The organism is Photorhabdus sp. RM96S (assembly GCF_042879335.1).
GTDB classification, from domain to species: Bacteria; Pseudomonadota; Gammaproteobacteria; order Enterobacterales; family Enterobacteriaceae; genus Photorhabdus; species Photorhabdus kayaii.
In genome coordinates, this window is the sequence record NZ_JBHFKT010000041.1 from 1 (window position 1) to 41,670 (window position 41,670).

Below are 41,670 nucleotides of genomic sequence, written 5' to 3' on the forward strand. Positions count from 1 at the left end.
TCATCATTCGTTTTTTTAATCCTGATAATGGGGAATCTGTCATATTAAATGCTAGAAAATCGCGATAAGGCTGGAGATATTAAATGGCGCAGGGTATATACCCTATGGATTATGACGGGTATAAATAATAGCAACACCAGTTATTATACTGGCGTTGACTATTATATTTAGTAATTATTGATAATCACTGACAGGGGCACAAGAGCAATGCAGATTACGATCACCGTAAACATCATCAAGGCGTTTAACCGCAGGCCAATATTTATTGGCTTTGGTTTCCAAGGTTGGGAAAACCGCAGTTTCACGGCTGTAATTATGACTCCAGTCAGAAACCAGTTCAGCTTGTACGTGAGGCGCATTGACCAATGGGTTATCTTCCAATGACCATTCACCTTGCGCCACTTTGCCAATTTCAGCACGAATTGCCAACATAGCATCCACAAAGCGATCAATTTCCACTTTGCTTTCTGATTCTGTAGGTTCCACCATTAGCGTACCGGCAACCGGGAATGACATGGTTGGTGCATGGAAACCATAGTCAATCAAGCGCTTGGCAATATCCATCTCGCTGATACCAAACTCTTCTTTCAACGGTCTAATATCCAGAATACATTCATGTGCCACATAACCATTATGACCGGTATACAACACGTCATAATCATTCTTTAAGCGAGCAGCAATATAGTTAGCATTCAAAATCGCCGTCTGGCTTGCCTGTTTCAATCCTTGTGAGCCCATCATGCGGATATACATCCAGCTAATCGGCAAAATAGAAGCACTACCAAATGGCGCCGCTGAGACAGCTCTCTGTTCGGTAATGCCATCCATTTGAACTACCGAGTGCCCTGGCAAGAACGGCGCTAAATGGGCTTTTACGCCAATCGGCCCCATTCCTGGACCACCGCCGCCATGTGGGATACAGAATGTTTTATGAAGGTTGAGGTGTGAAACATCAGCACCGATAAAACCTGGCGCGGTGATGCCAACCTGCGCGTTCATATTCGCACCATCAAGGTAAACCTGACCACCATACTGATGAATGATTTCACACACCTGACGGATCGTTTCTTCATATACACCGTGGGTTGACGGGTAAGTCACCATGATGCAAGAAAGCTCACCACCGGATTTGTCCGCTTTTTCACGCAGGTCTGCCAGATCAATGTTGCCCTCTTTATCGCAACTCACCACCACAACTGTCATACCTGCCATATGAGCAGAAGCCGGGTTGGTGCCATGAGCAGAACTGGGGATTAAACAGATATGACGATGCCCTTCTCCACGACTTTCGTGGTAACGGCGAATAGCAAGCAGACCCGCATATTCACCCTGCGCACCGGAGTTTGGTTGCATACAAACGGCATCATAACCTGTCAGTTGCACCAGCCAGTGAGATAATTGGCTGATCATTTGCTGATAACCCTGTGCTTGCTCTGGCGGACAGAATGGGTGTAGTTCATTAAATTCAGGCCAAGAGATCGGTAACATTTCTGCCGCAGCATTAAGTTTCATGGTGCAAGAACCCAATGGGATCATTGCCTGATTCAGTGCTAAATCTCGGCGTTCAAGACGATGCATATAGCGCATCATATCCGTTTCACTATGATAACGGTTGAAATTTGGATGCAGAAGGATTTCATCACTGCGCAACATTGATGCAGGAATGGAGAGACTTTCCGTCATCAGCTCTTTATCCAGTGCTTCAACATCTAGCTTGTCATCCGTGCCTGTCAGCACAGAGAACAATTTGACCAGATCATCACGACCGGTAGCCTCACTTAATGTGATACCCACCGCGCCGTAAATATCGGTACGCAAATTGATTTCAGCTTTCTCTGTCCGGGCTAATACTGCTGCTTTATCAGCAACTTCAACAGTCAGAGTATCAAACCAAGTTTTGTAACGTAGAGTAAATCCAGCTTTCTGTAACCCGACCGCCAGAATGTCAGTCAGACGATGAATACGGCTCGCAATGCGTTTCAGCCCCTTCGAACCATAATATACCGCATACATCGCCGCGATATTTGCCAACAACACCTGAGCAGTACAGATGTTGGAATTCGCTTTCTCACGACGGATATGCTGCTCACGGGTTTGCATTGCCATGCGCAGTGCCGTATTACCTGCCGCATCAAGGGAAACGCCGATAATACGTCCCGGCATAGAACGTTTGAATTCATCACGGCTGGCAAAAAATGCTGCGTGGGGACCGCCATAACCCATCGGTACGCCAAAACGCTGAGCAGAACCAAACACAATGTCAGCGCCTTGTTTACCCGGCGCAGTCAGCAGCAGCAACGCCATCAAGTCAGCGGCAACACTGACAATGATTTTGCGCTGTTTCAGTTGTGTAATCAGATCAGCATAATCATGAACTTCACCTGTCGTGCCAACCTGTTGTAACAACACGCCAAATACACCGTCCAGCTCCAAGACTTTTTCTGCTTTATCTACAATCACATCAAAGCCAAAGGTTTCCGCACGGGTACGAACAACGTCTAATGTTTGCGGATGGATATCATCAGCAACAAAGAAACGGTCAGCATTTTTCAGTTTGCTGGTACGTTTTGCCATTGCCATTGCTTCAGCCGCCGCGGTAGCTTCATCCAGCAAAGAAGCAGAAGCAATATCCAAACCCGTCAAATCGATCGTCACTTGTTGGAAATTCAACAGTGATTCAAGGCGACCTTGAGAAACTTCCGGTTGATAAGGTGTATAAGCGGTATACCAGCCAGGATTTTCTAATAAATTACGCAAAATAACCGGCGGAAGTACAGCAGGCACATACCCCATACCAATATAGGATTGGTAACGTTTATTTTGGCTGGCAATCGCTTTCAGTTCAGCGAGTGCTTGCTGTTCAGTTGCACCACCGCCAACATCGGGAGGCTCTGGTAACGCGATATCACGGGGAACAATTTTCTGTGTTAAATCATTAAGGGAATTTGCCCCCACTGTCACCAGCATCTCTTTTTGCTGTTCGGCGGAAGAGCCTATATGACGGCGGATAAACTCACCCTGGTTCTCAAGTTGGCTTAATGTCTGGGTCATTTGTTACTAATTCCTGAAGCTGGCCAGAAATGGCATACAAATAAAAACGCCCTGTTCATCATGTGAGACAGGGCGGCGGTAAGCATATTATTCTTCTTCGTCCAGAAGTGCCTGATATCCTTCGGCATTCAGCAAACTCGAAAGTTCACTTTCATCAGAGGCTTTAATACGGAACAGCCAGCCTTCATTATAAGGCTCACTGTTAACCAATTCAGGCGCGTCATTTAGCGCTTCATTAACGGCAATAATTTCACCACTCAGTGGTGCATAGATATCAGAAGCCGCTTTTACTGATTCAACAACCGCACAATCATCACCAAGATTGATTTCATCACCTACTTCTGGCAAATCAACAAAGACCATATCGCCGAGCAGTTCTTGTGCATGCTCGGTAATACCTACAGTGTATTCACCATTACCTTCTGCACGAACCCACTCATGTGATTCAGCATATCTTAACTCTGCGGGTACATTACTCATTACTATCATCTCCTTCAATCCTAGAATCTACCCCTATTAGGCTATTTTGTGCTCCTGCACCAATCATGCTTACCGGGATAAATTACTATTTACTCATCAAGTTATTATTCGATAAAAATGACTATACGAGAGGTTTACCCGCCCGTACAAAGCTAGGTTTGACTACCTGAACCAGCATTTCACGATTGCGGATTTGTACAATTGCCTGTTCACCAATCCCTTGCGGCACACGGGCAAGGGCAATGCTGAATCCTAATGTTGGGGAGAACGTACCACTGGTAATAATGCCAGAGTGTAAAACCTCCATCTCATCAGTAAAACTGACCGTTAAGCCACCGCGTAACACACCTTTTTCTCTCATCACCAAACCAACCAATTGCTCAGTGCCCTTTTCACGCTGTTTTTCTAGCGCTTCACGGCCGATAAACTGGCGATCTTCGGGTTTCCAAGCGATTGTCCAGCCCATGTTAGCCGCAAGAGGAGAAATGGTTTCATCCATTTCCTGTCCATAGAGGTTCATACCGGCTTCAAGTCGCAACGTATCACGCGCACCTAATCCCGCGGGCTTAACGCCGACACTCAGTAATTTTTGCCAGAAATCCGCTGCTTGCGCTTTTGGTAATGCCACTTCATAACCCGCCTCACCGGTATAACCCGTTGTTGCGATAAACAGATCCCCCGCCTGGACACCAAAGAAAGGTTTCATTCCAGCAATAGTCTGTTGCTGTTCATCATTCAATAGAGACTGTACTTTTGCCTGAGCTTCAGGCCCCTGAACCGCAATTAATGCCAGATCATCACGAACCTGAATATCAACCGGGTAACTGGCTACATGTTCATTAATCCAAGCCAGATCTTTCTCACGAGTCGCAGAATTGACCACCAACCGATAAAAATCATTGCTAAGGTAATAAACAATCAGGTCATCAATTACACCACCAGAAGCATTAAGCATCCCGGTGTATAAGGCTTTACCCTTTTCTGTCAGTTTAGCAATGTCATTTGCCAACAAATAACGCAGGAAATCACGGCAACCAGTACCATGCAGATCCACAATCGTCATGTGGGAAACATCAAACATACCGGCATGAGTGCGGACAATATGATGTTCATCCATTTGTGAACCATAATGCAAAGGCATCATCCAGCCATGAAAATCTACCATACGTGCACCACAAGCCAGATGCTGGTCATACAATGGAGTTTGTTTTGCCATTATTTCCCTCTTTTCATTTCCTACATGAAAACATACCGCGTATTAACCGACAGATACTGTGAATCATGAACAAAAAGCGGCTAAAAAACGCGACGCAAACGATATCTTAGAATGAAAGTTATCACTGAAAACCCAAATGAACCATAAGTAAAAATAGGGTTCAATCCAGTGACCATTAAAAAACAGGTTATAAGTATGCAGAATTTTCAACTATTAAAATGAGTCATAATACTCAAAATTAACAATTAACTTTAGAAAACACTCATTTTCTGTTACAAATCAACTGAAATATGAATAAAACCACCTATTCATATTTCAGCAAGATATGAGAAAAAGTTATCGATAAGCAGAGGCTAAATTAGATTTTTTCAGCCGAATAGGATTTAGAAGAGAGCCAGTCCGGTAAGTCATTCAATCCCATTGCCTGACGAAGTAATTTAGGTTTAATTCCCGGTAAATTATCTGCCAGAGACAACCCGACATCCCGCAAAAGTTTTTTCGCCGGATTATTGCCATCAAATAATTGACGAAAACCTTGCATCCCGGCCAGCATCACAGCAGCACCATGTTTACGTCGGCGCTCATAGCGACGTAAATAAAAGTGCTGACCAATATCTTTTCCCTGACCATGCAAACGACGCAATTCGCCTATCAGCTCAGCGACATCCATGAAGCCCAAATTCACTCCCTGGCCTGCCAATGGGTGAATAGTATGGGCAGCATCTCCCAACAAGGCCAGACGATGAGCCGCAAAATTACGGGCATAGCGACCGGTCAGTGGAATCGCCAGACGCTCACTCATCAGTTCACATTGACCAAGGCGCAGATCAAAATCTACCGCCAATTGCTGGTTGAAACGCCTATGATCAAGCTGTTTGTGTTGTTCTGCGACTTCACCCGGTAGTGACCAGACGATAGAACACAAATGGGGATCGGCAAGGGGTAAAAACGCCAAAATACCATCACCATAAAAGACCTGACGGGCAACCCGGCCGTGCAGCTCTTCGGTGCGAATAGTGGCTACCAACGCATGATGTTCATAATCCCAGAATGTGAGAGGGATATCAGCATGTTGACGCAACCATGAGTGAGCGCCATCAGCGCCAACAACTAAACGAGCCGTTAACATGCGACCATCGGATAAAGTCATAAAAGCTTCATTTTCACCCCAGGCAATCTGTTGCAAAGCCGCCGGTGCCAAAATGGTCACTTCAGATAAGCTGTCTGCTTTTTTCCATAATGCTTCACGGATAACTCGGTTTTCAATGATATGACCAAGATATTCCAGCCCATATTCAGCCGCGCTGAACCGTATACGGCCAAAGCTATCCCGCTCCCAAACCTCTATTTCTTGATAAGGACTAGTGCGCATATCCAGAATTTGTTGCCACACACCAAGATGCTGTAACAGGCGCTCACTGGCCGCATTAATCGCCGAAACCCGCAAAGCATACTCTTCTCCAGCAATAACGGGTTGAGTAGGCGGATAGCTCTCCACCACAGCCACCCGCAAACCACTGCCTTGTAAGCCACAAGCAAGCGCCAAACCAACCATACCGCCACCAGCGATAACCACATCAAATGATTGCATAATATAACGTCCTCTTATTTTGTCTGCTTTATCTGCGGTTATCTTTGGGCGACCCAACCCAGAGTCTGACGGGCCAGCATATCCCGCACAGGAGAGAATTTTTCCATTATCATCAAGCCCAAGTTACGCCCGATTTGTAATGGGAAATAACGATTGGCAAATATCCGTATCAATCCATCAGTAATATCGATGGTATTTTCCCGATCTAAAATCCGTTGCCGCTGATAGTTGGCCAAAACCGGGTAAGTACCAATATCCTGACCAGCAGCAAAAGCCTCAGAAACAACCTGCGCCAGTGTCATAACATCTCGCATTCCAAGATTAAAACCCTGACCGGCAATTGGATGTAATGTTTGCGCGGCATTTCCCACCAGCGCCAATCGGTGACTAATTTGTTGATTTGCAGTAGATAGTGTCAATGGATAGCTGTGACGCTGGCCGGTTTCCAATATTTTCCCCAATCTCCAGCCAAATGCTCGCTGTAATTGCCTAAGAAATTGCTCATTACTCCAACCCGCGATCTCCTTTCTCCGCGCCAACTGATGGCACCATACCAGCGAGCTCCGCCCCCCAGACATTGGTAGCAAAGCAAGTGGACCATATTCCGTGAAACGCTCAAATGCACTGCCTCGCGGATGTTCTGAAGTCAGTACATTTGTAATCACGGCAACCTGTTCATAAGCGTGCCGTTGCCACTGAATATTACAGGCGTGACCAATGGCAGAATGGCTGCCATCAGCCGCTACCAGCAATTCACCTTGCAGTCGTTCGCCGCTGTCCAGAGTAACAGTTACCGATGATAGGGTTCTTTCAACAGCCATAACCCTGGATGGACAATACAGCGTTACACCAGGCGCATTTTTCAGTAATCCGAACAAACCCTGCCCTGCATCATACAATTCGACAACATGACCTAGAGCGGAAATGTTATATTCTTTTGCACAAAGGTTCACAAATCCTGCATGACCACGATCACTAACATGAACGTGAGTTATCGGTATCACATAATCTTCCAGAGCAGACCAAACGCCAATCTGTTGTAAACGCTGACAAGTACCGTAAGCCAGCGCTATCGCTCTGGCATCAAAACCGGGATGTTTCTGCGCAAGCTCTGCCGCTTCAATCAGGGACACATGAATCTGCCCCTTACTCAGGGAAGATATCGCCAGCGCAAGCGTCGCGCCGGTCATGCCTCCACCAACGATAATCACGTTCATTCTTAACTTAACCCTGTTTTGCTTTCACCATCAGAGCTTCAATCTCATCAGCTTCTTTAACGACACTGGCTGTCAGGTTTTCATTACCCGTTTCAGTGATCAAAATGTCATCTTCAATACGGATACCGATACCCCGATATTCCAACGGCACATCTGCATCCAGCGCAATATAAATCCCCGGTTCAACCGTCAATACCATTCCCGGTTGCAGAATACGATCGCGTTCTACACCATAATCACCGACATCGTGTACATCCAATCCTAACCAGTGACCGAGGCCATGCATAAAGAACTGACGATAAGCTTTAGTTTCGATTAAATGTTCAATTTCGCCGTGCATAATGCCCAGTTTCACCAACTCTTCCACCATAATCCGCACGACATGTTCTGTAACTTTGTTGATGCTGGTACCTGGCTTATACAATTCCAATGAAACATTTAATGTTTTCAGTACTATATTGTAAATTTCACGCTGAGCACGAGTAAACTTGCCATTGACAGGGAAAGTCCGGGTGATATCTCCGGCATACCCCAGATATTCACAACCTGCGTCAACCAACACCAAGTCACCCTCTTTCATCCTGCTTTCATTCTCGGTGTAGTGCAGAATACAGCTATTTTCACCGCTCCCTACAATCGTGTTGTAAGCAGGATGACGAGCCCCTTGATGAGTAAATTCGTGATGAATTTCAGCTTCCAGTTGATATTCAAACATTCCTGGGCGGCAAATTTTCATCGCTCGCATATGGGCCTGAGCACTGATTCTACCCGCCCGGCGCATAGCCTCAATTTCTGCCTTAGATTTGAATAACCGCATTTCATGTACCCAAGGGCGCCAATCAATTATCGATAAAGGCGCTGAAAGATTACGGCGACCGCCTTTTCTTAATATGTCCAACGCATGAAAGACAATTTCATCTGCGTAGGCAAATTCACCTTGCGCGTGATAAACCACATCCAAACCATTCAGCAACAGGTAAAGCTCTTCTTTGATATCATCAAAAGGCAAAGCACGATCAATACCCAGTTTTTCCGGTGCCGCTTCTTGCCCAAGACGACGACCAAACCAAATTTCCGCAGCCAAGTCACTCGCTCGATTAAAAAGAACACTATGATTATGCGTATCATCACTCTTAATTAATATCAGCACCGCTTCCGGTTCATTAAACCCCGTCAAATAAAGGAAATCGCTATGCTGACGATAGGGATATTCATTATCTGAATTTCGTGGCGCAGGCGGGGCAGAAAAAATAATCGCTGCGCTGGCCGGAGCCATTTTTGCCAGTAAAGCCTGACGGCGGGATAAATATTCTTGTTTGATCATACCCTCTCCTGCGACTTAGTTAATTGTACCCGTTATCTTTCAAGTTACCTCTTTGTTGGCGGCACTCGCTCACCCCGGTCACATCGTTACCTATGCTCCCGGGGATTCACTCCCTTACCGCCGCGATCCATCTTGAAATCCATAGGGTATTTCTTGCGCTCAATAAACACCAATTAATGCAATGTTGGTTTATCATTTTTTGCGATTAAAACGGCTTTAGGTTCAGTAAAAGCGATATAGCAAAGCTGCGCAGCCACCCGCACATATTCAAGGACCTCTTCCAGTGCCTGCGCCAACTCTTCTTGATCATCACCTTCTTCATAACCAAGCAGACCGATATTGCGCAAATCACCAATAATCTCATTGATCTCTTTTTTATCCGCGAACTTCGGTTGAGCAACACCTAATCCCAGCAAAAAATGGTTAACCCATCCAGCTAATGCATCTGCTCGTTCATATACATTATCTTCCTCATCTGGCAGCAATAAACCAAATGCAAAATTACTGTCATCCAATGATTCGAATGTGATTTCACGTAATTCACGCAATTGTTGAGCTAATGGATGGGAAAACGCTAGCCCATCATTAGCTAAGTCATGAACTAATATCTGCCAACTACTGTCGCGATTACCGCCGCACAGCAGGCCGCTAATCAACCCATGCATCTCCGCTGCCGTCAGTGCCACTGACTGTTGATGCAATATTTCGTCAAAAGATTGATAATCTGGTAATGAATTCTGTATAGACATGTGTATTGGTCATCGTTGACGGTGTAAGTTCATGCTATGCTACCACCAAGGGGAGTCGCTATACCAGACAACAACCTTCGCTAATCGTGAGTTGTCTGTGGGTATGGCGTTATAATGATTGGCGCCGGTTTCAATTCTATAATTCAGAATTAAAACCAAGGCGCAGCAATAAGTCAGGAAGGGGTCATGTCTGCACAACCGGTAGATATCCAGATTTTTGGGCGGTCACTACGTGTCAATTGTCCATCAGAGCAAAAAGAAGCATTGCTGGCTGCGGCTGTGGAACTTGAGCAACGTTTAGATGATTTAAAAGAGCGCACCAGAGTAACCAATACTGAACAACTGATTTTTATTGTGGCACTGAATATCTGTCACGAATTGGCGCAAGAAAAAGTGAAAACCCGTGATTATGCCTATAATATGGAACAGAAAATAAAGATGCTTCAGCAGACTATAGAACAAGCATTAGTGGAACAAGGTCGCATCACTGAGAGCACAATTGCACCAACTAAATGAATTCTATTGATAAATCATGCATTAGTGAGTGAATCATTCGAGAATTAGTTGCTTTCTGTATTTAGTTTCATACAATAGGGTCCATAAAGTTGCTTAACAAGCACTGAATAAATTTCTCTGAGATGTTCGTGAACGGGGAAAGTCCCCTGAGCCGATATTTCATACATTATAGAATGTGGTGCTCCGTAGTCTGGTGTGCATGCTCGGTTCGGCCGAGAAGCCTTAAAGCTGCGACACTATGTTCACCTTGAACCAAGGGTTCAAGGGTTACTACCTGTAACGACATCTTGGAGAATCTCAACTTTAATCGCTGCTGCTATCCACTGGCAGGTTCTATGCAATCAGAGCCCCTATTACCACTCAGACAAAGCATTAGAAAGAAAATACGCCGACAACGCCGTGAACTCACTCCTGAACAACAATCTCTTTTTGCAAGACGGGCTGCTGAGCGAGCAATCAACCACCCCAAAATTCACCAAGCCAGCAAAATCGCACTATTCCTTTCGTTTGATGGTGAACTTGATACCCGTCCACTGATTAACCAACTCTGGCAACAAAATAAACAGATCTATCTGCCGGTATTGCATCCTTTCCGTCATCACCATCTGCTATTTTTAAACTATCAACCCGATACCCCACTCATCAGAAATCGCTTCAATATAGAAGAACCACCGCTGAATGTTGAGCAGGTTTTACCATTATCAGAACTGGATATCATGATGATCCCGCTGGTTGCTTTTGACCGCACAGGGCAACGGCTTGGCATGGGTGGCGGCTTTTACGATCGTACATTGAGGCAATGGCGACAAAAAAATTTCTATCCGATAGGTCTGGCGCATAACTGTCAGTTAGTCGATACACTGCCCATAGCCGAATGGGATATCCCATTACCCGAAATCATCACACCTGAAAAAATCTGGCAATGGCAGTAAAAAATGGGCGCCTTACACAAAGCACCCATTTTTGATATATCAAAACAATCAGTAAAGCAGGCGAGAACGGATAGTACCCGGCAATGCTTTCAGTTTCTGAAATACCATTTCAGCTTGAGCAGGATTTTCAGTCACAATATCAATAACCACATAACCCATATCCCCACTGGTACGCAGATACTGAGCGGCAATATTGATATCCTGTTCAGCAAACACTTGGTTAATACTGTTCAATATACCGGGCCGATTTTCATGAATATGTAGAAACCGGTTGGTATCATCAGCATGAACAGGAAGAGACACTTCCGGGAAGTTTACTGCTGATAAGGTAGAACCATTATCAGAGTATTTCGCTAACTTTCCTGCGACTTCATAACCAATGTTTTCCTGCGCTTCTTGGGTAGAACCACCAATATGTGGGGTCAGCAACACGTTATCAAATTTACGTAACGGTGACTCAAATGGATCATTATTGGTTGCCGGTTCAACAGGGAACACATCCACAGCCGCCCCTGACAGATGTTCACTTTCCAATGCATCACATAATGCCGGGATATCCACCACCGTCCCGCGTGAAGCATTAATCAGGATAGAACCCGGTTTCATCAGGGTCAGTTCAGTTGCACCAATTATATTTTTAGTTGATGGCGTTTCTGGTACATGCAAACTAACCACATCACTCATATTGAGTAATTCTGACAAATGACGTACCTGATGAGCGTTACCTAACGGCAATTTGTTTTCAATATCGTAAAAGTAGACATCCATACCAATATTTTCAGCCAGAATACCAAGCTGAGTGCCAATATGACCGTAACCGATAATGCCCAGTTTTTTACCACGAACTTCATAGCAGCCTTTAGCCTGCTTATCCCACACTCCACGATGAGCTTTCGCATTCGCCAAAGGGATACGACGCAGCAATAACAACAACTCACCAAGGACCATTTCAGCAACAGAACGGGTATTAGAAAATGGCGCATTAAAGACAGGGATACCACGTTTTGCAGCCGCTTTCAGATCAACCTGATTGGTACCAATACAAAAACAGCCTACCGCAACCAATTTTTCAGCTGCCTGAAAAATGTCTTCGGTCAGTTGTGTGCGGGAACGGATACCAACAAAATGGGTATCACGAATTGCCTCTTTTAACTCTTTGGAATCTAATGCTCCCTTATGATATTCGATATTGCTATAACCGGCTGTTCGTAGATTTTCTACCGTGCTCTGATGCACACCTTCTAATAGCAAAAATTTAATCTTATCTTTTTCCAGAGATACCTTAACCATTTATCCTGCCTATTGTTACGCTTCGTTACATTTAAGATTCATTCTCTCAACATAACAAAAAAAACGAACACAGCAATATAAACGATTGCTATTCCCGTCACATAAGTCTTAATAAAGTAGTTATTATGTGGAATAAAATGATCTGAAAAAGAACAAAATTAGGATTTAGATTAAATAACAATCAGAGATATGAAATATATCACTAAATTCTCCACCTATTTTAAAAGTGAAAAAATTTTTAAGGGCGAAAAATTCCGCCCCTGTAAATAATATTATTGAGTAATGGTTTCCACTCCATCAAGTGTTCCCATCAATACAATATCCGCACCACGGTTAGCAAATAGGCCCACAGTCACCACACCTGAGATACGATTAATTTTATTCTCTAACTCAACAGGATCGAGTATGGCTAGATTATGCACATCAAGAATCACATTGCCGTTATCAGTCACGACATTCTGACGATATTTTGGTACTCCCCCCAATTTAACCAACTCACGAGCAACATAAGCCCGAGCCATTGGAATCACTTCAACCGGCAGAGGGAATTTACCCAATACATCAACTTTTTTAGAGGCATCAACAATACAAACGAATTTTTTTGCTATTGCAGCAATGATTTTTTCACGCGTCAATGCAGCACCACCGCCTTTAATCATCTGCATATTGCCATTGATTTCATCCGCACCATCAACGTAGATATCAAGGGAATCCACTTCATTACAATCGAATACAGGAATTCCCAAACTTTTTAACTTCTCAGTAGAAGCCTCAGAGCTGGATACTGCCCCTTCAATCTGATCTTTAATGGAACCAAGGGCATCAATAAAGTGTGAAGCCGTTGAACCTGTCCCCACACCCACAACCGTTCCTGGTGTAACAAATTCGAGTGCTGCCCAACCTACTGCTTTTTTTAGTTCGTCCTGAGTCATATCAATTCATTGCCTATATCAGTTACAAGGAAAGCCTGTCGACTAGTATATACCCGTTATCTTTCAAGTTGCCTCTTTGTTAGCTGCACTCACTCACCCCGGTCACATCGTTATCTATGCTCCCGGGGATTCGTTCCCTTGCCGTCGCGATCCATCTTGAAATCCATAGGGTATAAACCTTGATAGCAACAAAGAAACCGCAATTAAGTTGAGTGAAATGAATCATGAAAAATTAAGAGTGAATGATGTGAAAAACCCGCCATACTAGCGGGCTACAAAAAGAGTGATGTCTATGCAGCCTCTTTGTTACGACGACGACCTTGCTTTTCTTGGCTTGGTGCCTGTGCATGATCTTCCAAAGCCGGACCTACTTTCATGAGAAAATCTAAGGTCTCTCCCGCTTTTTTATAAGTTTGAATGGTATCGAACATCGGTTCTTTTTGTGTTCTCATAACAACACCTCTAAAACGACTTCACATTACTGAACTGATTTAGTCATACAGGACAAAAAATTCCCGACAAAATCTCTCTGTTATGGCCATAGCAACAAATTTAGTAAGATTTCACCTTCAACAAATCCATAGGGTATAAATGCCAAATGTCAAAGAACTAACTCCTTAGACCGACTCTTCAACTTTGCCGTTAATGTCTTAATATCACATGACATTACATATCCACAACGTTCTAGCTCAAAACCAAACGAACGATAGTAAGCTATTTTATCCTTAACGGGTTCATGAATCCTGACGTCTTCACCATCAACCACATTCATGAAAATCAATGCTGCATACAGAGTATACAAAAGCATCTTTCTATGCAACGGATGATTTTCTGTATCCTTCACAAAATTTTCCAATACATGGATGTTAAAACTCTTATCGTGCAAATCATATGTAGATAAAGCGACTCCAGCCGGAGCAGATTCAATTTGGAGATTTTCCCTTGATATGACAAATTTTATACATAAGCTGAAGCAATCATGTCGATTACCGACCTCTGTAATATAATATTCCCAGTTAAGTTCACCATACGCTTTCGTTAGCGTGTTTGCATCGCTGTCAGAGATAGGACCAACCGCCAAATCTATTCCTCTCTGATCCATGTATAACTGCAAAGTATTATATGTTAATTGTGCAACATGTTTCAGTGACAGCATAAAAAGCAACCTTACTTACATTGTTATTAAATAGCCAAAAATAACGATTTTTTAACAATTTTATTGAAAGACTACACTTAAGTGAAACATGCAAACAATCTTTAGCCCGATCAAAAATTCATCATTAAGCTATCAAAAACAGCTTCACCTAGTGATTTCTCCTGAGCATATCGCCTATTCAACCACGTCAACAAACTCAACCTTCAAAAATGGAACCCTCTTCCCAAAGGCGACCAGCCAACAAAAATTTATCCAAATTGGGTATAACATGCGTAATTTCTGAAAGGTAGGATTTTACGGCCCACCAGACAAATTGCCTCATACATCAGAAAAATATGGCATAGTGATATTCAGAAAAATAAATGGAGAATCTTTCTATAATGAAACGCCCTGACTACCGAACACTACAAGCTCTGGATGCGGTGATCCGAGAACGCGGCTTCGAGCGTGCTGCCCAGAAACTCTGTATCACTCAATCCGCGGTTTCTCAACGTATCAAACAGTTGGAAAATCTGTTTGGTCAGCCTCTATTAGTACGCACAGTTCCTCCGCGCCCCACCGAACAAGGCCAAAAACTACTGGCACTATTACATCAGGTAGAGTTGTTGGAAGAACAATGGCTAGGCGATGAACAGGGGACCGATACTCCATTGCTGCTTTCATTAGCAGTCAACGCTGACAGCTTAGCAACCTGGCTATTACCGGCTCTACACCCGGTACTCGCTGATTTACCTATCCGACTCAATATTCAAGTTGAAGATGAAACTCGGACTCAAGAACAGCTAAGAAGAGGTGAAGTCGTTGGCGCAGTCAGTATTCAACCACAACCTTTACCCAGTTGTCTGATTGATAAACTAGGCGCACTGGATTATTTGTTTGTCGCCTCACCAAAATTTGCTACCCGCTATTTCCCAAATGGGGTTACCCGTTCGGCGTTACTAAAAGCCCCAGCGGTTGCATTCGACCATCTGGATGATATGCATCAGGTATTTTTACAACAGAACTTCGAGTTGTCACCGGGCAGCGTTCCATGTCATATCGTCAACTCATCTGAAGCCTTTGTACAACTGGCAAAACAGGGTTCCACTTGTTGTATGATCCCACATTTACAGATTGATCAAGAATTGAAAAATGGTGAACTGATCGACCTGACACCAGGTTTATGTCAGCGCCGGATGCTCTATTGGCATCGTTTTGCACCGGAAAGCAGGACCATGAAAAAAGTGACTGACGCCCTGTTGAAACTTGGGCGTCAGATGTTAAGACAAGATGACATTAATTAAGGTTTTAGCTCAAAAACCACATCAACCTGATCACTGAAGTTGATGCTATCCTGCTGGTAAGTTTCACCCACTCCAGCAGCAGCACCTCCCGACATCATCACATCAGTATTGCGATACTTCATGTGATCAATCACCTCTGGTGCTCGGTAATTGATACTGTATATCGAACCCACTTTGCTACTAAAGCCTTTCGCCAGTGCATCAGCTTGTTCAATCGCATTCTCAATCGCTTTCTGGCGGGCTTCATCACGATATTTTTGCGGATTGTCCACACCAAACTGAACAGATACGATTTCGTTCAAACCCGCTTTTAATGCGCCATCTAGCAGATCATTAAGTTGATCTAACTTACGAACCTTCACCTCCACTGAACGGATCGCACGATAGCCTTTCAGCACCGATTTGCCGGATACATTATCGTACTCATAATCAGGCTGAGTACGCAAATTCGCTGCATCAATATCTTTCTTTTCAATACCGTGATTTTTCAGAAAATCAAAATATTTAGCAACCAGCTCATCAACCTGCTTTTTAGCCCCAGAAGCATCTTTAGCAGAAATATTGACGTTAATCATCAATGTTGCTATATCCGGTTCTGCTTTCACTACCGCATTACCTGAAGTAATAACATGAGGGACTCCGGGTAAATCAGCTGCCTGTGCAGCAAGTGGCACCCCGGCACTTAACATGGCGGCCAACCCTAATGATTTCAATTTCACACAACCTCCGAAGAAAACCTGTTACAGAAAATGTTCATCCCACGGAAAAACCGAAATATACATGGGATGAATGAAACACTAACACAGAGACTGTATGCAAAGAAGTGTTCAGCTTAATCAGAAATTAGCAATCCCTGCTTAGCAAGTTGCCATGCGATATACCACATTATGATACAAATAAACCCATTAATAATCCGTTGAGAAAGCGGCTTACTTAGCACAGGGGAAAACCATGCAGCTAGTAATGACAGAGAAAAAAACCAACTAACAGAAGCAGTTGCCGCCCCAAAAGTAAACCAAGGTCTGAGTTCTGAAGATAACTGACCACCAATACTACCCAGAACAACAATGGTATCTAAATAAACATGCGGATTTAACCAAGTGACCGCAAAGATGATCGCAATTACCCGCCAACGGTTTTTTACTGAATTATTTACCTGCGCCAGTTCAACATTGGCAAACAAAACCACACGTAAGGCCCCCCATCCATACCAGAATAAAAAAGCAACACCTCCCCAGGTGACAAATTGCAAGAGTAAAGTTGACTGACTAAGTAATGCACTACCACCAAATACACCGACACCAATCAAAAAACCATCACTGATCGCGCACAAAGTTGCACTCATTAGATGAAATTGTCTCCTGCTGCCTTGCTGCATAACAAAGGCATTTTGTGGACCAAGAGGCAAAATCATTGCGGCGCTAAGAAAAAAACCCTGCACAAATGTCGATAACATAAAAAAATTCCTCAATAATTATTCACTTTGCTATTTCAAAGTTCAGAATATTAAGAAGAATAGCTCATTAGAGGAAATAAATGCTTCTAATCGATCATAAGAAATTTTAATAACCAACCAAAAAGCAGATTTTTACAGGAAAATTATTTGATTAATTCAAAGAAAATCAAGCTAATACACACTAAAAGTATTAATGAATCTATCAATTCTATGAAAAATAAGAGGAAGGGACTATTTTGAAAAAAATTATGGGTTTCATGCTACTCGTCATCATTATTATTGCTGCTCTTACTGTCAGAAACTACTATTTGCTTCGAAATGATGTTGAAGAGACATTAAACCACCATGAAATAATTGAATACTATATTGGTACAGCCAATATTACAGATGTAGAGCTCAGTAATTATCAGCCTTTCTTATGTAAAAAAGGCTGTGAACGTTTCATTCTTAAAATACAGGGTGAAAAAGGTGATGGGATAGTCACTGCTGATATTAATTTCCATACTTCAGATGTTTCATCCGCTGTCCTTTGCTTATCAGATAACAAGAAAATAGCACTGACAGAAGATATTAACGATGATTTTATTAAAAACAACTTTAATACCTTATGTCAATAAAATAAACCTGGGGAATAGAGCGCCGCGCTATTGATAGCGCGGCGCTGATGTACTGGTAAAAATTTACGGTCTATTCACATAATCAGAAGGTTATTATCCAATCCCTCTGATTAATCACTCATTTTATTCCGCGCCATAGCTTGATTCTGATGCAAATAAACATCCATTTGTGGATAAGGAATACTGATATTGTGTTTATCCAATGTGCGTTTAAAGTTCTCCATCAAATCCCAATAAACCTCCCAAGCATCACCATTGGTGGTCCATACACGCACAATAAAATTCAGTGAAGAAGGTGCCATTTCATGCAAACGAATCGTCACGCCTTTATCATGCTGAATACGATTGTCTGCGGCAATAACATCACCTAATACTTTTTTAACTTCGTCAATATCCGCATTATACGCAACACCGACCATGATCTGGGTTCGACGATTCGGTTCACGGCTGGTATTAATAACATTATCTGCAATAATTTTCCCATTCGGGATCACGATAATTCTGTCATCTGCTGTACGCAATGTAGTAGAAAAAATCTGCACCTGAACAACGGTGCCTTCAACCGCGCCGAGAATAACATATTCACCCGCACGGATTGGACGAAAAGCCACCAGCAATACCCCTGCGGCAAAGTTGGACAAAGAACCTTGTAAAGCTAAACCAACAGCTAAACCAGCAGCACCGATAACCGCAATGACGGAAGCCGTCTGAACACCTAATTTGCCCAAAACTGCAATAATAGTGAACGCAATAATCAAATAACGAACAACAGCAGCCAGGAAATCCGATACCGTTACATCAATGCCACGCAATGACATAACTCTTTTCACGCCCTTACTAATGAGTTTCGCCGCCATTAATCCCAGAACAAGAATGAGAATAGCAGCAACAGTATTGACCAGATATTGAATGATTAAATCCTGATGATTAATGAGCCAGCTTGTCGCTTCATTAATGCCACCAGACAGATTGATATCTTCCATTAAAACCACCTTGATTCTTTAGCTACTTAACTATCATTGAGTAAAATTACTTGATGATTATCCTTCATAGCGACCATTAACAGTAAGAAAAAAGCCTATCGTGCCAGAGAATTATTTCTGTCTATATACAGCTTCTTACCAATCGTACTTTTGCAAAATAAAATCCCGATAATCGGCCAACATATCAATAAAATCCTTGGTACCGCAAAAAGCCAGGCTCTCATTATCATAATAACTCATGCCCTCCTCCATCGAATCAGTTTCAAACTCAAGCTGATTGGCACGAACCATAACTTCTTCGTCATCCATTAACAGCGTATATTCATGACCTACAAGTTGCCATTGACGTTCACTACCTTTAATTTCGGCCAACGCTGAAGCAATCTTATCTATCACCGCCAAATCACCTTTAACTTCTTCATTCAGCCACTGACCAATAGCTTCGTGATCCATTGAGAACCGGCTAGTCACCAGTCCAGTGACATCTAGCAAAAATTCGTATTCCATCATTACCTCCGGTGCGTTCTTTCCATTTTAATACTTCCTAGCAATTCCGCCCCAGAATCAGCCCACAAACGGCCAAGAAGTGGGAGGAGAGTTCAGCCTCAGTGCAAATATAAACAAATACACTATAATTAATAATATCTCAGAGAAACAAAAACAGCAAAATCGAACACACATCCACTAATTGATGAGATATATTCAAGGATCTTGCAATAGAACAATTTATTTTCTATTTCGTCAGCAAAAAAAGACACCTTTCAGGAGCCATTATGATACGCCATATTCTTTTGTTAAAATTCACATCCGAGATAAAATAACAACAAAGGTTTTACACATGCTGTCACCATGACATTTGATGATCATAAAGCTATTTCAAACTATTTGTCTCACCCAGCGCATGACAAATTAAAAGATCTCCTTATAGATTCTGTCGGCGACATCATCGTCTTTGATTATGAAGTGTAATTTTCATTTATGGGAAATAACCATCTGCCAATCAATATTCAACATAATGAATATTGCCGGCGTATCTAAGAATAATTAAATTCGCCGATTATCGGTAGAAATATGTTTATATGGATTATAATGTAAAATTTAAATATTTAATCAATAATTAAATACTATATAAAAAGCTTTTAACCTTGCTTATTTACTGATAACTTACTGTAAAATCATTATCATTTATAAAAGATAATGAGATAATGAGATAATGAGATAATGAGATAATAAAATGGCTGGCTTTACCTCCCATTTTAGGTCGCTAACAAACCTATTTAAAAAAGGAGAGGTGTTTTCTCATCATTTAAAACAAGTCGAAAAATTATAATGATTTGGCGAATTAAAACAGTGTAAAACCAATTTATTCAATAGCTCTTAATGCGGCTAAACGTTTTTAAATTTTTTCCACTAATTCTCTTAATGCGGCTAATATTATTATTTTATCACTTATCAATTAATTTAAAACCTATTCTTCCTGATATTTTCTCTTTTAATATCAGTTATAGAATCGAACTTTCTAGCCGCTTTAAAAAACCTTTAATCACTGTTTTTTACCTTTAATGATTAAAGTTTTTATTTGTTTTCTTCATGATACGCTTACCTTTTTTCCAGTTTTTAAAACCACACTAACGGGCAAAAAACGAATTTTCTTAACTAACACTTGTTTTATCATCACCTAAAATGGGAGGTTTTTTACCTCCCATTCATTGGTATCGGAATTACACCGCAGTTTGGAAAATCACATCATCCGCTTTTTCAGTGTATTGGTTCAGTTGATCAAAATTGAGATAACGGTAAGTATCTTCCGCAGTCTCATCAACTTTATCCATAAATTGCTGGTACTCTTCCGGTGTAGGTAGGCGTCCCAACAAAGAAGCCACAGCCGCCAGTTCAGCCGATGCCAGGTAAACATTCGCCCCCGTCCCCAGACGATTCGGGAAGTTACGAGTCGAAGTGGAGACCACGGTTACACCGTCAGCAACGCGTGCTTGGTTACCCATACACAAGGAACAGCCAGGAATTTCAACCCGCGCCCCACTCTTACCAAAGATGCTGTAATAACCTTCCTCCGTGAGTTGAGCTGCATCCATTTTCGTTGGTGGAGCAACCCACAAACGAGTGGGTAATTGACCTTTATGTTGATCCAATAATTTACCGGCTGCACGGAAATGACCAATGTTAGTCATACAAGAACCGATAAAAACCTCATCGATTTTACTGTTAGCCACATCAGACAGTAAACGGGCATCATCTGGATCATTCGGTGCGCATAGAATAGGCTCTTTAATTTCAGCCAGATCGATTTCGATAACCGCGGCATATTCTGCATCAGCATCAGCTTCCAACAATTGAGGATCTTTCAGCCAATTCTCCATGCCCGTTACACGACGTTCTAAAGTACGGCGATCACCATAACCTTCAGCAATCATCCATTTCAGCAATACAATATTGGATTGCAGATATTCAATAATCGGTGCTTTATCCAATTTAATGGTACAGCCCGCCGCAGAGCGCTCCGCAGACGCATCCGCCAATTCAAATGCCTGCTCGACTTTCAGATCTGGCAAACCTTCAATTTCGAGGATACGGCCAGAGAAGATGTTTTTCTTACCTTTCTTTTCAACCGTCAGAAGCCCTTGCTGAATCGCATAGTAAGGAATCGCATGAACCAAATCACGCAAAGTAATACCAGGCTGCATCTGCCCTTTAAAACGAACCAGCACAGATTCTGGCATATCCAAAGGCATCACCCCCGTCGCAGCAGCAAACGCTACCAGACCAGAACCAGCCGGGAAGGAAATACCAATCGGGAAACGCGTATGAGAATCACCGCCCGTACCAACGGTATCAGGCAACAGCATACGGTTCAGCCATGAGTGAATAATGCCATCACCCGGACGCAGAGAAACCCCGCCACGATTCATGATGAAATCAGGTAAGGTATGGTGAGTCGTGACGTCAACTGGCTTAGGATAAGCAGCCGTATGGCAGAATGACTGCATTACCAAATCCGCAGAGAAACCCAAACACGCCAGATCTTTCAGTTCGTCACGGGTCATGGGACCAGTTGTATCCTGAGAACCAACAGAGGTCATTTTAGGTTCACAGTATTCACCAGGGCGAATACCCACCGTGCCACATGCCCGACCAACCATTTTCTGAGCCAGGGAGAAACCGCGACTACTTTCTTCAACCGCTTTCGCCTGACGGAAGACATCACTCGGTGGTAAACCAAGAGACTCACGCGCCTTACTGGTCAAACCACGGCCGATAATCAGTGGAATACGGCCCCCCGCACGCACTTCATCCAACAATACATCTGTTTTCAGTTCAAATTCAGCCAGTAACTCATTGGTTTCGTGGTGACGTACTTCCCCTTTATAGGGGTAGATATCAATTACCTCCCCCATATTTAATTTGTTCACGTCCAGCTCAATTGGCAGCGCACCGGCATCTTCCATCGTATTGAAGAAGATTGGCGCAATTTTACCGCCCAGAACAACACCACCACCACGTTTGTTTGGCACAAATGGAATATCATCGCCCATAAACCATAACACTGAATTAGTGGCCGATTTGCGGGAAGAACCTGTACCAACCACATCACCGACATAAGCCAGCGGATAGCCTTTCTTATTCAGCTCTTCAATCTGTTTGATTGGGCCAATAACACCAGCTTGATCCGGGACAATCCCTTCGCGAGCATTTTTCAACATTGCCAGAGCATGCAGAGGAATATCAGGGCGTGACCATGCATCCTGCGCAGGAGATAAGTCGTCAGTGTTTGTTTCACCCGTCACTTTAAATACTGTGACTGTAATTTTTTCTGCCAATTCAGGGCGTTCCAGATACCACTGCGCATCAGCCCAAGATTGCATAATTTGTTTGGCTTGTGGATTACCTGCTTTTGCTTTTTCTTCTACATCATAGAAGTTGTCAAACATCAACAAAGTATGAGAGAGCGCTTTAGCTGCAATTGGGGCCAGTTTTTCATTATCCAGAGCATCAATCAAAGGATGAATATTATAACCACCTTGCATCGTTCCAAGCAGTTCAACCGCCTTTTCTGGCGCGATTAGCGGTGAAATGGTTTCATCTTTCGCAATGGCGGCAAGAAAACCGGCTTTTACATAGGCCGCTTCATCAACGCCAGGGGGAATACGGTTAATCAGCAGATCTAACAGGAAATCTTCTTCACCTTTTGGTGGGCTCTTCAGTAACTCAACCAGCGCCGCCGCTTGTGTCGCGTCCAATGGTTTAGGGACAACACCTTGGGCTGCACGCTCGGTTACGTGCTTGCGGTATTCTTCTAGCACGACTTTCTCCTCGCTCTCATTGTCATTTTATCTACCCGGCTCTGCACCCGCCTTAGAACCTGCCTCACCAGACTATCGTCTTTGCGCAACAATATGTGTTTTCGCAACAAATAGCCCCTCCTGGGACAGGTTGTTAGTTATGGTTCCGGGTGCCAGGTCAGAGGATTGCCGACATAACTTAACAAGTGCAAATCAAGTTATGCCCAGCTTCGGGCGCTCAGCATACCAAAATTTGAATGCGATGTTAATTCGTTCACATAAAAGTAACATTAACTGATAGTAATATTCTGAATTAACAGCAGACAAAACTATTAAAACAGATTATTCCGCTGATTTTTGCCAGTAGCACCCACAAAAGCCATACTTTTTATACTGTACTTTTCCAAACAGGTCATACCAGATAAAAAAACGGCTTTCAATAAATGAAAGCCGCTTCGGTGAATTACATTAATCGATTTAAGAAATTACTTCTTTTTCTTTGCCTTCGCATTCGGCAAATCAGTAATACTGCCTTCAAAGACTTCAGCAGCCAGACCTACCGATTCATGCAATGTTGGGTGAGCATGGATGGTCAATGCGATATCTTCCGCATCACAACCCATTTCAATTGCCAGACCGATTTCACCCAACAATTCACCACCGTTAGTACCCACAATAGCACCACCGATAATACGATTACTTTCTTTATCGAAAATCAGTTTGGTCATACCATCAGCACAATCAGAAGCAATTGCGCGGCCAGAAGCTGCCCATGGGAAAGTAGCCGTTTCATAGCTAATGCCTTTCTCTTTCGCTTCTTTCTCAGTCAGGCCAACCCATGCAACTTCGGGTTCAGTGTAAGCAATGGATGGAATCACTTTTGGATCAAAGTAGTGTTTCTTACCAGAAATAACTTCCGCCGCAACGTGACCTTCATGAACACCTTTATGCGCCAACATAGGCTGACCAACGATGTCACCAATAGCAAAGATGTGCGGTACATTGGTGCGCATTTGCTTATCAACGTGGATAAAGCCGCGGTCGTCAACGTCAACACCCGCTTTACCTGCATCCAGCATTTTACCGTTAGGTACACGACCGATAGCAACCAGAACCGCGTCATAACGCTGTGGTTCTGTCGGTGCGTTTTTGCCTTCCATCGTGACGTAGATACCATCTTCTTTGGCTTCTACTACGGTAACTTTGGTTTCCAGCATCAGATTGAATTGTTTGCTGATACGTTTGGTAAAGACTTTCACCACATCTTTATCAGCCGCAGGAATAACCTGATCCAACATTTCAACAACATCAATCTGAGAACCCAGAGCGTGGTAAACGGTTCCCATTTCCAGACCGATAATACCACCGCCCATGACCAACAAGCGGCCAGGAACTGTTGTCAGCGCCAAAGCATCTGTAGAATCCCAAACGCGCGGGTCATCATGAGGAATAAATGGCAGTTGGATAGGACGGGAGCCCGCGGCAATAATGGCGTTATCAAAATTAATCGTTGTTGCGCCACCTTCACCTTCACCTTCACCTTCAACAACCAGCGTGTTCGCCCCTGTAAACTTACCAACACCATTAACCACTTTAACTTTACGGCCTTTAGCCATACCAGCCAAACCACCGGTTAGCTGATTAATAACTTTTTCTTTCCAAACACGGACTTTTTCGATGTCAGTTTTGGGTTCACCAAAAACGATGCCATGATCTGCCAACGCTTTAGCTTCCTCAATCACTTTTGCTACATGCAGCAATGCTTTGGAAGGGATACAACCAACGTTAAGACAAACACCACCTAAGGTAGAGTAACGTTCCACCAGAACGGTTTCCAAACCTAAATCCGCGCAACGAAAAGCAGCAGAATACCCTGCTGGACCTGCCCCAAGTACCACTACTTGGGCTTTAATTTCAGTACTCATCATGACCTCTTAATTGTTTGTCCGGCGGGTCAGGCGCCAAAAACGATATATTCCACCGGGACCTACACACCGCGAGCAGTTTACAGAATTGTTAATAACCTGAAAAGTGCGTTAACGTGACAGAACTCGCAACAAACTCACCAGATGTAAGCTGTCTCTCTGTCACCGCAATAACAATCAGGCCGGCACATGGCCGGCCTTTGAGATTACATCACCAGACGGCGGATATCGCTCATCGCATGATTAATAAATGTGATGAAACGCGCACCATCAGCACCATCGATCACACGGTGATCGAAAGAGAGTGACAGAGGTAGCATCAGGCGTGGAACAAACTCTTTACCATTCCATACCGGCTTCATTGATGAGCGGGATACGCCCAGGATAGCCACTTCTGGTGCATTAACGATTGGCGTAAATGCTGTGCCACCGATACCACCCAGGCTTGAAATAGTGAAGCATCCCCCCTGCATATCAGATGCAGTCAGTTTGCCTGCACGCGCTTTCTTAGATATCTCAGTCAGCTCGCGGGACAATTCGATGATGCCCTTCTTATTAACATCACGGAACACTGGAACCACCAGACCATTAGGTGTATCCACGGCCACACCAATGTTGATGTATTTTTTCAGCGTCAGTTTCTGACCATCTTCCGAGATAGAGCTGTTAAAGCGCGGCATCTCTTCCAGCGCTTTTGCTACCGCTTTCAGGATGAATACCAATGGCGTGATCTTCACACCAAGCTGTTTCTTCTCAGCTTCCTGATTCTGCTGCTTACGGAAGTTTTCAACTTCAGTAATATCCGTTTCGTCGAACTGTGTAACATGTGGGATCATCACCCAGTTACGGCTCAGGTTAGCGCCAGAGATTTTCTGAATACGACCCAGCTCAACTTCTTCAATTTCACCAAATTTACTGAAATCCACTTTCGGCCAAGGCAACATACCCGGCAGACCACCACCGGCTGATGCAGGAGCAGATTCTGCACGTTTAACCGCGTCTTTCACGTAAGCCTGAACATCTTCACGCAGAACACGGCCTTTACGCCCTGTACCTTTCACTTTAGCCAGGTTAACGCCGAATTCACGCGCCAGACGACGGATCACCGGCGTTGCATGAACATAAGCACTATTTTCAGCGAAATCATTTTTATCTTCTTCCGCGAAGCTTCTGCTAGCAATAACCGGTGCTGCCGCTTTCTCTGGTTCAGCCGCTGGCGCAGAGGCAGCCGGAGCAGCAGGCGCTGCACCCGCAACTTCAAAGACCATAATCATAGAATCGGTTTTCACTTTATCACCGACCTTGATTTGAATTTCTTTAACGATACCTGCGAATGGCGCGGGGACTTCCATAGAGGCTTTATCGCCTTCTACGGTGATCAGCGATTGTTCAGCTTCCACCGCATCGCCAACTTTCACCATCACTTCGGTAACTTCGACTTCATCGCCGCCGATATCCGGTACATGAACATTCATAGCCGCAGAAGCTGCTGGTTCTGGCTCTGCCATACGCGAAGACAATGTTATCGCTGCTGGCTCTTCCGCTGGCGCAGCTGCTACAGCACCTTCCGCGGAATCAAAAATCATAATCAGTTTGTCGGTTTCAACTTTATCGCCAACCGCAATGATGATCTCTTTAACAACACCCGCCTGAGGGGATGGAACTTCCATAGAAGCCTTATCACCTTCCACGGTGATCAGCGATTGTTCAGCTTCCACTGTATCGCCAACTTTCACCATGATTTCGGTGACTTCAACTTCATCCGCACCGATATCCGGTACCTTAATTTCGATAGCCATTGATTCTTTACCTCTTATGCCAGACGCGGGTTAACTTTTTCTGGGTTAATGTTGTATTTTTTGATTGCTTCTTCCACAACACTCACATCGATTTCGCCGCGCTTAGCCAATTCACCCAAAGCAGCAACCACCACGTAAGAAGCATCAACTTCAAAATGATGACGCAGGTTTTCACGGCTATCGGAACGACCGAAACCGTCAGTACCCAATACGCGGAATTCGCTTGCAGGGATGAAGTTACGAATTTGTTCTGCGAACAGCTTCATATAGTCAGTAGAAGCCACTGCCGGTGCTTCATTCATGATCTGAGCAACATAAGGTACACGTGGCGTTTCTGTTGGATGCAACATGTTCCAACGTTCACAATCCTGACCATCACGAGCCAGCTCAGTGAATGAAGTCACGCTGTACACATCAGAACCCACACCATAATCGTTAGCCAGAATCTGCGCTGCTTCACGCACATGACGCAGAATAGAACCTGAACCTAATAGCTGAACTTTACCTTTGCTACCTTCCAAGCTTTCCAGCTTGTAGATACCTTTACGGATACCTTCTTCCGCGCCTTGTGGCATCGCCGGCATGTGGTAGTTTTCGTTCAACGTGGTGATGTAGTAGTAAATATTCTCTTGTTTCTCACCATACATACGCTCCAAACCATCATGCATAATCACAGCAACTTCATAAGCAAATGCCGGATCATAAGAGATGCAGTTAGGGATAGTCAGAGACTGAATATGGCTGTGACCATCTTCGTGTTGCAGACCTTCGCCATTCAGGGTTGTACGACCAGAAGTACCACCAATCAGGAAGCCACGAGCCTGTTGGTCGCCAGCTGCCCAGCACAGGTCGCCAATACGTTGGAACCCGAACATAGAGTAGTAGATGTAGAACGGAATCATTGGCAGGTTATTGGTGCTATAAGACGTTGCTGCCGCCAGCCATGATGAACCGGCACCCAGTTCATTGATGCCTTCTTGTAGAATCTGACCTTTGGCGTCTTCTTTATAGTAAGCAACCTGCTCACGGTCCTGCGGAGTATATTGCTGGCCATTAGGGCTGTAGATACCGATTTGACGGAACAGACCTTCCATACCAAAAGTACGCGCTTCATCGGCAATGATTGGAACCAGACGATCTTTGATTGATTTGTTTTTCAACATCACGTTCAAAGCACGAACGAAAGCAATAGTGGTAGAAATTTCTTTGTTTTGTTCTTCCAGCAACGCACCAAAATCTTCCAGCGTTGGCAGTTCCAGTTTCTCTTCAAAATGAGTACGACGGCTTGGCAAATAGCCACCAAGCGCTGCACGACGCTCATGCAGGTATTTGTATTCTTCAGAATCTTTATCGAAAGTTACATATGGCAGGTTTTCGATTTGCTCATCAGCAACAGGGACATTGAAACGATCACGGAAATGGCGAACGCCTTCCATATTCATCTTCTTAACCTGATGAGCGATATTTTTACCTTCCGCCGTATCACCCATACCGTAACCTTTGATAGTCTGAGCCAGGATAACCGTTGGTTTGCCGGTAGTTTCCTGCGCTTTTTTCAAAGCAGCAAAGACTTTCTTAGGATCATGACCACCACGGTTCAACGCCCAAATCTGGTCATCGGTCATATCTTTGACTAATTCAGCGGTCTCTGGGTAACGACCAAAGAAATGCTGACGCACATAAGCGCCATCTTTGGATTTGAACGTCTGGTAATCACCGTCCAGCGTTTCGTTCATCAGTTGGATCAATTTACCGCTGGTATCTTTACGCAACAGTTCATCCCAACGATCGCCCCAAAGCACTTTAATAACCTGCCAACCTGCGCCATCAAAAATGCCTTCCAGCTCATTAACGATTTTGCCATTACCCGTAACTGGACCATCCAGACGTTGCAGGTTACAGTTGATAACAAATACCAGGTTATCCAGTTTTTCACGGGTGGCGATAGTGATCGCCCCTTTGGATTCTGGCTCATCCATTTCACCGTCGCCCAAGAAGGCATAAACGGTCTGCTTGGAGGTATCTTTCAGACCACGGTGTTCCAGATATTTCAGGAATTTAGCCTGATAAATCGCACCGATTGGCCCCAATCCCATTGAAACGGTTGGGAACTGCCAGAATTCAGGCATCAATTTTGGATGCGGATAAGAAGAGAGACCGTTGCCATGAATTTCCTGACGGAAATTATTCATCTGCCCTTCAGTTAAACGACCTTCAAGGAAAGCACGAGCGTAGACGCCTGGAGAGATGTGGCCTTGGAAATAAACCAAGTCACCGCCGTCATTTTCATTACGGGCACGGAAGAAATGGTTGAAACAAACTTCATACATGGTTGCTGAAGACTGGAATGAAGCCATGTGACCACCCAATTCCAGATCTTTTTTGGATGCCCGCAACACGGTCATCACAGCATTCCAACGAATAGCAGAGCGAATACGGCGCTCCAAATCCAGATTGCCAGGGTAAGCAGGCTCATCCTCAACAGCAATGGTATTGATATAATCGCGGTTAGCAGCACCGGCTGCAACATTCACGCCACCTTTACGTGCTTCGTTCAGTACCTGATCAATCAAGAACTGGGCACGATCAACACCCTCTTCACGGATGACCGATTCGATCGCCTGTAACCAGTCGCGAGTTTCGATCGGATCCACGTCATTTTTCAAAATGTCTGACATGGTGTATTCCTTATCTGTTATCTGTTTCTAATGATTGTTTTGGAGCCTACCTTCCCGTCATACCCTTTGACGTTCAGCCGGTCATGACTGGAAGATAGGCCCTCACTGTTGTTGCCGCTAGCGCCCTCAGTAAAGGGACTCAACTTAGCTGTGCAGACGCAGCAAACTACAAGATCTACACAGCTAATTTTATTCCTGATGTTGTTGAAGACGTCGTAATGATCGCTCACGGCGAGTGTGCTCGCGGCTGAGATCCAATAAGACATCTTCAATAAAAGCTAAATGGCGATGAGATGCCTCACGGGCTTTCTCTGGTTGCCTCGCCATTATTGCTTCAAAAATCTTCGCCCGATGATCGCTGACAGCCGTCAGCATTTCCCGGCGGGTATACAAAAACTCAAAATTCTGCCGGATATTTTGTTCCAGCATAGGCGCCATACAACGTAATAAATGAAGGAGAACCACATTATGCGCGGCTTCGGCAACGACAAGCTGATATTGCAAAACAGCTTCGGATTCAGCATTGACATCACCACTTTCCTGAGCTTGTTGAATAACAAGGTGATATTGCCGAATACGCTCAAAATCTTCGTCAGTTCCACGCAGTGCCGCGTAATAGGCAGCAACACCTTCCAAAGCATGGCGGGTTTCAAGGAGGTCAAATTGAGATTCTGGGTGACCAGCCAGTAACTGTGCCAGCGGATCACTGAAACTTTGCCAAAGGTTACTCTGAACAAACGTTCCCCCACCCTGACGGCGAAAAAGAAAACCTTTAGCTTCTAACCGTTGAATGGCTTCGCGCAGTGAAGGACGTGACACATCAAACTGTTTCGCCAACTCACGTTCAGGCGGCAACTTCTCCCCTGGACGCACGGATCCTTCCAGGATGAGATGCTCAAGACGCTGCTCTATGACATCTGATAGTTTTGGTTGGCGGATTTTACTATAAGCCATATTTATTATAAGTCAGTTAGAACCTATCTCATGAGGCTATTTTGTTTGTTGTTTCGGTCTTTACCGAAGTCAATTGGTAATACCAATTTAAACCACCGGGCCATAAAAGTAACAAAGTATTCACCAACTGTCTATAAAGACCTTTTGCTAAATCAGAAAAACCTGCAAATTTTAACAATTTTTTTTAAAAATTAGTAAAAGCTGATAACCAGTAGGTTAATAAACATCCTAAGATAATATTTTAACCAACCTTTTTAAACATACAAATGGGCATATTGAATCGTTACAGCAATAAAATAGTTGAATCTTTATTAAAAAGATATAGCTACCAAATCATCACCTGTTGATTTTAAATACAAATGCATACCATCAGGTTATAAATGTAGCTCAAATCAATAAAACCGAGAGGTTAAAACCAACGATTAGAAAGGAATAATGACAAAATGTGAGGAACCACCAGCAACAGCTCCACATAACTCCTGCTGATGGAAAAAATGAACTATACCCTATGGATTTCAAGATGCATCGCGACGGCAAAGGAGTGAATCCCCGGTCACATAGCGAACTATGTGACCGGGGTGAGCGAGTGCAGCCAACAAAGAGGCAACTTGAAAGATGACGGGTATATATTAAAACCAATAGCGCGTCACTTCATTCCATCCTTTTTTATACATACAGGATGAAATTATCCAACGTCTTGACGATTCATTTTTATCCCAACGCTTAACTTCAGTTTTCGGCACAGTAATGTAATGATTACAGGATTTATCTTCGTCCTTGTCTTTATCTTTACAGGAAAAACGTTTTGTCTCGAAAGAATGAATAACTTCGCTGGTCCAGTCTGATGGTAATTGAGAATAACCCAATGCTTTACATTCAGCATAATCCCTATCTCTTTCATACTGAGTTGCGCCTGGTTTTTCCCACGATGTACACCCCGCCAATACAGTAAATAAGGTAAATAAAAGGATAACAGCTATTTTTCTTATAAAATTCATATAACAATACCTTAATTAAAAATAAAGAAATAACCAAAGAAATTAAATTAGAATTTAAAAGTCCCCCCAATACGGTAACTCTTATCTTCAAAAGATGGCTGTCCACCAGACTGTATAATTTGTCTATCTTGGTTTGAGATATCTCTGTAAATATCAGGAATAGAATGTATATTATCTACTTTAACTTCACTGCCTGAAACTATATCCGTGACATTACATTCAAAATAACCACAGGTTGAAATATAGCTATCAGTAAGCCGTGGCATGGAACATCCCGTAACTACAAATATTGATAATAAAGCAATGAGAAATTTATTCATTCTTAATATCCTTAACTTGCTGTATATTTTATAAAAATTTAACTTAAATGAAAAACCATATAAAAAGAGAGATCATTTCTTATGATCGAGTAAATAATATCTACATATGCATTTTATCTTTCTGGCATTCCACGGAATATCAGAACAATATCCCTCCAGAGAGAAATATATATTCTTATCGCTAGGAAAAACCTGCTTTATTGGTGAACCATTAACACCAAAGAGTAACAGGCTAGATAAAAAACATGAAATAATTAATATTTTCATGTATTTAAAACTGGCTAATGAATATAAAGTTCTATCTTATAAGATACCAAAAGACATACAATGACTTTATTTTTTATATTAACGGCTATCCTCTCCATCTTCCACATATTCCAATATATCTCCAGGTTGACACTGCAAATGCCTACAAATTTTTTCCAGCGTCTCGATACGAATACCTTTTATTTTGCCATTTTTCAGTAATGATAAATTTTGCTCAGTAATACCAATAATGGCAGCTAATTCTTTAGACTTTACTTTCCTTTTCGCTAAGATCACATCCAACCTTATTATAATACTCATGATGATTCTCAGATAAAATAACGTTGCTCATCGCTTATCTTCTTAGATTCACGCATAATTAAGCTAAATATCAGAAGGAATACACCAAACATAATAATAAACAGAGATTCTGAATTAACTCCAAACGAAAAACTAAATACCCGTTGCCCTTGCACTAAATCCACAGATAACGCCATCCCCTGTAACATATTAATCACAGGGTAGAGAAGTTGCTCTAGAATCATCAGGAAACCAATAATAAATGAAGCGGAAATATTACGGTTACTCCATATTTCACCTTTAGCAAACCGGAAAAACAGAATGCCAATTAATATATAAGATGACGTTGATATAATCCGAGGTATCGTATCCAGCGAGATATAAAGCACCTGACTTAATAAAGATTGCTTAAATCCTTTTGCAGTCAATGCCGGCATAAGATCACTATACGCCTGAAGAACAGCCTGGCGAGTGGCATCATGCCATAACGACCAAGACGCAATATGGAACCCAATATCACCAATTACCATAATGGAAGCAATAATAATAGCCAGAAAGCTGAGTAGCTTGATTCTGGGATTAGTTACAAACTCCTGTTTATCACACATCTTGTGTCATTCCATATACATGTTTAACTAAACTGTCGCTAAAGTACTTTAAAAGTTATCGTATGACAATAATTTTTTATCACTAAATAGACAGACCACCCTTCAAAGTCATCGATAAATCATAGCGATAATCATTGAAAACTATCATTAATTTATTGATAGAAAAAGAAAAAAGTCATCATTTACCTGAAGCAGTGAACAGTAAGCAGTATATGTTACTTGGTCACTGTTTTATCACCCCGCCATCACATGGTTTACCGCGATAGTTTGTTGTGAAGATTGTATGACAAACACAGAACGGTTTACTCCGGGTGCCTTTCAAAGCTCAATATGTCTACACAATGCCGTGTCAATTTCAATACAGAGTGAATCGAAGATAATGGCTCAAAACGAACCTGATATCAGGTTTTAACCAATCCCCTCAACACTGAAAATCAATAAGAATAATTAATGAAAATCAATAAGAATAATTAATGTAACGCTTTTGCGATGCTGGAGATTCGTGTTTCTGCGTAAGGGTAAGAAAGTGTAAACGTGGGGGAAAATGTTACTCGAAGTAGCGGTGTGACTTTCAATGACATCAGTTTCTGATATGGGACAAAAAACCGAACATTTAGAGTTATTTTGTTCGGTTATTGTCAACCGCCGGGGCAGTATACGGAAAATTTCATCACTTAAAAGCGATTTTTTGTATTATTTTGTAAAAACTTACTTAATTTTTTGATTACAAAAGGAAATTATTTCTTTCGTTATGGATATTATGGCCTGTTTGAAGGTCGTTTTTTGAGCGATTTGATATTCCTTTTCTTATGCAACAGGCTGAAATTCTGAAACAAAATGGCATAAGTCAGAAGTGACTTCGTAATGTGAATATTAATATTCATATATTTCATATAGTTAATAACCAAACAAAATAACTCTAAATGACCAGTAAATGCACCGCGCTAGCGGCCCGGTTGTTTAATCTGTCATGGTGTTGTTTTAGGCAAAATGTATTAACGACGAGATGTAGATAAGGAATTAATGAAATGAAAAAGCAAATTTTGAAGACTTGTGTGGCAGCAGCACTGTGCCTGGGGGGGATGTCGCAGGCTATGGCAGCTAATGTTGGTGATGGTGCAGGTAATACCCTGACAGTAAACTCTCAAGTGAGCGCAGGGACTTGTGAGTTTGACACAATGTCTCCGGTCAATCTTACGGCTCTGACATCAGCCTTGAGTAGTGCTGCTAATAAGGAAGTAGTAGGTGAGAAAGATGTCCAGATTAAAGTGAAAGGCTGCCCTGGTAATCAAAAATGGAAGAGCGATAGCGCCATTAAACAAGTTAGTTTGACAGTTAGCGGTACAGCACAAGGAAACGACTACTTTCAGCTTAAAGAGGGTAGTACTGCAATCACTGATTATGCGGTTAGCCTGAAGGCTGATAGTGCAGAAGTGAAACCAAACACAGTAATTGACCTAAAAAATAACGGTGCGCTAGCTGATGCTGCTGATAATGCCATCACGCTTAAGGCAGGGCTGGTTAAGCTTGGTACAGGTGTGGTAGCCGCAAAAAGCTCCTCTGCGACCCTGACTGTAGCAATAGCCTATCAATAATCAACGCCGTTAGGCACTAGGAACACATAGCAGTGGAATTGGACAAGGAGGTCCAATTCTTACTTACGCAATACCAAAACAGACACATTCAGGTGACTCAGTGAAAAAATTCATGACAGCAATGATGGTGGCCAGTTTATTAGGCGGCACGGTCACCGCCGCGCAGGCTGGAGGGGTAAGTATTGATGCCACCCGCATTATCTACCCAGCGGACCGTCACGCCGCCACCGCTTCACTGCGCAACAGCAGTAAAGAAACCGTCTATTTAATGCAAGTAGCGGTCAATACCGCTCCTGAGCAGAAGAAGGCCGCTCCGTTTGTAATAACACCGCCCCTGTTTCGTATGGAGCCCGGCAGCCAGAATCAGGTCCGTATCATCAAAACTGGTCAGGCCCTGCCGACCGACCGTGAATCCCTGTTCTGGTTTACTGCGAAGGCCATCCCATTAAGTACTGAATCCGAGAAACATTCCCGCCAGAGTGTCTCCGGCGGAATACAGTTTGCTCTGGCCCACACAATTAAATTGATGTATCGCCCGTCAGGGCTGCCAGTTGCACCGGAGAAAGGATTTGGTTCACTGCGCTTCAAACCGACAGCCGAGGGGATAACGGTCACGAATCCGTCACCCTATTACATCACCTTCGCCTCCTTAAAAGTGGGCGGCCAAGAGCTGATGACGCAGAAACAGAAAGAGAGCATGGTCTCACCGTTCTCTGCCTTGTTTTTCCCCCTCAAAGGCGTGAATTACCCGGCCAAAGTGAGCTGGACAGTGATTAATGACCTCGGTGGAGGATCATCCTATCAAGGGGAGATACCGTAATGTTAAAACCGTGGACTCTTATCGGACGGACAGCACTGGCCGGTCTGCTCTGTACCATCCCCCTGCCCGGGGGAGCAAGCCCCAACACAGCAGAGCTAACGCTGGCCCTGACGCTGGAACAGCCAACCTGCGAACTCAACGTACAGACCTCCCATATCGAGTTTTCATCCATACCGCTTAATGAAGTTAAGCGCAGTGCGGAACATATCGCAGCGGCGGACAACAAGCCTGTGACGCTGGCGTTGTCAGGTTGTGCGGGATCAGCCAGAGCGGGCCGTACCCCGGCGATTAAAATAGCCGGCCCCACGCCGGAAAATCACCCGACGTTATTTCGGGATAAATCGTCCTCTGTGGTGGAAAACGTGGGTTTTGGCCTGCGCTATCAATCACCGGAAGGCGGGCTGGGAAGCTACCTGAAAAATGGCGATTATGTGGATTTGGCATCACCGGGTAACGCCGTTAAAGACGGTCAAATTACCTTCCAGATGGATATGCGGCATGAATCCGGTACGGCGGTCCCCACCCCCGGTGAGCTGACCGCGCACATTCAATTTCAATTTGACTATCACTGAGTGTCGCTCAGGTAACAGGTTTCAGGAGGCGTTGTGGAAACAGGTCGGATGCGCACAACGCGGTACAGGCTGGCACCACTACTATTCTGTCTAGGGTTAGGCATGGCCGGCACAGAACCCTGTCAGGCAGCCGGTATCAGCCTGAATAAAACCCGGGTGATTTTTACCCAAGGGGCGCGGGCACAGACGCTGACGGTGGTTAACACCACACTTCAGACGTGGCTGGTGCAGGTAAGGATCACGGGCGATCAGGAGAAAACCGCACCGGCGTTTGTGGTGACGCCGCCGCTGTTCAGGCTGGAGGCCAACAGTCAGAACAGTTTGCGTATTTTGCCGACTTTTCATCTGCCTCCCTTTCCGGCGGATCGGGAATCGCTCGGGTATGTCCAGATGAATGCTATCCCCGCCGCCCATCCGATGGCGAATGAGCACGCTCGGGATCAGGCGTCGATGAGCGTGGGAATGCGGATTAAGTTTTTCTGGCGACCGCATGGCCTGCCGATGTTGCCGGAACAGGCGTATGGGCAGTTGCGCTTTCAGTCGCAACCCGATGGCATTAAGGCGTGCAATCCCACGCCCTATTTCCTGTCGCTGGACAGCCTCACGCTGGACGGACAGACGCTCGATCTGAATCGCTATCCCTCCATGATAGCGCCGCAGGATTGTGTGACCTATGTCGGACAGACGGGCAAAAAATCGGTGAGCTGGTCGATGATTAATGATTACGGCGGGGCTTCAAACCTGTTTACCGCCAAAGTGGCGCGTTAAATTCGCCCTTGTTTTATCCAGAGGTGGAAAGTGAAGAGAGTCAATAACGGGAACAGGCGAGCACACGGTGGATCAATGATTTACCCCTTCTGTCTCGCCCTGCTGCTGGGCGGCCTGTTAAAAGCGCAGGCGGCGGAGAATCCGGGGTTATCGTTCTCCCCGATGCAGTTATCGTATGTCGCCAAAGATAGCCCGGGCGGTGTGACCCTCAGTATGACCAATCACACGGCGCAGAGCTATCTGGTACAAGGATTTGTCAGCCCGATGGACCCCGATACCGGTCGCTTTGACACCAAAACCGGGCAAGTTCCCCCTTTTGTTGTCCTGCCGCCGTTAAAACGGGTCGAAGCCGGAGGGAAATTTTCGTTCCGTATTCGCCAGTTTGGAGGACAGTTACCGCCGGATCGGGAATCGGCCTTTGTGGTCTCCCTGCGGGCTATCCCCGGCGTCGCCGTACCGGACACGAGCACACCTGAGCGCCAAACTGGCAAGAACTCGCAAGTGCAGGTCGCCTTACAGATGAATATTCGGCTGTTTTATCGTCCTAAAGGAGTCCCCGCCCGGGATAACGCCACGGTGGCTAAACAGGTGAAATTTTCCCTTCGGGGGACGCAGTTACGGGTGGAAAATCCCACGCCCTATTTTCTGACCTTTTCTGTCCTGAAAGTAGGAACACAGCATGCGGATGACCACACACTCCAGACGATGGTGCCCCCGAAAGGCATACAAACCTATTCGTTTACCGCCGGGGGACAAGGGCCACTAATCTGGCGTTTTCCCGGCGACAGTCAGGATCGCCACGTCCCGTTATAAACCCGCCGCATCTGCGAACGGTGTGCCGGCAGAGCGACCTCAATATCAACAGCACAAGCTTAATTAGAAGCAGAGATGAGCTATGGCAATAAACATTTTATTTCCGTCTGCACTGCGGGCGGGTAACCAACGTGCGCCCGGTCAACCTGGCGGTTTCCGGCCTCGTCCGGTATACCTATGTCTGCTGTGTTCACTGACGGCAACGGCCCTGCCCGCCTCAGCGCGGGAATACTTTAATCCGGCGTTCCTGATGGGCGCTGACGGTGAACGCAGTCATGTCGATCTCTCGGCGTATGAAAACGCGGGCTATGTCGCCCCCGGGCGCTATCTGGTGGATGTCTACATGAACCAGAATCGGGTGGACAGCCGCGAGATTGAATTCAGGCAGGTTAACGGCCATCTCCAGCCGGTATTAACCGTCGCACAACTGGAAGGGTATGGGGTCAATACCCGCGGATTACCGGCTTTTCAGGGTAAAGCAGACGACAGCCTCATCACCGATCTGACGAAACAGATCCCGCACGCCCGCGCCACACTGGATTTCGCCCGTTTGCGTCTGGATCTCAGTGTCCCGCAGGTCGCCATGCAACCCCACTATTCCGGGATGGTTGATCCGTCACTGTGGGATAACGGCATCCCGGCCTTTTTGATGAACTACACGGTCAACGGGTCGGAAGGCCGTTATGACCGTCAGGGAAACTGGGGAGGCTCACGTTCCCGTAACCTGTTTGCTTCTTTTCGTGACGGGTTAAATCTGGGGCCGTGGCGTCTGCGCAGCACGCAAACTTACAGTTACAATCGTCAGCGCAACGAGGCCACCGCCGGCTTTTCCACGCCGGCACAGACCCAATGGCAGGTGAGCAATACCTACCTGCAACGTGATGTCCCCTCACTGCGCAGCGAGTTCACGGCGGGTGAAACCTATACCGGTGGCGACATTTTTGACAGCATCCCGTTTCGGGGTATGAAACTGGCTTCTGAGGAGGCGATGTTACCCGACAGTCAGCGCGGTTTTGCCCCGGTGATAACCGGTGTGGCGAACGCCAATGCGCAGGTGACGGTATCCCAGAATGGCAACATCATATATCAAACCACGGTGGCGCCGGGGCCGTTTCGTTTCACCGACCTCTACAGCACCGGGAGTGCCGGCGACCTGACGGTGACCATCAAAGAGGAAAATGGCCGTACCCGCGTCTCGACAATTACCTCGTCGTCCCTGCCGGTGATGCAACGTCCCGGCGGTATTAAATATGAATTGACGACCGGTCAATATCACGGCGGCAATCTGACCGATGGCAGCCGTTCCCCGGTATTTGCGATGGGCACGCTGGTCTATGGTTTGCCCCACAATATCACCCTGTATGGCGGCGGACTGGCCGCAGGCAACTACCAGTCGGGTGTATTAGGCTCGGGGGTGTCATTGGGGGCATTTGGCGCGCTGTCTGCGGATGTGACGCTGGCCCACGCACAGTTGCAAAAGAGCAGGGATCAGGAAGAAAGCGGACAATTCGGCCAGTCTTATCGCGTGAAATACTCTAAAAACTTGCTGAGTACCGGCACCGGCATTGATCTGGCCGCCTACCGCTATTCCACCCAGCATTACTACAGTTTCAGTGATGCTAACAGCATGGGCTACAGCCTGAATGAATATCAGGTGCCGTGGGCACTTGACCGGCGTCAGAACACCTGGCAGGTGAACCTGCGTCAGACACTGGGACGCTGGGGCAGTCTTTACGCCTCCGGGACGCGCAACAATTATTGGAATGGCCGTACCGACAACAACCTGAGTCTGGGTTACAACGCGATGCTGATGGGGATCAGCTATAACCTGAGTTATAACATTTCTCGTATCAAGGGCGAGGGCCACTGGCCGGAAAACCGTCAGGTGTCATTCAATATGCAGGTCCCGCTGAGCCTGTTTGGATCATCGTCGGCATTACGGGGCGTTTACACCCGCTATACCGCCTCACGCGACTCGCAGGGTAACCTCTCTCAGCAGACCGGCATCAGTGGCATGTTATGGGATAACCGCCTGAGTTATCACCTCCAGCAAGGCTGGGGACACAGCGGCCAGCAAAACAGCCGGGCCCTGTCGCTGGGTTATCAGGGCAGTCAGGGGAGCGTTAATCTGGGTTACAACGACAGCGCAGACAGCCGGCATGTTACCTATGGCACGTCCGGCGCCCTTCTGATCCATCCTTACGGGCTAACGCTGTCACGCTCGTTGGGCGATACCGCCGTGTTAGTCCGCGCACCCGGGGCGAAAGGGGTGACGGTCAGCAACGGCAACGTACAGACCGACTGGCGTGGCTACGCCGTACTGCCGGGCGGATCGGTCTACCACAAAAACACCATCAATCTGGACCCGTCCACTTTGCCGGAAGGGGTCGATATTGACCAGACCAGCCGCAACGTTTACCCGACCAAAGGGGCGGTGACGCTGGCCAACTATCAGGTTCGGCTGGGCAGCCAGTTGCTGCTGACCCTGACACATCAGGGCAAACCCGTGCCCTTTGGCGCCACCGCGACGCTGGCAGGAAACGCAACCCAAGCCGGCAGCGGCATTGTGGGCGATAACGGCCGGGTTTATCTGAGCGGCATGCCGTCCGCCGGTCATGTGAAAGTCAAGTGGGGAAACGAGGCAAATCAGCAATGCACCACCCGTTATCAGGTGTCGTCCGATACCCCCGGAAAACTGGTGCAGGCCGATGCCGTGTGTCTATAAGCGTAACCTTCATATGGGCAACCTGACCGGTGTGCCCGATGAGATATCACCTGTCTCACTTTTACGTCCGGGGCGCCACCAAAAGCGAAGTTAGCCCCGACAGTGAAAGAGCGAGGTGAACAGATGAATAATTTGGAGAGAGAAGGATGTTAAAAACTGAACGTTTGTGGGGCGGTCATACAGGAAACCCCGTCCCAACCATCATGGGGCTGGGGGTGTCACTGCTCTTTTTATTGACCGCATTACCCCTCCAGGCGGCCGAGACTTATCAGGATTGCGAAACAGAACTGGTGAATAAGGTTAGCAATGTAACCGTCACCGGCTATGCCATGATGCCGAACAACAAAGATAAGCGTGATTATTCACGGGATGAAATAGTGGGATATACCACCAGTGGCCCTCTTGACTGGTCGACAACCTGTCGCGTCCCCACCGGGACCCAGTTTATGGCCTACACCTTAGGATCGGGGACCAGCTCATTGATCTCTTCGTCATCACCGGGTAGCGTCCGGGTAGGAAAGGCTGGCGACTTTATGGTTGATATCGGGCAATCTTCACTCTCTTGCCAGACACATGGTTCACCCAATACTTATCAATCAACCAGTCTGGTCAAAGGGAATGCTGGCGTTAACCTTCCCTGCGTCCCGGATGCCAACGGTCTGGTTGATATCAGTGTCCGCTCGGTGACCGGAGCCATTTACCCGGACAGTGACGGGAATTTCAATGCAAAACCGGCTGGAAGTTATTTGTCAGTGGGCGCGATCGGCTGGGCTTCAACGGCCGTATCGGGTTCCAGCAGCATACCGACCCCCCTGTGGACCACGGTTATCCTTTCACCGGTCAAAAAGCCGTCCACCTGTGCAGTAGTGCTTACTCCGTCATCGGTGGACTGGGGAACAGTGAAAAGAGCCGGTAAACAGGTGGGAGATCCACTTGAGTTAGCAAGGCAGATAGGGATAAGCAGCACCTGTTCCGGCGATGATGATGTATTTCAAAATTCACGCCTGCTTTACCGGATCGATGGGCCGTTTGTGCCAGGGAAACCAAATGCCTTGGCCTCGTCAATAGAGGATGTCGCCTTCATGTTTACTGATGCGGCCAACAAACCCTTATCACTCAGTACCGGGCACCGAAGTGAAGGGCAAAATGCAAGATACGTTAAACAAGGGGACGATAGTTATACGGCATCGACGCAAGTGTCTGTGGTACCGATTCTGTTGAAGACTGACGGTGCCGGAGGGCTAGCCAGAGCCGTCGCGGTCATTTCCGTATGGTCGGATGTTAACTTCGTCGCCCCATAGGCTTAGTTATTACTCTTGTTGCAGCGCCGGTAGGCGCTGCAACAAGCAGACCGCTGACAAACCCCATTGAAAATAATGGGGTTTGTTCCTTTCATTACGAATCATAATACAACTCATTTTCCTCATTGACCCGATTCAATCGCCCGTCAGGGCGTTA

Annotated in this window: 35 protein-coding genes, 1 other RNA gene and 1 pseudogene; 13 read left to right on the top strand and 24 right to left on the bottom strand. The window is 45.1% G+C overall.

The window, feature by feature from the left end:
• Positions 1 to 174: 174 nt before the first annotated feature.
• The 7 genes from gcvP to ACGF49_RS19860 form a co-directional block, all read right to left on the bottom strand.
• Positions 175 to 3,051: an aminomethyl-transferring glycine dehydrogenase gene (gene gcvP / locus ACGF49_RS19830; RefSeq protein WP_113041477.1), complete on the bottom strand. Its 2,877-nt coding sequence runs from the start codon at positions 3,049 to 3,051 to the stop codon at positions 175 to 177.
• A gap of 87 nt (positions 3,052 to 3,138) precedes the next feature.
• Positions 3,139 to 3,531 (bottom strand): glycine cleavage system protein GcvH, encoded by a 393-nt coding sequence (gene gcvH, locus ACGF49_RS19835; RefSeq protein ID WP_112894392.1) that lies wholly within the window; start codon positions 3,529 to 3,531, stop codon positions 3,139 to 3,141.
• 121 nt (positions 3,532 to 3,652) lie between these two features.
• Positions 3,653 to 4,747, bottom strand: coding sequence for a glycine cleavage system aminomethyltransferase GcvT (gcvT, locus tag ACGF49_RS19840; protein WP_113041478.1), 1,095 nt, complete (start codon positions 4,745 to 4,747; stop codon positions 3,653 to 3,655).
• A gap of 358 nt (positions 4,748 to 5,105) precedes the next feature.
• Positions 5,106 to 6,338 carry an FAD-dependent 2-octaprenylphenol hydroxylase gene (ubiI, locus tag ACGF49_RS19845; protein WP_113041479.1) on the bottom strand — a complete coding sequence of 411 codons (1,233 nt, stop codon included), beginning with the start codon at positions 6,336 to 6,338 and terminating at the stop codon, positions 5,106 to 5,108.
• A gap of 38 nt (positions 6,339 to 6,376) precedes the next feature.
• Positions 6,377 to 7,555: a 2-octaprenyl-6-methoxyphenyl hydroxylase gene (gene ubiH / locus ACGF49_RS19850; protein ID WP_271866609.1), complete on the bottom strand. Its 1,179-nt coding sequence runs from the start codon at positions 7,553 to 7,555 to the stop codon at positions 6,377 to 6,379.
• A 7-nt stretch (positions 7,556 to 7,562) separates the two neighbouring features.
• Positions 7,563 to 8,879, bottom strand: coding sequence for a Xaa-Pro aminopeptidase (gene pepP, locus ACGF49_RS19855; protein WP_113041481.1), 1,317 nt, complete (start codon positions 8,877 to 8,879; stop codon positions 7,563 to 7,565).
• Positions 8,880 to 9,052: 173 nt separating this feature from the next.
• Complete coding sequence (locus ACGF49_RS19860) at positions 9,053 to 9,628, bottom strand: YecA family protein (RefSeq protein WP_113041482.1); 576 nt, start codon at positions 9,626 to 9,628, stop codon at positions 9,053 to 9,055.
• Between the two features lie 186 nt (positions 9,629 to 9,814).
• Between ACGF49_RS19860 and zapA the strand changes: the two genes are divergently transcribed.
• The 3 genes from zapA to ACGF49_RS19875 all read left to right on the top strand — a co-directional run bounded on the left by zapA (position 9,815) and on the right by ACGF49_RS19875 (position 11,076).
• Positions 9,815 to 10,144, top strand: coding sequence for a cell division protein ZapA (zapA, locus tag ACGF49_RS19865; protein WP_112876745.1), 330 nt, complete (start codon positions 9,815 to 9,817; stop codon positions 10,142 to 10,144).
• 111 nt (positions 10,145 to 10,255) lie between these two features.
• Positions 10,256 to 10,442, top strand: a non-coding RNA gene (gene ssrS, locus ACGF49_RS19870) — 6S RNA.
• A 37-nt stretch (positions 10,443 to 10,479) separates the two neighbouring features.
• The gene (locus tag ACGF49_RS19875) at positions 10,480 to 11,076 is read left to right on the top strand and encodes a 5-formyltetrahydrofolate cyclo-ligase (protein ID WP_113041483.1); all 597 of its coding nucleotides are present in this window, start codon (positions 10,480 to 10,482) and stop codon (positions 11,074 to 11,076) included.
• 48 nt (positions 11,077 to 11,124) lie between these two features.
• Here the strand turns inward: ACGF49_RS19875 and serA are convergent, their stop codons facing one another.
• The 5 genes from serA to ACGF49_RS19900 all read right to left on the bottom strand — a co-directional run bounded on the left by serA (position 11,125) and on the right by ACGF49_RS19900 (position 14,454).
• Complete coding sequence (serA, locus tag ACGF49_RS19880; RefSeq protein WP_113041484.1) at positions 11,125 to 12,366, bottom strand: phosphoglycerate dehydrogenase; 1,242 nt, start codon at positions 12,364 to 12,366, stop codon at positions 11,125 to 11,127.
• A 272-nt stretch (positions 12,367 to 12,638) separates the two neighbouring features.
• Positions 12,639 to 13,298 carry a ribose-5-phosphate isomerase RpiA gene (gene rpiA / locus ACGF49_RS19885; protein ID WP_109791769.1) on the bottom strand — a complete coding sequence of 220 codons (660 nt, stop codon included), beginning with the start codon at positions 13,296 to 13,298 and terminating at the stop codon, positions 12,639 to 12,641.
• Positions 13,299 to 13,377: 79 nt separating this feature from the next.
• Positions 13,378 to 13,524, bottom strand: a complete 147-nt coding sequence (locus tag ACGF49_RS19890; protein ID WP_271858947.1) for a hypothetical protein — start codon at positions 13,522 to 13,524, stop codon at positions 13,378 to 13,380.
• A 64-nt stretch (positions 13,525 to 13,588) separates the two neighbouring features.
• Complete coding sequence (locus ACGF49_RS19895) at positions 13,589 to 13,750, bottom strand: hypothetical protein (RefSeq protein ID WP_191214778.1); 162 nt, start codon at positions 13,748 to 13,750, stop codon at positions 13,589 to 13,591.
• 149 nt (positions 13,751 to 13,899) lie between these two features.
• Complete coding sequence (locus tag ACGF49_RS19900) at positions 13,900 to 14,454, bottom strand: hypothetical protein (RefSeq protein WP_113041485.1); 555 nt, start codon at positions 14,452 to 14,454, stop codon at positions 13,900 to 13,902.
• A gap of 380 nt (positions 14,455 to 14,834) precedes the next feature.
• On the opposite strand from ACGF49_RS19900, the gene ACGF49_RS19905 reads away from it, so the two are divergent.
• Entirely contained in the window at positions 14,835 to 15,737 is a 903-nt protein-coding gene (locus ACGF49_RS19905) for a LysR family transcriptional regulator ArgP (protein ID WP_113041486.1), read from the top strand.
• Here the strand turns inward: ACGF49_RS19905 and ACGF49_RS19910 are convergent.
• Positions 15,734 to 16,456: an oxidative stress defense protein gene (locus ACGF49_RS19910; protein WP_113041487.1), complete on the bottom strand. Its 723-nt coding sequence runs from the start codon at positions 16,454 to 16,456 to the stop codon at positions 15,734 to 15,736. The genes ACGF49_RS19905 and ACGF49_RS19910 overlap by 4 nt on opposite strands.
• Before the next feature lie 113 nt (positions 16,457 to 16,569).
• Positions 16,570 to 17,193 (bottom strand): arginine exporter ArgO, encoded by a 624-nt coding sequence (gene argO / locus ACGF49_RS19915; RefSeq protein ID WP_112876752.1) that lies wholly within the window; start codon positions 17,191 to 17,193, stop codon positions 16,570 to 16,572.
• 236 nt (positions 17,194 to 17,429) lie between these two features.
• Here argO and ACGF49_RS19920 point away from each other — a divergent pair, with 236 nt between their 5' ends.
• On the top strand, positions 17,430 to 17,810 hold the full coding sequence (locus ACGF49_RS19920; protein WP_146748065.1) for a hypothetical protein: 381 nt from the start codon (positions 17,430 to 17,432) through the stop codon (positions 17,808 to 17,810).
• A 110-nt stretch (positions 17,811 to 17,920) separates the two neighbouring features.
• Here ACGF49_RS19920 and mscS read toward each other — a convergent pair whose 3' ends face one another.
• Positions 17,921 to 18,793, bottom strand: a complete 873-nt coding sequence (gene mscS, locus ACGF49_RS19925; RefSeq protein WP_112876754.1) for a small-conductance mechanosensitive channel MscS — start codon at positions 18,791 to 18,793, stop codon at positions 17,921 to 17,923.
• Between the two features lie 135 nt (positions 18,794 to 18,928).
• Positions 18,929 to 19,300: a YacL family protein gene (locus ACGF49_RS19930; RefSeq protein WP_112876755.1), complete on the bottom strand. Its 372-nt coding sequence runs from the start codon at positions 19,298 to 19,300 to the stop codon at positions 18,929 to 18,931.
• A 327-nt stretch (positions 19,301 to 19,627) separates the two neighbouring features.
• On the opposite strand from ACGF49_RS19930, the pseudogene ACGF49_RS19935 reads away from it, so the two are divergent.
• Positions 19,628 to 19,762 (top strand): annotated as a pseudogene (locus ACGF49_RS19935) (Dabb family protein); the annotation flags it as partial.
• Positions 19,763 to 20,514: 752 nt separating this feature from the next.
• Here ACGF49_RS19935 and acnB read toward each other — a convergent pair.
• From acnB to ACGF49_RS19975, 8 genes are all read right to left on the bottom strand, one after another.
• On the bottom strand, positions 20,515 to 23,112 hold the full coding sequence (acnB, locus tag ACGF49_RS19940) for a bifunctional aconitate hydratase 2/2-methylisocitrate dehydratase (RefSeq protein WP_113043319.1): 2,598 nt from the start codon (positions 23,110 to 23,112) through the stop codon (positions 20,515 to 20,517).
• Between the two features lie 464 nt (positions 23,113 to 23,576).
• On the bottom strand, positions 23,577 to 25,016 hold the full coding sequence (lpdA, locus tag ACGF49_RS19945) for a dihydrolipoyl dehydrogenase (protein ID WP_113043320.1): 1,440 nt from the start codon (positions 25,014 to 25,016) through the stop codon (positions 23,577 to 23,579).
• Between the two features lie 206 nt (positions 25,017 to 25,222).
• Entirely contained in the window at positions 25,223 to 26,815 is a 1,593-nt protein-coding gene (gene aceF / locus ACGF49_RS19950; protein WP_113043321.1) for a pyruvate dehydrogenase complex dihydrolipoyllysine-residue acetyltransferase, read from the bottom strand.
• A 14-nt stretch (positions 26,816 to 26,829) separates the two neighbouring features.
• Entirely contained in the window at positions 26,830 to 29,493 is a 2,664-nt protein-coding gene (gene aceE, locus ACGF49_RS19955; protein WP_228901861.1) for a pyruvate dehydrogenase (acetyl-transferring), homodimeric type, read from the bottom strand.
• 189 nt (positions 29,494 to 29,682) lie between these two features.
• A complete protein-coding gene (gene pdhR, locus ACGF49_RS19960; RefSeq protein WP_036777528.1) occupies positions 29,683 to 30,447 on the bottom strand; it encodes a pyruvate dehydrogenase complex transcriptional repressor PdhR in 765 nt (254 codons plus the stop codon).
• 1,045 nt (positions 30,448 to 31,492) lie between these two features.
• Complete coding sequence (locus ACGF49_RS19965) at positions 31,493 to 31,765, bottom strand: lipoprotein (RefSeq protein WP_113043324.1); 273 nt, start codon at positions 31,763 to 31,765, stop codon at positions 31,493 to 31,495.
• 345 nt (positions 31,766 to 32,110) lie between these two features.
• Positions 32,111 to 32,332: a helix-turn-helix transcriptional regulator gene (locus ACGF49_RS19970; RefSeq protein WP_112876763.1), complete on the bottom strand. Its 222-nt coding sequence runs from the start codon at positions 32,330 to 32,332 to the stop codon at positions 32,111 to 32,113.
• 8 nt (positions 32,333 to 32,340) lie between these two features.
• On the bottom strand, positions 32,341 to 32,919 hold the full coding sequence (locus tag ACGF49_RS19975; RefSeq protein ID WP_113043325.1) for a hypothetical protein: 579 nt from the start codon (positions 32,917 to 32,919) through the stop codon (positions 32,341 to 32,343).
• A gap of 1,028 nt (positions 32,920 to 33,947) precedes the next feature.
• On the opposite strand from ACGF49_RS19975, the gene ACGF49_RS19980 reads away from it, so the two are divergent.
• From ACGF49_RS19980 to ACGF49_RS20010, 7 genes are all read left to right on the top strand, one after another.
• Positions 33,948 to 34,514 carry a fimbrial protein gene (locus tag ACGF49_RS19980; RefSeq protein ID WP_113043326.1) on the top strand — a complete coding sequence of 189 codons (567 nt, stop codon included), beginning with the start codon at positions 33,948 to 33,950 and terminating at the stop codon, positions 34,512 to 34,514.
• A gap of 100 nt (positions 34,515 to 34,614) precedes the next feature.
• The gene (locus ACGF49_RS19985) at positions 34,615 to 35,334 is read left to right on the top strand and encodes a molecular chaperone (RefSeq protein ID WP_113043327.1); all 720 of its coding nucleotides are present in this window, start codon (positions 34,615 to 34,617) and stop codon (positions 35,332 to 35,334) included.
• Positions 35,334 to 35,906, top strand: coding sequence for a fimbrial protein (locus ACGF49_RS19990; RefSeq protein WP_387492425.1), 573 nt, complete (start codon positions 35,334 to 35,336; stop codon positions 35,904 to 35,906). Before ACGF49_RS19985 ends, ACGF49_RS19990 begins: the two co-directional genes overlap by 1 nt.
• Positions 35,907 to 36,008: 102 nt before the next feature.
• The gene (locus ACGF49_RS19995; RefSeq protein ID WP_387492427.1) at positions 36,009 to 36,674 is read left to right on the top strand and encodes a molecular chaperone; all 666 of its coding nucleotides are present in this window, start codon (positions 36,009 to 36,011) and stop codon (positions 36,672 to 36,674) included.
• A gap of 75 nt (positions 36,675 to 36,749) precedes the next feature.
• Entirely contained in the window at positions 36,750 to 37,487 is a 738-nt protein-coding gene (locus ACGF49_RS20000; RefSeq protein ID WP_228901848.1) for a molecular chaperone, read from the top strand.
• Positions 37,488 to 37,569: 82 nt separating this feature from the next.
• On the top strand, positions 37,570 to 40,212 hold the full coding sequence (locus ACGF49_RS20005) for a fimbria/pilus outer membrane usher protein (RefSeq protein ID WP_387492430.1): 2,643 nt from the start codon (positions 37,570 to 37,572) through the stop codon (positions 40,210 to 40,212).
• A 146-nt stretch (positions 40,213 to 40,358) separates the two neighbouring features.
• Positions 40,359 to 41,513, top strand: coding sequence for a hypothetical protein (locus ACGF49_RS20010; RefSeq protein ID WP_228899488.1), 1,155 nt, complete (start codon positions 40,359 to 40,361; stop codon positions 41,511 to 41,513).
• Positions 41,514 to 41,670 lie beyond the last annotated feature (157 nt).

What these genes read in the sequence shown, in the direction of transcription:
- aceF (WP_113043321.1), bottom strand. Translation starts at nt 26,815, where the DNA reads ATGGCTATCGAAATTAAGGTACCGGATATCGGTGCGGATGAAGTTGAA.
- serA (WP_113041484.1), bottom strand. Translation starts at nt 12,366, where the DNA reads ATGGTTAAGGTATCTCTGGAAAAAGATAAGATTAAATTTTTGCTATTA.
- gcvT (WP_113041478.1), bottom strand. Translation starts at nt 4,747, where the DNA reads ATGGCAAAACAAACTCCATTGTATGACCAGCATCTGGCTTGTGGTGCA.
- ubiH (WP_271866609.1), bottom strand. Translation starts at nt 7,555, where the DNA reads ATGAACGTGATTATCGTTGGTGGAGGCATGACCGGCGCGACGCTTGCG.
- argO (WP_112876752.1), bottom strand. Translation starts at nt 17,193, where the DNA reads ATGTTATCGACATTTGTGCAGGGTTTTTTTCTTAGCGCCGCAATGATT.
- pepP (WP_113041481.1), bottom strand. Translation starts at nt 8,879, where the DNA reads ATGATCAAACAAGAATATTTATCCCGCCGTCAGGCTTTACTGGCAAAA.
- ACGF49_RS19970 (WP_112876763.1), bottom strand. Translation starts at nt 32,332, where the DNA reads ATGAGTATTATAATAAGGTTGGATGTGATCTTAGCGAAAAGGAAAGTA.
- ACGF49_RS20000 (WP_228901848.1), top strand. Translation starts at nt 36,750, where the DNA reads ATGATTTACCCCTTCTGTCTCGCCCTGCTGCTGGGCGGCCTGTTAAAA.
- ACGF49_RS19975 (WP_113043325.1), bottom strand. Translation starts at nt 32,919, where the DNA reads ATGTGTGATAAACAGGAGTTTGTAACTAATCCCAGAATCAAGCTACTC.
- ACGF49_RS19875 (WP_113041483.1), top strand. Translation starts at nt 10,480, where the DNA reads ATGCAATCAGAGCCCCTATTACCACTCAGACAAAGCATTAGAAAGAAA.
- ACGF49_RS19930 (WP_112876755.1), bottom strand. Translation starts at nt 19,300, where the DNA reads ATGGAATACGAATTTTTGCTAGATGTCACTGGACTGGTGACTAGCCGG.
- ACGF49_RS19895 (WP_191214778.1), bottom strand. Translation starts at nt 13,750, where the DNA reads ATGAGAACACAAAAAGAACCGATGTTCGATACCATTCAAACTTATAAA.
- lpdA (WP_113043320.1), bottom strand. Translation starts at nt 25,016, where the DNA reads ATGAGTACTGAAATTAAAGCCCAAGTAGTGGTACTTGGGGCAGGTCCA.
- ubiI (WP_113041479.1), bottom strand. Translation starts at nt 6,338, where the DNA reads ATGCAATCATTTGATGTGGTTATCGCTGGTGGCGGTATGGTTGGTTTG.
- mscS (WP_112876754.1), bottom strand. Translation starts at nt 18,793, where the DNA reads ATGGAAGATATCAATCTGTCTGGTGGCATTAATGAAGCGACAAGCTGG.
- ACGF49_RS19900 (WP_113041485.1), bottom strand. Translation starts at nt 14,454, where the DNA reads ATGCTGTCACTGAAACATGTTGCACAATTAACATATAATACTTTGCAG.
- ACGF49_RS20005 (WP_387492430.1), top strand. Translation starts at nt 37,570, where the DNA reads ATGGCAATAAACATTTTATTTCCGTCTGCACTGCGGGCGGGTAACCAA.
- ACGF49_RS19965 (WP_113043324.1), bottom strand. Translation starts at nt 31,765, where the DNA reads ATGAATAAATTTCTCATTGCTTTATTATCAATATTTGTAGTTACGGGA.
- ACGF49_RS19905 (WP_113041486.1), top strand. Translation starts at nt 14,835, where the DNA reads ATGAAACGCCCTGACTACCGAACACTACAAGCTCTGGATGCGGTGATC.
- ACGF49_RS19890 (WP_271858947.1), bottom strand. Translation starts at nt 13,524, where the DNA reads ATGATTCATTTCACTCAACTTAATTGCGGTTTCTTTGTTGCTATCAAG.
- aceE (WP_228901861.1), bottom strand. Translation starts at nt 29,493, where the DNA reads ATGTCAGACATTTTGAAAAATGACGTGGATCCGATCGAAACTCGCGAC.
- ACGF49_RS19860 (WP_113041482.1), bottom strand. Translation starts at nt 9,628, where the DNA reads ATGTCTATACAGAATTCATTACCAGATTATCAATCTTTTGACGAAATA.
- ACGF49_RS19995 (WP_387492427.1), top strand. Translation starts at nt 36,009, where the DNA reads ATGGCCGGCACAGAACCCTGTCAGGCAGCCGGTATCAGCCTGAATAAA.
- ACGF49_RS19980 (WP_113043326.1), top strand. Translation starts at nt 33,948, where the DNA reads ATGAAAAAGCAAATTTTGAAGACTTGTGTGGCAGCAGCACTGTGCCTG.
- ACGF49_RS20010 (WP_228899488.1), top strand. Translation starts at nt 40,359, where the DNA reads ATGTTAAAAACTGAACGTTTGTGGGGCGGTCATACAGGAAACCCCGTC.
- zapA (WP_112876745.1), top strand. Translation starts at nt 9,815, where the DNA reads ATGTCTGCACAACCGGTAGATATCCAGATTTTTGGGCGGTCACTACGT.
- ACGF49_RS19990 (WP_387492425.1), top strand. Translation starts at nt 35,334, where the DNA reads ATGTTAAAACCGTGGACTCTTATCGGACGGACAGCACTGGCCGGTCTG.
- gcvH (WP_112894392.1), bottom strand. Translation starts at nt 3,531, where the DNA reads ATGAGTAATGTACCCGCAGAGTTAAGATATGCTGAATCACATGAGTGG.
- gcvP (WP_113041477.1), bottom strand. Translation starts at nt 3,051, where the DNA reads ATGACCCAGACATTAAGCCAACTTGAGAACCAGGGTGAGTTTATCCGC.
- pdhR (WP_036777528.1), bottom strand. Translation starts at nt 30,447, where the DNA reads ATGGCTTATAGTAAAATCCGCCAACCAAAACTATCAGATGTCATAGAG.
- rpiA (WP_109791769.1), bottom strand. Translation starts at nt 13,298, where the DNA reads ATGACTCAGGACGAACTAAAAAAAGCAGTAGGTTGGGCAGCACTCGAA.